Here is a 57671-nt window from a genome sequence, read left to right on the forward strand (position 1 = left end):
CATCTTCTAATTTATCAATTGTTTCAGCCGTTTGACTTAGTGAAAAGCCTGGTTGAAATTGTTTGATTTGTTCCATTAAATTGTTTACCAAATCACCAGCTAAAACTTCTGGATATCCAGGAATATCAAATATGGGTTTTTTGGGATACAATTCAGCTAATTGACCTCCAGGTTGAGGCAAAGCATCAATAATATGGCATTTTAATTGTAATAATCCTGCTTCAAAAACAGCAAAAAGTCCTGTTGGACCTGCTCCGATTATTAATATATCTGTTTCAATCATTATTTTTAAGTTGCAAAGTTTGATGTTGCAAAGTTGCTAAGTTGTTTCGAATTATTTTATGACTTTTATCATTTTACGGTTCCGTTAGGGATTATAGTGGAAATCCTTATGTTTTTTTCTTTAAAAAACATAAGATTGCAACGGAAAGCCCGACCCGAAGGGAAACGCCCACAATAAACTATCCTATATTTTCAACCGTTTCTATTTGTGGAACGTTTTTTTTGATGGTAGATTCGACACCAGCTTTCATTGTACTTTGGTTGATACTACAACTGTTACAAGCCCCTTCTAAACGAACTTTTACGTGCTTATCGTCAACAATATCAATCAAGGTAATGTTGCCACCATCAGAAATTAAAAAAGGTCTAATTTCATCTAAAGCTTTTTCAACACTTACTTTTAAATCTTCTGTGCTCATATTTTTAGTATTTAGTGATTAGTGATTGTTAATTAGTGATTAGCTGTTTTATTAGCCAAATACTAAAAACGGAACACTGCCTACTTTTTATTAACAGCAGAACAACCTGCCATTGTAGTAATTTTTATTGCTTCTGTAGGTGCTAAATTTTCGTTTCTGTTAATTGTTTCTTGCACTACATTTCTTGTAATTTCTTCGAAAATTCCTTCTAATACAGAACCTGTTTGTAATGCTGCAGGACGACCGTAATCGCCAGCTTCACGAATACTTTGTACCAATGGAACTTCTCCTAATAGTGGAACATTTAAATCTTCCGCTAAATTTTTTGCTCCTTCTTTTCCGAAAATGTAATATTTATTGTTTGGTAATTCTTCAGGTGTAAAGTAAGCCATGTTTTCAATAATTCCTAAAACAGGAACTTTAATAGCTTCTGACAAAAACATAGAAACTCCTTTTTTAGCATCAGCTAAAGCTACAGCTTGTGGTGTACTCACAACTACTGCTCCAGTAATTGGCAACGATTGCATTATAGATAAATGTATGTCACCAGTTCCAGGTGGTAAATCGATTAGCATAAAGTCTAATTCGCCCCAATGTGCATCAAAAATCATTTGGTTTAATGCTTTTGCTGCCATTGGTCCTCTCCAAATTACGGCTTGATCTGGTTTTGTAAAAAACCCGATAGAAAGCATTTCTACACCATAACTTTTTATTGGTTCCATTTTAGATTTTCCATCTACATCAATTGAAGATGGTTTAGCACTTTCTACATCAAACATGATTGGCATTGATGGTCCGTAAATATCCGCGTCTAAAACACCCACTTTGAATCCCATTTTAGCTAAAGTTACGGCTAAATTGGCTGTGATAGTTGATTTTCCAACTCCACCTTTTCCAGAAGCGACAGCAATAATATTACTTATTCCTGGAATTTGTTTACCTTTAATTAAGTTTGGATTTTCTGGTTTTTCTGGTGCTTCAACCTTAATATTAACTTTTATTTTTGCTTTTTCATAGACTTTCTCGTGAATTACTTTCATGATATCTACTTCAGCTCTTTTTTTTATGTGTAAAGCTGGTGTTGTTAATAATAAATCAACTACAACTTCATCTCCAAAAGTGATTACGTTTTGAACTGCGCCACTTTCAACCATATTTTTACCTTCACCAGCAACTGTTATGGTTTCTAAAGCTTTAAGAATTTCTTTTCTATCTAGTTTCATTCTACCTTTTTTATATCAAAATAATTAAGTCTTTATTAAGACTGAATTTGAATTGCAAATATAGTTAGAAGTTTACTAGTTTGAAAGCAACAATGTTTAAAGTTTTCTTATAATTAGATAGTTGGAATTTATAATTGATTAAACTTTATCAAATTTAATTTTACACCTAAAAATTGACGTTGCAAATTGGTTTTTAAAACTTCATATTCTGATTGTAATAATTGGTTTTTTACACTTGAAAATACTATTGCGTCTATTTTTCCTGCTTCAAATTTAGATTGTGAAGTTTGAAATGTTTTTTGTGTCAATTTTTTTATTGCTATTAATTTGGTATCTAATAATTCTATCTGTTTTATTTTTTCTTCTTCCAATTGAATTTGCTGTTTTAGTTTTAAATCTTCTTGTTTTATGGCTATTTCTTCTTTTTCATTTTGAAACTTTAATGCTATTACATTTCTAGTATTTTTGAATCCATTGAAAATAGGAATATTTAATTGTAAACCAACCTGTTGATTTTTGTTATCAGACAACTGATTATTGAAACTATTTACCATTATTTCTGGCTGATTTAAAGGTCTATAATAAAAAGTAGAATAATTATAAAAAGCACTTAAGGTTGGTAAATTATTACCTCTTTGTTGTTTGATTCTTTTTTGACCTAATTCGTAAACCAGTTTAGCTAATCTTACTTTTGGATTGCTAAATAAGGTTGAATTTTGATTAGAATTTGAACTGAAATAGGGTATTAAAATTAAACCCTCTATTTCAATCTTATCAGCATTTAATAATTGAAACAATTGTCTTTTTTGAATTTGAAGCAATTGTTTGGTTTCCAAGATAGTCTTTTCTTCTAGAGCTAGACTTAGTTGCATGTCATACAAATCGCTTTTAGGTTTACTACCAATGTTTTCTTCTTTCTGAATTCTTTCTAAATTGGATTTAGCATTTTCAATTTGACTTTCTTGAATTTTCAATAACTCTTGCGTATATAAAGCAGTAAAAAAGCTCTCTGCTATTTGAAGTTTGTATTCGTTTTCCAAAATTTCTTGCTCCACTTTTGCTCTTTCAATATCTAATTTTGTGAATTGGGAAGTTGCCAATGTATTGAAATCAATCAAATTCATGCGAGCACTTAGAAAAAAATTGTCGTATTGAATGTTTGAACTAACCCTTCCGTTTGTTGATGGATCAATCGTTGAACCAAAATTATAACTTTGGTTAGCATCAAAACTAATTGTTGGTAGTAAATTATTAGCTACTGAATTATGACTTTTTTGTGTTCTTTTTATTTCAATTTGCTTAATTTTCACTTCAAAACTATTCTCCAAACCTAAAGCAATGCATTGTTCTAATGTCCAAGTATTTTCTTGTGCATTTGAATTTACTACTGTCAAAAATAGAAGAACAAAAAAGGTTACTTTATTCATACTTCAAATATTTTAAAACATTTACTCTCGTTGCTGCATAAGCTCTTGACAAAACCACTAATAAAGTCAACAACAATAAAACTATAAATCCAACTGCGAAAGGAATCCACGAAATTGAAATTCGGAACGCAAAATTTTCCAACCAAAGTGTTAATAAATAATACACTGGAAACAATGCAATCACAAAACCAATAATACAAAATAGTAAATATTGTTTTGAAAGTTCTTTAAGCAAAACTGATGTTTCAGCTCCTAATGTTTTTCTTATGGCAATTTCTTTCATTCTTCTTTGAATTGAGTATGTTGCTAAAGCAAACAATCCGAAAAGTGCAATTAAGATTACAATGAAATTTAATAACGTAAATAGATTTCTTTGTTTTACATACGAAGCATATGTTCTAGCATATTGTTTATCTACAAAATCATAGGTAAATGGATAGTCTGAATCCACATTTTTTAACCAAAATTTTTGAATATCAGCAATAGTTTGTTCTAAATTATCGCTTTTTACTTTTACATGAATTTTATTAGCATTTTGTAACATCCAATCCACTGTTTTGAAGTGAAAGAAAACCATAGGTGGAATCTCAGCTTGTGGCCCATAGATGTGAAAATCTTTTACAACACCTACAATTTTTAGTTTATGTTCATTCCAATCTACTTCTTTTCCAATTGGATTTTTCTCGCCCATCATTCTTAAAGTAGTTTCATTAATCAACATGGAGTTAATTGTATCTGAAGCCATTTTATCTGATAGAAATCTTCCTTCTTTTAGCTTGATTTGCAACATTTCTAACATTCCGAAATCTACACCCATATTTTTGGCTTGAATGTTACCACTTTCCTTGTATGAAAACCCTGAAGAAGAACCATTTGTTGAACCAAAAGCAAAAGCTCCAGTTGTAACTTGTTCTACTCCTTTAATTTTTGAAACTTCATTTTTAATCATATTGTATCGACTAAAAATCTTTTCTTTATAACCTTCTTCTCTCCAATTATATTTATTGCGATAATCTATTGAAAGTACTTGTTCTCCTTTAAAACCTAAATCTTTAGTACTGATAAAATTGATTTGTTGGTAAACGATATAAGAACCAATGATAAAAAATGTGGCGATTGCAAATTGTAAAATAAGCATTCCGTTTCGCAACCAAACTCCACTTTTATTTCTACCAAAATTTCCTTTTAAAACTTTTAAAGTTTCAAAATTTGACACATAAATGGCAGGAAAAATTCCAGCAAAAATCACAGTTGTAATGAAAATTAAAATCAATTGTATGTAGAATTGACCTCCAAAAATGATTAAATCTTTACCTAAAAACTGATTATAATAAGGCAATGAAAGTTCAACAATAACCAAAGAAAGTAAGATGGAGAACAAAACCATAATGATGGTTTCAAACAAAAACTGCTTTACAATATTCCCTTTTGAAGCACCTACTATTTTACGAACTCCTACTTCTTTAGCTCTACTAATTGCATTTGCAGTAGCTAAATTGACATAGTTTACAATGGACAAAACTAAAATCAAAATGGATAAACCAAACATGGTTAATAAGAATTGATAATTTCCTCTTCCTTCTGCATAACCTTCAGAAATGGAATGTAATCTTGCTGTTTTTAAAGGTTCTAAGACAAATTGAAACTCTTCTCCACCATTTTTCTTAATCCATTCATCGATTGAAATACCTTCTTCAGCTGCCCATTTTTCAGCACGATTTTTTCGCATTAACTTTTCCATTTTGGCTTTAACTTTACCAATGTCATCAGGGTTTTTAAGTTTTAATAACAAACCGTAGCTAAAATTTCCCCAGTTATCTTTATCATCTTTTAACCTCGCATTAATAACAATATTTGTAACAACTTCCGGTTGCATCGAAGATTTTCCGATAATTTCATAAACGCCTCTAACTACTAATTTTCTTCCTGAATAAGTAACTTCTTTGCCAAGAATATCAATAGTTCCAAATAATCTTTCAGCCGCTTTTTTTGAAAAAACAATACTTGTGTTGTCCTTTAAAGCCGTTTTTGGATTTCCTTTTAAAAAAGGAAAAGGGAACATTTCAAAGAAGTTTTTTTGAGAATCAACAATTTTAAAAATTTCTTTTTTGTCTTTGTATTGCACAATTTCTTCATAATACCAATTATCTAAATAACAGTAAGCTTCTAATTCAGGAAAATCGTTCTTAAAATAGGGTTCAAATGGTGCTACGTTACTTGCCCAGTATTCATCTGGACCAACTTTACTTATAGATTGAAATACTTTTTCTTTTCCAGGATTCCATTCGTTATAACTGTGTTCATCATTCCAATATAAAGTTGCGAATACTAAACCTGCAATTCCAATGCTTAATCCCAATACATTAAGAATTGTAAATAACTTGTTGTTTTTTATATGATAGATGAAAAGATTTGTCCAATTTTTTAACATGACTATTCGTTTTTTTTTACTGAAATGAGTTCAGTATTACTGATTGATTTTGATGATTATTTGTTTTTAACTGAACCCGAAGAACTTTCCTCTTTTTTAACTGCTGTTGGATTTCCATAATATACTATTGAAGCACTTGATGATGCTTTTGCGTCAATTGATTTTGTAACTTTTATAGAAACATCAGCCGAAGAAATTGCTCTGATAATGGCTTCTTCAACCATAAGATCTTTTAAATTGCAATCTGATGAACTACTGGCTTTTACTGAAATTTTTGTAGCTTTTCCTGATAGATTTACATCACTTGAACTACTTGATTCGATTCCAACTGAAGTTGCATCAATTTTTCCTGAAAAATCTCCACTTGATGAAGCATCAATATCTAAATTTGTACAATTAAACCTTCCAGAAATACTTGCCGAAGAACTTACTTCAACATCTAAATTTGGACTAGTATTGGTATTTTCAAATTTTACATCAGCTGACGAACTTGCTTTGATTGCTTCCAAATTTGGTCCAGAAATTGTGATTTTTAAAACTTGAAAATCAATACCATTTATAAAACTAATGTTACTTCTTTTTTTAATTTTTTTAGTTTCTTTTTGTTTATAATCTTTGGTGTCTATAAATAATTTTAATATTCCGTTTTCTACTTCTGTTTTAATGAGCTTTAATTTTTCATTATCATCAGTTTCTACTTTCACACTAATTTTATCTGAAATCGTATAAAATACATCGATTGAATTAGAAACTCTTAATTTAGAAAAATCAGTAACTTCTCGTGTTTCTGAAACTTGAGCTAAAGAAATTAAACTAATTAAAAAAGCGGTTATTGTTACAATTATTTTTACCATGATTTTGTTTTTAAGAGATTAAAATATCAACGTTTTTACTGTTTAGTTTTTCAGAAAGAATCATTCCGTCTTTCATGACAATTGTTTTTTGCGAAAATGAAGCATCATAATTGGAATGCGTTACCATTAAAATTGTAGCTCCTTGTGCATGCAAATCAGTTAATAATTCCATTACTTCATTTCCGTTTTTGGAATCTAAGTTTCCTGTTGGTTCATCTGCCAAAATTATTTTTGGATTGTTAATCAATGCTCTTGCAACAGCCACTCTTTGTTGTTGTCCACCTGAAAGTTGTTGTGGAAAATGCTTTAATCGATGAGAAATCCCTAAACGTTCAGCAATTTCATTTACTTTTTGTTTTCTTTCTGAAGCTGGAACATTGTTATAGATTAACGGTAATTCAATGTTATCATAAACCGATAATTCGTCAATTAGATTAAAATTTTGGAATACAAAACCAATATTTTGTTTTCTAACTTTTGCTTTTTCTTGCTCTTTCAAACCTATCATTTCTTGATTTAGCAATTGATAACTTCCGCTTGTAGCATTATCTAAAAGCCCAACAATATTTAAAAGTGTTGATTTTCCACTTCCTGATGGACCCATGATGGTTACAAATTCGCCTTGATTGATTGTGATTGAAACTTCGTTGAGTGCTTTGGTTTCTATTTCTTCGGTTTGAAATACTTTAGAAATGTTGTTGATTTGTATCATATTTTAGTAATTAGTCGTGAGTAATTAGTGATTAGCTTTTATTCTTCAATATTTAAAATTTCTACATCTTTATAATCTTGGTACGATGATGTAATAACTCTATCATTTGGTTTTAATCCTTCTAAAACTTCGTAGTATAGTGGATTTTCTCTTCCCAATTTTATGGTTCTCTTTTCTGCTTTGTTACCATTTAATACAAAAATCCATTTACCTGAAGTGTCTTGGTAAAAACCTCCTTTTGTTAAAACTATTGTTTTTACTTTTTCAGACAAATTTATTCGTACACCAAAAGAAATACCTTGTTTCAAATCTAAATTATTTTGATTGATAAAATTTAATTCAACCATAAATCTACCATTTTTTACTTCAGGAATGACTTTGGTAATTTGTACTTCTACTATCTTATTGTTAAAATCAACACTTCCTTTTTGGCCTTCAGCAATTCTGTTTAGGTAAAATTCATCAACATCAGCAACCAATTTATATCCTTGCATCACATCAATAGTTCCAATGCTGTTGCCTTGTGTAAATGTCTTTCCTAATATAGGTTCAAAGGAAGAAAGTCTTCCCGAAAGTGGTGCTGTGATTAAGAAGTTATTTTTATTTTTTCTAAGAATTGACAAGCTTTGATTCATAATCCCAATTGATTGATTTAATTGACCAATTTGTATTTGATTGGCTTGTTTTTCTTTAGTCACACTTTGTTTAATGATTTGCATTCTTTCTTTTTGAAAACGATAATTTTCTTGGGTTACTTTCCATTCGTTTTTGGCCAAAATTTCTTGTTCGAATAACTTTTTGTTCAAATTGTATAAGTTTTCTGCATCTAAATAATCGTGTTCGATTGCAATTAAGTCTTTGGCTAGATTCAGTTCCTGGTTTCTTAAATCTAGTTTAGCTTTATTTAAATTATTAATCTGTTCGATGATGGAAGTTTCTTGTTGCATGTAGGTCAATTCTGTATTTGGATTATACAAACGAACTAAAGGTTGCCCTTTTGTAACCATAGCACCATTTTCAACATAAATCTCTTGAACCGAACCACCTTCAATCACATTGACTAACATTGAATTTAGAGGTGTAACCTTAGCTTCAAACAAAATAAAATCCTCAAAATAATCCGATTCTACCGAATTTATAGTTATTTCTGCTCTTTTAACATTAAAGGTTTTCTTTTTGGTAAAAGCAGCAAAAATCAAATAACCCAAAATCAAAATTATTGGAATTATAAGTAATAGCTTCTTTTTTTTGTTATTTTTACGACTGATGACAGTATCCATATTTATTATTTTAATAAGATACTTAACAAATTTATGCCAGAAATTTAAAATTTATAATTTATTAATTATCAGATATTTATAAATTAATTAAAGAATCAAGTGTTCGTTTTTGAACACTTTTTGTACGAAACTGAACACCATGAAAAAAACACAAGCTTCTATTTTAGTAATTGATGACCAAGAAGATATTCTTTTTAGTGCCAAAATGCTATTAAAAAAGCACTTTGAAACCATTTATACCTTAAGTAATCCTAAAAATGTGATTCAACTTTTGGCAGAAAATGAGATTGATTTGGTTGTATTAGACATGAATTATCGCATTGGTTTTGAAGATGGAAAAGAAGGTATGTATTTGCTAAAGGAAATTAAAAAATTAGTACCAAACACTGTAGTGATCTTAATGACTGCTTTTGGAAAGGTTGAAACTGCAGTTGAAAGTTTAAAATTAGGAGCTTTTGACTATATTTTAAAACCTTGGGATAATGATAAAATGCTTGAAACCATCAAAAAAGGAATTCAAGAAAGAAGAAAAGTGGTTTCAAAAGAAGTAAAAAACGACAATGTGACTTCCTATTTTATTGGACAATCAAAATCTATTGAAAAAGCTTATGCATTAGCTCAAAAAGTAGCCAAAACAGATGCAAATGTTTTGATTTTAGGTGAAAACGGCACTGGAAAGTATGTGATGGCAAACTATATTCATCAAAACTCAGTACGAAAAAATGAAGTTTTTATTCCAGTTGATTTAGGTTCGTTGAATGAAAATATTTTTGAAAGTGAATTATTTGGTTACGCAAAAGGAGCTTTTACTGATGCTAAAAACGATACTGTTGGAAAATTTGAAGCCGCTCAAAATGGTACTATATTCTTAGATGAAATTGGCAATGTTCCTTTGCATTTACAATCTAAATTATTGCAGGTAATTCAAACCAAAACAGTAACTCGTTTAGGAGAAACTAAACAAAGACACTTAAACGTAAGAATTATTACAGCAACCAATATGAACCTTAAAGAAGAAGTGCAGCAAAAAAACTTTAGAGAAGATTTGTATTATCGCATCAATACCATGGAAATTGTTTTGCCAGCGTTGCGAGAACGAAAAGAAGATAAAATTCCATTGGCTCAATTTTTATTAGAGAAGATGATTGCTAAATATGAACGAAATGAGATAGTTTTTGATGAAAAAGCTTTGGAGCAAATTGAAAAACATGCTTGGAATGGCAACATAAGAGAAATGGAAAATCGCATTGAACGGGCTGTAATTCTATGTGAAAATAACATGATTAATGTTGCTGATTTGGATTTAGAAATCATCACAACTTATGATGAAAATACAGATGATTTTCAACTTTCTGACATTGAAAAAGTAGCTATTGAAAAAGTCTTGGTGAAAAATGAATTCAACATCAGTAAATCGGCTGAAGAACTAGGGTTGTCGAGAGCTTCTTTATACAGAAGAATGGAAAAATATGGTATTGAAAACAACTAAAAAAAGATGAAGTCATTTAAAATTTATAACCAACTTTTTATTAGAATTCTGCTGCTTTTAACCGGATTTGGTATAGTGTTTTTCATCTATCAAAAAGAATTAGTTTACACCGCTCTTTTTTGTAGTTTGATTTTGATTTTATTGCTAATTGAAATGTATCATTACATCAAAAATGCCTTTTTAATATACGATAAAACCATTGCTTCTATTTTAGAAAAAGATTTTTCATCTGATTTTTCCAAACACAAATCACAAGATAATTATGCCAAATTATTCAAACTTTATAGTGTTCTAAAGACCAATCAAAATGAAGAAATTTCTAAGGATATTATTTACCAATCTATCTTAAACAATATTGATACAGGCATTTTAATTCTTCAAAAACAAGAAGAAAATTGGATAATATTTTTAATGAATGATTATTTTTCAAGTCATTTTAATGTGCCAAAAGTTTCCAAATGGAAATACCTTAAAAATCAATTTCCAACTTTATGTGATTTAATTGAATCGAATGGTTTTGATGAGCTAAAAACTACTTTACAAATTAGAGTCAACAGTGAAGATTCACAAACTTTTGTCATGCAAACTTCAAGAACCAAAACCTATAATCAAGAATATTATGTGGTTTTGTTGGATTCGATTCAAAAAGTAATTGAGAAAAAAGAAAAAGAAGCTTGGATTAATTTGATGAAAGTGATTTCGCATGAACTTTTAAATTCGTTGACACCTATTCGTTCGTTATCGCAGAATTTACATGAATTAGTCCAACAAGAATCGCTTTCGACAGAAGATTTGGATGACATGAAGCAAAGTGTTGTTACTATGCTCAACAGAAGCGATCATTTGCAACAATTTGTGGAGAGTTATAGAAAACTAGCTATGTTACCAACACCACAAAAAACAAAAGTTGAAATTAGTGCTTTAATTCAAGATTGCATTGAAATCATGAAGCCTCTTTTTAAACAACATAAAATTGAAATTCAGCTTGAAATCAATCAAAAACGTTGGCTTTATGTAGATGCTTATCAAATGGAACAAGTTTTTATAAATTTGTTTACCAATAGCATTTTTGCCTTAGAAAATCATGAAAAGAAACTAATAATAATTTCGGCTGAAGCCAAAGAAAAACGCTTTTTTATCAAAATTACTGATTCTGGAAATGGAATTGATACCGAAATTGAAGATAAAATATTTCTACCTTTTTTCACCACCAGAAAAGAAGGTGCAGGAATTGGTTTAACCTTATCTAAAAATATCTTAGAAGCTCATGGTGGCTATTTAGCTTATCAAAATAATGAAGCACAAACGACTTTTATGATTTGCTTGATGGAATGATTGGTATGATTTTTCGAGAAATTTGGAAATTATTAATTTTCTAAATACATAGCTTTTTTATAGTAATCATATTCAGATTTATCAATATTTGACCCATAACTTTCTAAAAATGAATTACAAAAATCTTTATTAAATTGCGAACGGTTAATTTTTCCATCTATTTCATTAGAATAATAAATATGATTATTATTTTTCATTTTAATTCTAATTTTAGTTTTAAAATCACCAAAATATTTAATCATTGAAAATGCAGCATACTTTTTAGGGTCAAGAATGCTTTGAAATTGTTTTCCTGTTCCACACATTTCATATTCAAATGTGAATTCAATTGGTTTCCATTTACCGTCTATGTCTCTTGCTTCTTGAATAAATTCCACCTTTAAACATGTGTCTTCGTTGGAATTATTTAAAACTAATACTGGTAAACATTTAACTTTATCTTCTCTAAGTTCACTTACCTTATTAAGGTATTCAAACAAAATGTTATTAGCTTTAATAGTTTCAAATTCATTTGGAATTTTATTATTTAACATTCCATTTATAACAATATGATTTGGATCTGGTCTAGAAACAAATTTATGTTCATAGTACGAATTTGAAATAATATAAGTAGTATCAATAAAAACTTTAAGATCAAATTTGGGTACAACAGAATCAAATGGAATTTTTACAACTCTAACAGAATCATATCTTTTGCTTATATCTTTAATTATTGTGTTTTTTGTAAAATTAAAAGCTAAAGGATTAAATACATAAACGTTTAGCATTTCCTTACTGTTTACTTCTATATCATCATCTGATGTAGTACCAATTAAGCGTGGCAAATCACTTTCTCGCTTTTTAGAACAAGAGAAAAATAATATCATAGATAACAAGATTATTATTCGCATAAAGTAATAACGAAGAATTAGTTTGTTAAAGTATTTTGGGTTCCCAAAAATATTTTTCAAATTCTACAATTTGATTATCCACAACTTTTATTCCTTCTGATTCTAAAAGTTGCTGCATTAAATTTGTTCCTCCAAAATGATGTTTCCCCGAAAGCAACCCAACTCTGTTAACAACTCTATGAGCAGGAATATCTTCCATATTATGAGAAGCGTTCATTGCCCAGCCTACCATTCTTGCAGAACGAGCTGCACCTAAAGCTTTTGCAATAGCTCCATAAGAAGTGACCTTTCCGTAAGGAATTTGTCGAGCTACTTCATAAACTCGTTCAAAAAAATTATCGTTATTGGAACTTTGTTTTGTCAAAATAGGTTACACTGACATCATTTTATACAAAGAAGAAACAGCAACAATACCTGTTACAACAGCAATTAAAAAATTGATGTTATTGGTAATAAATCCTACCTTGTGTTCTACTTTTTTGAACAAAATTGCGTACAAATAAAAAATAAAATAAGTCCCTAAAGCCGCTGCAATTGAAAAAATAATAATGGATAAAATAGTAAAATCAAACACGTTTTTGGAAGCTAAAGTTAAACTTACAAAAGCATAATAAGGTATAGCAAACATGTTTAATGAAGATAATGAAATTCCATAAAGTAACCTGTTTTTCTTGTCTTTTATTTCGACCTCAACTTTTGGTTTTTTTGATTTTAAACCCGCATATATGAAACCAATGGTTAATAAAATAAAAATAATAACTCCAAATTTTTTGAGATTATCACTCACAACAGGATGGCTATCTAAAAATTTTGCAAAATAAAGACCAATAAAACATTGAATAAAAACTACCAAAACCGCACCATAAGAAAACAATAAAGCTTGTTTCTTATTTTCTGTAATACTTAATTTTGCAATGGTCATATTTAGCATACCAGGAGCTACAATACCAACTGCTGCAATTAAAAATCCTGTAATAAATGGTAGCATTATATTCATAAAAAAGGGTTTATTTTATTCTGAACTTAATATAAGTAATTGCTTTGTTTTTTTCTAAATACTGATTTTCATAAAACGTTTGAATACCTGTAACTTCAGTAGGAGAACCTTCATTTTTATACACATCATGATTGGCATAAATAACTTCATGACCTTCACCATGTAACAATCCTAAAGTATATCCGTGCATGAACTCGCTATCCGTTTTTAAATTCATAATTCCATTTTCTTTCAACACTCTTTTATAACGTTGTAAAAATTCGGTATTTGTCATTCTGTGTTTGGTACGCTTGTATTTTATTTGTGGATCAGGAAAAGTAATCCAAATCTCATCTACTTCATTTTCGGCAAAACAATCTTCGATTAGTTCAATTTGAGTTCTCAAAAAAGCCACATTTTTCATGCCTTCATCAACTGCTGTTTTTGCTCCTCTCCAAAATCTTGCTCCTTTAATATCTATTCCAATAAAGTTTTTGTTTGGACTGTGTTTGGCTAAACCAACTGAATATTCGCCTTTTCCACAACCTAATTCCAACACCAAAGGATTGTCATTTTTAAAAAAATCGCTATTCCATTTTCCTTTTAAAGAGAAATTACCCGAAGTTACTTCTTCTCTAGTTGGTTGAAAAACGTTTTCAAATGTTTCGTTTTCTTTAAAACGTTTTAATTTATTCTTACTTCCCACTACAATTTATTTTTTGGTAAAATTAATAAAAATAAAGTTTTGATAATCTTTATATAACTTTATTACACCTAAAAAGGTCTTTTTTTGTAAAAATATTTTATTTTGAAGAAAAGAAAAGTCGAACTGGTTGTTATTTCTGATGTTCATCTTGGAACTTATGGTTGTCATGCCAAAGAGCTTTTAGAATATTTATCTTCTATAAAGCCCAAAACACTAATTTTAAATGGTGATATTATTGATATTTGGCAATTTAGAAAATCCTATTTTCCAAAAAGTCATTTAAATGTTATCAAAAAAATAATTTCTTTAAGTTCAAAAGGCACAAAAGTGTATTATTTGACCGGAAATCATGACGAATTTTTAAGAAAGTTTTCCGATTTAAATTTAGGAAATTTAAGCTTACTTGATAAGTTAGTTTTAGAAATTGACCAAAAAAAGGCTTGGATTTTTCACGGGGATGTTTTTGACGCTTCAATTACTCATGCCAAATGGTTGGCCAAATTGGGCGGTTGGGGTTATGACATGTTAATTTTAATTAATAGATTCATCAATTGGATTCTATTAAAAATGAATAGAGAACCTTATTCGTTATCAAAAAAAATAAAAAATAATGTCAAATCTGCTGTAAAGTTCATTACCAACTTTGAAACTATTTGTACTGAGTTAGCTATTGAGAACAAGTATGATTATGTGATTTGTGGACACATTCATGAACCAAAAATGGAACTGATTGAAAATGAAAAAGGCAAAACCATGTATTTGAATTCCGGTGATTGGATTGAAAATTTGACGGCTTTAGAATATCATTGCAAAAAGTGGAAATTATATAAACATGAAGTTCACAAAGTAGCAGTTGAAGAAGAACATTTTGAATATGAAAATAAATTGGCTGAACAATTTATTGCAGTTTTAAAAAATTAAATTTGTAAAGAATTCTTTCTAAATGAAAAAAATTATAGTTGCTCCTTTAAATTGGGGATTAGGTCATGCTACGAGATGTATTCCAATAATTCAAGGGTTATTGGATAATGGTTACGAGCCTATTATTGCGTCTGATGGAGTAGCTTTAGAATTGTTGAAAAAAGAATTTCCTAAAGTGGTTTCGTTTGAATTGCCTTCCTATGACATTCAATATGCGCAAAAAGGAAAAAACTTTAAATGGAAAATGTTAGCACAATTGCCTAAAATTATTTCGACGGTTAAAAAAGAACGAAGAAAAATCAATAAAATTCTTGATGCGTATAACTTTGACGGAATAATTTCGGATAATCGATTAGGCGTATATTCTAAAGAAGTGCCTTGCGTTTTTATAACACATCAATTGAATGTTTTAACAGGAAATACCTCTTGGATTACTACAAAGCTACATGCAAAATACATAAAAAAATTCAATGAATGTTGGGTTCCTGACGTTGAAAACGGTCAAAACTTATCAGGAAAATTGGGTCATCCTACAGAGATGATTAAAAATGTGAAATACATTGGTCCTTTAAGTCGATTATGCAAAAAACCAATGCCTATTAAATATGACTTAATGGTTTTACTTTCAGGTCCAGAACCTCAACGAACCATTTTAGAAAAGAAAATTATTGATGAATTGAAAGACTATCCAAAAAAAGTAGTTTTTATTAAGGGTATAGTTGAAAAAATTCAAACCAAAGAAACGATTGGGGCAATTACCTATTATAACTTTATGAATAGTTCCGAATTGGAAACAACTTTTAATGAAAGCAATCACATTCTTTGTCGTTCTGGTTATACAACGGTTATGGATTTGGCTAAATTGAATAAAAAAGCGTTTTTTATTCCAACTCCTGGTCAATATGAACAAGAATATTTGGCTAAAAAATTTGACAAAGAAGGCATTATTCCTACTTCCAAACAAGAAAAATTTAAAATTGAAAAACTTAACAAAATTGATTTTTACAAAGGATTTACCAACTACAGTAAAAAAATAACTTGGAAAGAATTATTTGATCTTTTCTAAAGTGAAAGAAAATTCAGATCCAACTCCAAATTCGCTTTCAATGTAGATTTTTTCGTCGTGACCTTCAACAATGTGTTTTACAATGGCTAATCCTAAACCTGAACCGCCTTCGCTACGAGCACCACTTTTATCTACTCTGTAAAAACGTTCAAATAGTCTGGGTATGTGTTTCTTTTCTATGCCTTCACCATTATCTGTAATTCTAACAATTACTTTATTGTTGACTAAATCTTCAATACTTACTTCAGTGGTTCCGTTTTCTTTTCCGTATTTGATAGAATTCATTACCAAATTAGTAACTACCTGTTGTGTTTTTTCTTTATCAGCAAAAACCAATATTTTTTGTTTGTATTTTTTATCAAAAGTCAAAGTTATGTTTTTCTTAGAAGCACGCATTTCTAACAAATCAAAAACATTTTGAACTACTTCAACTATATCAAATTCAGACAAATCTAGATTAATATCACCCGTTTCTAATTTAGTAATCATGTCTAAATCTTTAACGATATAAATTAAACGTTCCACTCCTTTTTCAGCTCTTTTTAAATATTTTTCACGAATATTTTTATCGTCCATTGCTCCATCAAGCAAAGTCAATAAATAGCCTTGAACCGTAAAAAGTGGTGTTTTTAATTCGTGTGAAACATTCCCTAAGAATTCTCGTCTGTATTCTTCACGAATTTTAAGGGTTTCAATTTCTAATTTTTTGTCTTTAGCAAACTTTTGAACTTCTTGAGTCAAAGTTGCCATATCGGTAGTAATTGGCTGATTTCTAAATGTACTACTTTCCAATAATGAAACATCATCATAGATTTTTTTTACTCTACGATAAATGAATTTTTCAACACGATATTGAAGTACAAAAAAGGAAAATATAAAAATAGAACTTACGGCTAATAAAGCAAAAATTAAGTTTATATTTTGATAAAAAAAATGAAACAACAATAAAAGAAAGCATATAAACAGACTTATATAAACAGAAGATTTTATTGCAAATTTATATGATTTCTTAAAATTGATTGACATTAAAATTCTATTTTATAACCAACTCCTTTAATCGTCTTAAAAAAGTCATCTCCTATTTTTTCTCTTAATTTTCTAATATGAACATCAATGGTTCTTCCGCCAACAATGACTTCATTTCCCCAAACTTTATCTAAAATTTCTTCTCTAGTAAAAACTTTACCTGGTTTAGAAGCTAACAAATAAAATAATTCAAATTCTTTTCTTGGTAAAATAATCTCGTTACCATCTTTAACAATTTTATATTCTTCTCTGTTAATTTCAATTCCGTTAACGTTTAAAACATCTCCTTTTTCTTCTTTTTCCTTTAAACGTCTTAACAATGCCTTAACTTTGCTTACCAGTACTTTTGGTTTAATTGGCTTTGCAATATAGTCATCAGCACCAGCATCAAATCCAGCTAATTGCGAATAATCTTCGGAACGAGCCGTTAAAAAGGTAATGATTGTGTGTTCTAAATCTGGCATTTTTCTGATGGTTTCACAGGCTTCAATACCATCCATTTCAGGCATCATTACATCTAAAATTATTAGATTTGGAATCTCTTTCTTAGCAATTGATATGGCTTCTTTTCCATTTTCAGCCGTAAAGATTTTATATCCTTCTTGTGATAAATTGTATCCAACAATTTCTAGAATATCTGGTTCATCGTCAACCAATAAAATCTTGATATCTTTATTTTTCATTTGTGCTATTATTAAATTCTTAGGTAAATGTAAGAAGAATAAAAAGGAATAAAAAAAATTTACAATTTTTTAATATTGACCCATATCTCTTAATGTTAACAAAACGTATTAGTAATGTGGTACTAACTTCTAATTTATTTGATGATTGTTTCTTTGCAAAAATAAAAAACGACTAAAATGAAATTTAAATTATTAATTGTAACTATCTTATTTTCTATGTTTTGTATGGCTCAAAAGGCTACTGTTACAGGCTTGGTTTTAGACAAAGAATATCAAGATGAACCAATGGCATTTGCTAATGTAACTGTTAAAGGAACTACAAGAGGAACTTCAACTAATGAAAACGGTAAATTTACATTATCATTGGATCCAGGAAATTATACAATTGTTATTGGATTTTTAGGTTATAAAACATTAGAATTTCCAGTTACTTTAAAAGCAAATGAGAAAAAAGTCATCAATTGTACTTTAGAAGTAGAAGGTGTTGAGATGGAAATGATTGTTTTAGAAACTACGGTTACTCAAGAAAGTGTAAAAGCGTTATTACAAGAACAACAAAAAGCAGTTGAAATAAAACAAAGCATTGGTGCTGAAGAAATTTCTAATAAAGGAATTAGCGATGTTGCTTCTGCGGTAACCAAAACAACTGGAATAACAAAACAAGAAGGTTCAGGCAGTATTTATGTTAGAGGTCTGGGAGATCGTTACAATTCAACTACTTTAAACGGACTTCCATTACCATCAAACAATCCCTCTAATAAAAACATTAATCTTGAAATTTTTTCAACAGATATTGTAGAATATATTGGTATTGATAAAACTTACAACTACAAAAATTATGGTGATTTTGCTGGAGCAAATATTGATATTGTTTCAAAAAATTACAAAGGTGATGGCTCTTTAGAAATAGGTACTGGCATTGGTTCAAATACAAATGCAGTTGAACAAGATAATTTTTACTTGCAAGATGGTCCAAATTTTAGTGGATTTAGCAATGAGCCTATTCCAAACAATCCTTTATCAGCTTATAATTTTTCTACAAGTTGGGACAAACAAACTGCTACACCCATAAACAATTCATTTTATATTAGAGGTGGAGATTCTTTTAGCTTTGGTGAAACTAGCAAACTTAGCTTTTTCCTTAATGCTTCTTTTGATAACGGATACAATTACAAAGAAGGTGTTAGAAGAGGAAGTGTTAATGTTCAAGGTTTAGCCATTAAAGATTTAAACAGAAAAGCATTTGAGTATCAAACCAATTCAAACGCAATGGCCAACATTAATTACAGAATTAATAAGAACAACAACCTTCGTATCAATACCATGTTAATCAACTCTTCTTCTCAAAAGCATGAAGAATTTAATGGAATTATTGATGCTAACGGAACAGCTCAAAATGGTGGTGGTTTTATTAGACGTTCAACTTTCGATAGAACTTATTTATTGGTTAATCAGCTTTTAGGTGAACATAAGTTTGGAGAAAGAACCAATTTTGACTGGGGTGTTTCATACAATACATTGACAAATGTGATTCCTGATCGTATGCAAAATACAATTGTTCCTTTTCAATTTGATGATCCAACTTCTCGTTTAGTGGCTTCAGATATTAATCAAGCAGATAATCATAGATATTATCAAGAAATGAAAGATGACGAAATTGCAGGAAACTTAAATGTTTCGTACAAATTCGGAAAAAATGAAGAAGGGGATTACAAAGGGAAATTAATTGCTGGATACAGTGCTCGTTACAAAGAAATTAATTTTGATGCAACACAAATTAACTTAGCTGTAACAAGAAGTAATTTTGCCTCTCAACCAACAGTAGATTTAAATAATTTAGACGGATATTTTAATCAAGCCAATCTTGACGCAAACTTTTTTAGTTTAAGAACTTTTAGGGGAGATTTAACAAATGCCAATGCATTACTTCCTCAAAACTTCAATGGACAACAAATGATTTCTGCAGGTTTTGGTGCAGTTGAATATCAATTTAATCCAAAACTATACGTAATTGGTGCATTTCGTGCAGAATATATAATTCAAGATATCTTTTACGACACTTCTTTAAAACAAGGAAAAACGTTGTTTGATACTATGGAATATTTACCATCTATTTCCGCAAAATATGAAGTAAACGAAAAACAAAATTTAAAATTTGCAGCAAGTAAAACTTACACATTACCTCAATTTAAAGAACGAGCTCCTTTCTTGTATGAAGAAGTTGGTCAATCGTATTTTGGTAACGAATTACTTTACAATTCTACAGATTATAATTTTGATTTAAAATGGGAATTTTTTCCAAAAGGTGGTGAAGTAATCTCATTAACAGGTTTTGGAAAATACATTCAAAACCCAATTAATGAAGTTACTGTTGCTTCTGCGACAAATGATATTTCTTGGGTAAATTCAGGAGAAAAAGCAGTAGGTATTGGAGCAGAATTAGAAATTAGAAAAGATATATTTAGTACAGAGGTTTCTTCTGACAATAAAAAAACTAACTTAGCTGCTGGTTTAAACATTTCTTACCTACACACAAATCAAGACTTAGATTCTGAAAAAGTAAGTAGAGAAACAAATGGTTTAGGTGTTGCTTTTACTAATAAAGATTCAAGGCTATCTGGAGCTTCAGATTTGTTGGTTAATGCTGACATGACTTTTAGTAAAGAATTTTCTTCCGAACAATCATTAACTGCAACGATTTCTGGTGCTTACTTTTCAGACAGAATTTATGCCCTTGGAGTTACAGGCAAAGGAGATTTAGTAGATAGTGAAGTTATTGCCTTAGATTTTATATTAAAATTTAAGTTCAATAAAAACCTTGGATTTGGAATAAGTGCAAAAAACTTAACCGATCCAACTATTGAAAGAAAACAAGACATTCAAAATGTAGTTGTTGATTCCTATAAAAAAGGAAGAAATTTCAGTTTTTCAATGAAATATTCATTCTAAACATTTAATTAACATTAAAAAAATATTAAGGAGGTTTTTATTAAATCTCCTTTCTTTTTTTTAATAAATACATAACATTGAGATAAGTTTAAGTTAGCACTCCAAGGCTACATTTGTCTTATCAAATTAAACAACAAAAAACACAATGAAAAAAATTATTTTATCTACGTTAGCTATTGCTACTTTATTATTTACATCTTGTTCAAGAGACAACGATTCATCTACTTCAGATGGAGCTGTAAGTATTAACGCTGATGATTTTAAAGGTGAATTAACATCTGGACAATCTGCCACTTTAGACCCGTCTAAAACTTATAAATTAACTGGTGCATTTATTATCAAAGCTGGTGCTACTTTAACAATTCCTGCAGGAACAAGAATTGAAGCTGTTGGTGGAACTTCTTCTTACATTGCAGTTGCTCAAGACGGTTTAATTTATGTTAACGGAACTTCTTCTAATCCAGTTGTAATGACTAGTGGAAAACCAGTTAAAGCAACTGGAGATTGGGGTGGATTAGTTATCTGCGGAAGAGCTAATACAAACAAAGGTGGTTCAACAGGACAAACTGCTACTGCAGAAGTTTCAGATTTAACTTACGGTGGAACAGAAAATGATGATAGCTCAGGAGTTATCAAATATTTAAGAGTTGAATATACTGGTGCAGCTTTTAATGCTGATAAAGAATTTAACGGTATCTCTCTATTTGGTGTTGGTTCAGGAACTACATTTGAATACATCCAAGCATATAAAAGTGGTGATGACGGTATCGAATTTTTTGGAGGTTCAGTAAATGCAAAATACTTAGTTGCTTTACACAGTGAAGATGATGCATTAGACTTTGCTGACGGATTTTCAGGTTCAATCGACTACGCTTATGTTAAAGATGTAGCTAAAGCAGGAATTGAAGGTTCAAATAACGGAGATAATGGTAATGCTATGCCATTGACAAACGTAACTTTAAAAAATATTTCTTTAGTGAAAGGAGCTTTAGCTGGTCAAGAACATGGAATGTTTGTAAAAGAAGGTGCAGGAAAATGGTCAGCACAAAATATTTATGTACAAGATTTTGCAAAAGGTATTAAAATCAATGCTACTGATATTCCAGCAAACACAAGTGTTGACAACGGATTTGTAACATTCAACCCAATACAATTTGTGAATATTTCAGGTGTGCTTTCAGAGTACACAGGGACAAATACAACTTACATGACACAAGGTACTGCCTCAGGTGCTGGAAATGGTGGATCAACACCATCATGGACTATTGGATGGACAACTGGTTTGTAATTAATCTATAAAAATTCTGTTAAAAATCCCTCAAAACTGAGGGATTTTTTTATTGGCATACATTTTGTTTATAAATAATTTGTATATTTGAAACTAAATTCATCCCCAATGAAAAAAAACTACATATTAATTCTAATCTTGTCACTTTTCTTTTTGACTTTTGAAGCAAATGCTCAAGAGGTAAAAAACAGTGCTACAACTTCTCAAGAACCTACAATTGAGGGATTGTCTATTTATCCAAATCCAGTCAGTAATGGTAAGCTCTACATTACTTCAAAATTAGGATTAGAAAAAGAAATTCAAATTTTTGATGTTCTTGGTAAAAAAATGTTTGACATAAAAACAAGTGCTAAAGAAATTAACATTTCTACATTGAATTCTGGAGTTTATATCATAAAAATTAAAGAAAAAGAAGCTGTAGCAACAAGAAAGCTAATAATCAAATAGTTAACGCCTTTTGTTGTTAATAAAAAGATGTTATTATTACGTTAAGTAGATTCTTTTCTTGTATATTTTTTTTATTTTTGTACCAAATAAAAATTTATACACATGAAAAAAATTTACTTTTTAGTATTAACAATGCTTTTTTCTTTTGGTTTATCCAATGCACAAGAAGTAGTAATTACTGGATACCTGGATTCAGGTTGTCCTAGTCAACTTGGTAGAACCGTTGAAATTTATGTAAATGGAACCGTTGATTTGACTGGTTGGAATTTAGTTAGACAATCAAATGGTGGTGGTTTTACTACAAACATAGATCTAACAACACTTGGTAGTTTAACAAATTCGTTTGCTTACATAACAAATGATGTTGCAACTGTAACGGCTGAATTTGGTATAACAACAAATATTCTACTTTCTGCAGCTATTAATGATAATGGTGATGATGCTTTTCAATTAATTAATGCATCTTCAGCTGTTATTGACCGTTTTGGTGAAGGTGGTGTTGACGGAACAGGTACTGCTTGGGAGCATGTAGATTCTTATTATTACAGAGTTAATGGTGTACCAGCAAATGCAGGTGTGTTTAATGTACTAGATTTTACTTTTGGCGCTCAAAATGTTCTTGATAACCAAGGGTTATGTAATTCTGCCACTGCTTTAAGCACAATAGTCCCTTTCGGTTCTTACTCAACAACAGCAACTACAACTCCAACTATAAATCTTTCTGGATCTATTCCTAGTTTAGACTATTTTGAAGGAAATGGACCTTCATCAGAAGGCACTTTTAATATTTCAGGTATCAATTTAACACAAGATATTACTGTAACTGCTCCAACTAATTTTGAAGTATCTTTATCTACTGGCTCCGGTTTTGGCCCTTCTGTTACTTTAACACAAACAGGTGGTACAGTAAATACTACAACAGTATATGTAAGACTAGCAGCTGGTTTAACAGCCAATACTTATAATGGAGATGTTACTGCTTCTTCAACTGGTGCAACTAATGTTACTCTATCTTTAAATGGAATTGTAACTGCTGCAACTCCACAACTTACAATTACTGGTGGCACTCCTGGAGCACTTAACTATTCCTTTGGCTCTGGTCCATCAAACGAAGAGTCTATTTTCGTTGAAGGTTTATTTTTAACTTCTAACTTAACAATTACTGCACCTACAAATTTTGAAGTTTCACTAACTTCTGGTTCAGGCTTTGCAAATTCAGTTTCTTTAACTCCAAGTTCTGGTACTGTTGCTTCAACAGAAATTTTTGTGAGATTAGCTTCAGGTTTAGCTATAAATTCATATTCAGGTAATGTAACTGTATCATCAACATCTGCAACAGATCAAATAGTAGCTGTTATGGGTAATGTATTTGGCAGCGCTACAAATTCGCTTGTTATCATAGGTGTTTACGACGGGCCTAACCCAGGTGGAAATCCAAAAGGTGTAGAATTATATTCTTTAGCAGCTATTCCTGATTTATCTTTATTTGGTATTAGCTCAGTTACAAATGGAGCTGGTACAAATGGCTCAAATATTGAATTTACATTCCCTGCAGTTGCTGTTACAGCTGGAGAAAGTATATTTGTAGCTACTGAAGCAGTAGAATTTAATAACTTTTTTGGATTTGCTCCAGATTACACAACAGGAGTGGTAAGTATAAATGGCGATGATGCAATTGAATTATACGAAAACGGTACTATTATTGATACTTTTGGAGATGTTAATGCTGACGGTACTGGAACAGCTTGGGAATATTTAGATGGATGGGCTTACAGGGTATCCAATACTGGACCTGATGGAACATTTGTAATTGGGAACTGGACTTTTAGTGGAATTAACCAATTAGAAGGAGGGACAACTAATGCTGCAACCACTGTACCATATCCATTAAATCAATATTCAAATACATTATCTGTTAATGATATTAATGCAATCAATGGTTTAGCAATGTATCCAAACCCAGTTTCTGGAACTGTTTTAAATATTACTTCTGACTTAAATTCTGACATGAATGTAGCTATCTTTGATATGTTAGGAAAAGAAGTTGTAAATGCTAATGTAGTTAACAATACGGTTACTATTGGTGATTTAAACGCTGGAATTTACATCGTTAAAATAACTGAAGACGGAAAAACTGCTACAAGAAAATTAGTGGTAAAATAAATTTTTAAGATCCTGAATCAAGTTCAGGATGACAAAAATTCACTTATAAAAAGCATCAACATCACGTTGGTGCTTTTTTATTTTATACTTTTGCAAACAACTTGAACTTCATTAAAATCTGGAGATAAAGAACCTCATCAACATGATTAATTCAAACGATATATTCACCATTGCATCCAAAAAGGAATTTGAGAAAATCGCTTTAAAGGTTTTCCGATTTCAGTTTGATAATAATAAGGTATATCAAGAATTTTGTTTGCTCATAAAAAAAAATAAAGAAAATGTAAAGACTCTTACTGAAATTCCATTTTTACCCATTCAATTTTTTAAAAGTCATGAAGTCTTAAGTTCAAAAGGTGCCATTCAAGCTATTTTTACAAGCAGTGGCACAACAGGAATGCAAACTAGTAAACATCTAGTCACAGATATTTCTTTGTATGAAGAAAGTTATCGAAACGCTTTTTCTGAATTCTATGGCAATATTGAAGATTATTGTGTGTTAGCTTTGCTTCCATCCTATTTGGAACGCGAAGGTTCTTCTTTAATTCACATGGTTGATGATTTAATTAAAAGTAGCAATCATGAAGACAGTGGTTTTTATTTGAACAATTATGAGGAGCTTATCGCGAAGTTAATTGAGTTAGATAATTCAGGTCAAAATGTATTATTAATTGGCGTGACTTATGCTTTATTAGATTTAATTGAAATGAATCAATTCCAATTAAAAAACACAATCATCATGGAAACTGGTGGCATGAAAGGCAAGAGAAAAGAAATGATTCGAGAGGAATTACATGAGATTTTATGTCAAGGTTTTGGAGTTCCTGTAATTCATTCTGAATATGGAATGACCGAATTGCTTTCACAAGCTTATTCTTTAGGAAACGGAATTTTTGAATGCCCGAATTGGATGCAAATCCTAATCAGAGATACAGAAGACGCTTTATCTTATGTAAATGAAGGAAAAACAGGTGGAATTAACGTTATTGATTTGGCTAACATTAATTCGTGTTCGTTTATAGCTACGCAAGATTTAGGCAAAAAATATCCCAACCATTCTTTCGAAGTGCTGGGACGTTTTGATAATTCTGATATTCGTGGGTGTAATTTGATGGTTGTTTAACTGTTAAAATGTTTGTTTATTGAATCAATTATACAATCCTAACAACATAATAATTTTTCTTTCCTTTCTGTAAAAGTATAAACTGATTACTAATTAAATCATTATTAGTAATAATTTTATCCTCTTTAACTTTTTCTTTATTAACCGAAATTGAATTTTCCTTTAAAGCTCTTCTTGCTTCACCATTAGAGGCAAGAATTCCAGAGGTCTCATTTAAAAAAGTAACAATATCAACTTCATTCTTGATTATATCTCTTGGAATTTCGATGTCCGTAATTCCAATTATTTCTTTATCATTAAGCTTTTTCAAATCTTCCATATCTTTGCTAAAAAAAGCTCCAGATGCAAAAATAGCACTGTCTAAATCTTCTTTTGAATGCACTAACAACATCAATTCTTCTGCCAAACGTTTTTGCAATACTCTTACATGTGGTGCTTCGTTATGTTCAGCAATTATTGCATCAATTGTTTCTTTATCCAAAAATGTAAAGATTTTAATATATTTTTCAGCATCAACATCTGAAGTGTTTAACCAAAATTGGTAGAATTTGTAAGGTGACGTTTTATCAGCTGTTAACCAAACATTTCCGCCTTCTGATTTTCCAAATTTAGAACCATCTGCTTTTGTGATTAACGGACAAGTCATTGCAAACGCTTTTGAACGCTCTTCGTTATCCACGTTCATTCTACGCACTAATTCTGTTCCTGTTGTGATGTTTCCCCATTGGTCACTTCCACCCATTTGCAACAAACAGTTGTATTCTTTATTCAAATGGTAAAAATCGTATCCTTGAATTAATTGGTAAGTGAACTCGGTAAAACTCATTCCTTCTCCAGCATCACCCGATAAACGTTTCTTAACAGAATCTTTTGCCATCATGTAATTCACAGTAATTCTTTTACCTACATCACGAGCAAAGTTGATAAATGAAAAATCTTTCATCCAATCATAATTGTTTACTAAAATTGGTGCGTTTTCATCTGTAGCATCAAAATCTAAAAAATTAGAAAGAACATTTTTAATTCCACTTACATTGAAATTTAAGGTTTCTTCATCTAACAAATTTCTTTCATCTGACTTTCCAGAAGGATCACCAATCATTCCTGTTGCACCACCAACTAATGCAATTGGTCTATGTCCAAAATTGCGTAAATGTTTCAATAAAATAATTGGCACTAAACTTCCAATGTGCAGTGAATCTGAAGTTGGATCAAATCCTATATAAACTGTAGTAGCTTCTTTTAATAATTGCTCTTCTGTTCCTGGCATCATATCGTGTACCAAGCCTCTCCATTGTAATTCTTCTACTAGATTTTTCATTTTATGCTGAATTCATTTCAGCATCTTATAATTTTGCTGAAATTTTGTTACTATTATTTTTTTGCAAATATAGGGTATAGTTTTAAAATTCTTAAATCAAAAATCGTTAATCATCAATCTTAAATCAAAAGAATCTATTTATCTTTACACTATGATATTAGTTACAGGAGCAACAGGTTTAGTGGGTTCACATTTATTGATTTCTTTATTGCAAGAAAACAATAGTGTTAAAGCTTTGTATCGAAATTCAAAAAATATTGATAAAGTCAAAAACGTTTTTGCTTATAAAAATCAATTAAACTTATTTGATAAAATTAATTGGATTGAAGGTGACATTACTGATATTCCCTCTTTAAACATAGCTTTTGAAAATATAACAATTGTTTATCATTGTGCTGCATTAATATCATTTGACCCTAAAGACGAAGAAAAATTACGAAAAGTCAATATTGAAGGAACGGCTAATATTGTAAATTGTTGTATTGATTTTGGTGTAAAAAAACTTTGTCATGTGAGTTCAATTGCTGCTCTAGGTGACACAAAAGAAGGAGAAACAACTATAACAGAAGAAACCGATTGGAATCCAGAAAAACTTCATGGTGATTATGCCATTTCAAAATACGGTGCTGAAATGGAAGTTTGGAGAGGTTTTCAAGAAGGATTGGAAGTTGTAATTGTAAATCCAGGTGTTATTTTTGGTTATGGATTTCCTGAACAAGGCAGCAGTGTGATTTTTAACTCTGTAAAAAAGGGACTTTCTTTTTATACAAAAGGTAAAACCGGAATAATTGCTGTAGAAGATGTAGTGAATTGTATGATGCAATTAATGCAAAAAAACGTAAATGGTCAACAATATACTTTAGTTGCCGAAAACCCAACTTTAGAAACTATTTTATTCACAATTGCTGATGGTTTAAAAGCAAAACGTCCTTCTATTTATGCCAACAAAAGTTTAACTAGAATAGCATGGCGATTGGATTGGTTTTTGTCGAAAATTACACGTAAGAAAAGAACTTTTACACGTGCAACATCAAAGTCTTCTCACTCTGTGGATATTTACGATAATTCAAAAATTATAACCGAATTGAATTACTCTTTTTTAGATATAAAATCTTATTTAACTACTTTATCAAAGGAGTATCTTTAGTTGGTGCTGCAGGTACTTTTTCTTTCTTAACCAGTAAAGTATCAACTTCTGTTCTGACTTCATTTAACCTTTCAGTGATATGTGTGTACATTCGCTTGAAATTTTTAACATTTGAAGCATAGTATTTATGATTTTGATAGAAAGTAATACTGTCTATTTTGTATTTTTTGTAAATGTAATTATTTACTTCAATTTGATTGTCATTCAATATTTGAGGCATTCCTGTATCGGCAGCTTGAAGCACTGTTAGATCGTATAAAATATCTTCCATCTTATCTTGTGACAAAAGATTATCTGGCTTTGGCACAGCATTGTCTCCACACGAAATAAAAAGCATTACACTAAAAAAACAAACTATACTTTTCATAATATTGATTTAATTATTTCTTTGAAAATAGTAATTATTGTGAGAAAATGATTCTTGATATACTCTTAAATCAATTAAACTCGATCAAATAACAAACGTTTTCCAAAAGTTCCAGGTTTAACTTTACCGTTATTGTAAACATGTTTACCGTTTACAAAAGTATGCAGTATTCTAGATTTGAAATTTGTTCCTTCAAAAGGAGACCAACCACATTTATATAAAATATTCTCTTTTTGAACATTCCAAGGAGAGTGACTATTTACAATTGTTAAATCGGCAAAATAACCTTCTTTAATAAAACCACGATTTCTAATTTTAAAAATCTTAGCTGGATTATGGCACATTTTTTCTACGATCTTTTCTACTGAAATTTTTCCTTGCAAATGTGCTTCAAACATAGCTACTAAAGCATGTTGTACTAAAGGTCCTCCAGATGGAGCATTTAAATATTTATTATTTTTTTCTTCTAAAGTGTGAGGCGCATGATCGGTAGCTATAACATCTATAGTATCATTCAACAAGGCTTTCCATAGTGCCTCTTTATCTAATTGTGTTTTTACTGCCGGATTCCATTTTATAAAAGCTCCTTTTTTATCATAATCTTCATTAGTAAACCACAAATGATGAATACAAACTTCTGCAGTAATTTGTTTTTCTTCTAACGGAATTTTATTGGTAAATAGTTCCATTTCTTTAGCAGTTGACAAATGAAATACATGCAATCTTGCTCCAGTTTCTTTAGCTAATTTAATTGCAGTTGACGATGAAATATAACAAGCCTCTTCACTACGAATTAAATGATGACAATTCATGGGAATATCGTCTCCGTATTGCTCTTTATAAGTTTCTAAATTTGCTTTTATAGTTCCTTCATCTTCACAATGAACGGCAATTAATAGTTTTGTAGATGAAAATATGTTTTTCAAAGTTTCTTGATCGTCTACTAACATATTTCCTGTAGATGAACCTAGAAAAAGTTTTAAACCTGCAACATTTTCAGGGTTAGTTTTTAAAATTTCTTCCAAGTTATCATTTGTTCCACCCATCATGAATGAGTAGTTGGCATACGAAGTATTGGCTGCAATTTGGTATTTTTCTTCTAACAACTCTTGAGTAACCGCATTTGGCACCGTATTAGGCTGCTCAATAAATGAAGTGATTCCACCTGCAACAGCAGCTCTACTTTCAGTTTCAATAGTTCCTTTGTGCGTTAATCCTGGCTCTCTAAAATGCACTTGATCATCAATAACTCCGGGTAACAAATAATTTCCTTCTGCATCTATTATGATTGTTTCAGACGATTTTGAACTAATTTGAGTAGCAATTTCAACAATAATTTCGTTTTCAATTAACAGCTCCCCTTCAAAAATTTGACCTTCATTTACAATCTTAGCATTCTTTATAAGTATTGAACTCATTATAATTTATTAAATAATTTTCTTATTCTTAACATTATTACCCCAAAAACGGCTTCTTTTATGATACTTCCACTCATTTTTGATTGTCCTTTAGTTCTATCAGTAAAGATAATCGGGACTTCTTCTATTTTAAAATTTTGGACAAAAGTTCGGTATTTCATTTCAATTTGAAACGCATATCCGATAAACTTTACTCGATCCAAATTTATTGTTTGTAATACTTGTTTTTTATAACATACAAACCCAGCTGTGGCATCTGCAATTTTCATTCCAGTTATTAATCTGACATAAACTGATGCGAAATAGGACAGCAATACCCTGCTTAAAGGCCAATTGACCACATTAACACCATTAGAATATCTTGATCCAATAGCCAAATCAGCACCTGACTGACAAGCATTATATAATTTTTCTAAATCTTTTGGATTGTGAGAAAAATCGGCATCCATTTCAAAAACATAGTCGTAATCATGAGCTAACGCCCATTTGAAACCATGAACATAAGCCGTTCCTAAACCTGATTTTTTTGCTCTTATCTCTAAAAAAAGTTGGCCTTGAAACTTATTTTGAAGCTCATTAACTTTTATGGAAGTTCCGTCGGGCGAGTTATCATCAACAATTAAAACATCAAAAGGAACAGTTAACATAAAAATAGCTTCTATAATACTTTCTATGTTTTCAATTTCGTTGTATGTGGGAATTATGACGAGTTTGTTACTCATAATTGTTTTCTTGTTGGGTGCAAAAATAAGCTTTTTTAAAACCTTTTTTATTAATAAAATTATAATTCTTCAAATCGAGTTTATTTTGTAATTTTGACGACTTATGATAGCACTAGAAATAAACCAAAGAATAATTGAAAATAAAGATTGGGCTACCCTTTTATTTATGCTTTGTTTTATTGTTTTAGCTGTAAACAAATCAATAAATGCATCTCAATTTGGTGATTTTTTAAATTTACCTTTTACTAAAAAATACGTAACAACATATAGAGATACAAGTAACTTGTTCAGCAGATTTACAATTTCGTTGTTTTTTATTCAAGTAATTTCGTTAAGTTTTTTTGTTCAAATTATTTTAAGTTTTTACGGATACACCACTAAAACAAATTGGATAACTTTTATTCAAATATTTACTTCATTTTCCATCTTTATTTTGATTAAATTTTATTTAGAAAAAATCATAGCTACTGCATTTAATATTGAAGAATTTATTGATTCTTTTAATTTAAAAAAGGTCAATTACAGATCCTATACTGGTTTAATCCTACTTCCTGTTGTGATTGTTTTATTTTACAATAACGTAAATTCATCAGTTTTAATAGGAGCTACGGTTTTAATTCTCTTATTAATAAGTACATACTTCTACATAACTACCATTAAAAATTATCAAAATTTAATTTTACGCAATATATTTTATTTTATTTTGTATCTTTGCACGCTTGAAATAGGACCGTATTATTTCATATATTATTGGATTACAAAAAAATAGAAGTATTGCATTATGCCGCACAGCAAAGTTAAGACCATCTTGGTTTCGCAACCAGAACCAAAAGTTGAGAATTCACCTTATTTTGATCTTCAGCAAAAGTTGAAAGTTAAAATAGATTTTAGAACATTTATTCACGTTGAAGGTGTTACTGCTAAAGATGTAAGACAACAAAAAATTGATTTAAATAACTTTACTGCTATTATTCTTACTAGCAGAAATGCCATTGATCATTTTTTTAGAGTTGCAGAAGAAATGCGTTACAAAGTACCTGAAGATTTAAGATATGTTTGTCAATCTGAAGCTATTGCTGTTTACCTACAAAAATATGTAGTTTATAGAAAAAGAAAAATTTATGTAGGACAAAAAGATTTTAAAGATTTAACTCCTATTTTCAAAAAATATAAAGACGAAAAATATTTACTTGTTGCTCCAGACAATTTAAATGATGATGTGCCACAAGTTTTAGACGGATTAAAAATTGACTGGAAATTAGGTGTTTTTTACAAAACAGTAATGAGTGATTTATCTGATTTAAAAGATGTATATTACGATGTTTTAGCCTTTTTTAGTCCTATTGGAATACAATCATTATTTAAAAACTTTCCAGATTTTAAACAAAACAATACAAGAATTGCAGTTTTTGGGGCTACCACTCAAAAAGAAGCTACTGATAGAGGTTTAAGAATAGATATTTTTGCTCCTTCACCTGAAACACCTTCCATGACAGGAGCTCTAGAAAAATACATTTCAGAAGTTAATAAAGGAAAATAATTTCTTAAATTCCATAAAAAAAGCCTTTCAATTGAAAGGCTTTTTTGTTTTTATACTTTTAATTTTTAACTAAACTTTTGGTCCAGCATTGACAAGGTTTTTTCCTTCTTCGTTATCTGTATATTGCTCAAAGTTAGCAATAAAACGTTTTGCTAAATCTGTCGCTTTGTTGGCCCAAACAGTTGCATCTTCATAAGTGTCTCTTGGGTCTAAAATAGAATCATTAACAGCGTTTAATGATGTTGGAACTTCAAAATTAAAAACGGGAATTATTTTTGTATCTGCATTTTCAATTGAACCGTCTAAAATAGCATCAATAATAGCTCTTGTGTCTTTTATTGAAATTCTCTTTCCTGTTCCATTCCAACCTGTATTTACCATGTAAGCTGTTGCTTTATTTTGTTCCATTTTTTTTACCAACTCTTCCCCATATTTTGTAGGATGAAGTGATAAAAAAGCTTTCCCAAAACAAGCAGAAAATGTAGGTTGTGGTTCTGTAACACCTCTTTCCGTTCCTGCTAATTTAGCAGTAAAACCTGATAAAAAATAATATTTAGTTTGTTCTGGTGTTAATTTAGAAACAGGTGGCATTACCCCAAAAGCATCTGCAGTTAAAAAGATTACTTTAGTTGCATGACCTGCTTTAGAAACTGGTTTAACAATATTTTGAATATGATCAATTGGATAAGAAACTCTAGTGTTTTGCGTTACCGAACCGTCTTTAAAATCAATTTTGCCATTGGCATCAACCGTTACATTTTCCAATAGTGCATCTCTTTTGATTGCACCATAAATATCTGGTTCATTTTCTTTACTTAAATCAATTGTTTTTGCATAACAACCTCCTTCAAAATTAAAAACCCCTTCATTATCCCAACCGTGTTCGTCATCACCAATCAATTCACGTTTTGGATCTGTTGACAAGGTTGTTTTTCCAGTTCCTGAAAGTCCAAAGAAAACTGCAACATCTCCATCTTTACCTTTATTAGCAGAACAGTGCATTGAAGCAATTCCTTGTAACGGTAAATAATAGTTCATCATGGAAAACAATCCTTTTTTCATTTCTCCACCATACCAAGTTCCACCAATTAATTGGATTTTTTCAGTCAGATTAAAAGCTACATATACTTCCGAATTTAACCCGTGAGCCGCATAATCTTTAAATGATGTTTTAGAACCATTCATGACAACAAAATCAGGTTCGCCGTAATTTTCTAATTCTTCTTCTGTTGGTCTAATGAACATGTTTTTGACAAAATGAGCTTGCCAAGCAACTTCCATAATGAAACGCACTTTTAAACGTGTGTTTTCATTTGCACCACAAAAAGCATCAACTACATATAATTTTTTGCCAGATAATTGATTTACTGTGTTTTCTTTTAATGCATTCCAAGTATTTTGTGAAATACCTTTATTGTCATTAGCTGCTTTATCTGATGTCCACCAAATGGTATTTTCAGTAACAGTATCTTTAACAATATACTTATCTTTAGGAGATCGACCAGTAAATTCACCAGTCATTACATTTACAGCACCTAATTCGGTTAACTGTCCTTTTTCATATCCTTTTAAATTATGATCTAATTCATCATTATACAATTGCTCATAAGATGGATTATAAATGATTTCATTTACGTTTTTTATACCGTATTTTTCTAACGCAATCGTTTTCGTAAATTGGGTGTTTGTGTCCATAAAAAGTTAGTTATGTTGCTTCTAGTTGAGAATGCAAAATTATAAATATTATTTTAGAAATCGTGTTTTTAATCTATTTTTTAATAATTATGCAGTAAAATAAGTAAAACCATGAGAATATTAACAATAATCCTCCTATTGGAGTAATAGGTCCTAGGAATTTTGACTTAATATTTGTGATTGTCGAGGTGGCTAGTAAATAGATTGAACCGCTAAAAAACAATATTCCAAATAATGTCAATAAAAAAACGATCATTTTTTGTTTATCTGTTATGAAATTAGTCTGAGCAACAAACAACAAAAATAACGCATGATACATTTGATATCTTACACCAATTTCAAAAGAATTTAATTGTTCAATCGATAAAAATTTCTTCAATCCGTGAGCTCCAAATGCTCCTAAAGCTATGGCTAAAGCTCCTAAAATTAATGCTGTAAGGACTATTTTTTGTGACATAAATTCTTTTATTTCTACAAAGGTATAAAATCATTTATTAGCTAGGAGTGATATTAATCATAAAATTCTTTTAATAAATATAACAATTGTTTAGTTTTGTGTGATATTTACAACAAACTGATGAGAAAAATTCTTTTATTTGGTGCTGGAAAGTCGGCATCTTCCCTTATAAAATACCTTTTAGATAAATCTGAATCTGAAAATCTTCATTTAACCATTGCCGATTTAAATATTGATTTAGCGAAAAGTAAAACCAATAATCATAAAAATGCTAGTCCAATTGCAATAGATATTTTTAATGAAAAGGAACGTAAAAAGGCAATTGACAATGCTGATATTGTAATTTCAATGTTGCCTGCACATTTGCATATTGAAATTGCTAAAGATTGTATTTCTTTCAAAAAACACATGGTTACAGCTTCCTACATTAGTCCAGCTATGCAAGAATTGGATGAAGAGGCAAAAAAAAATAATTTGGTTTTTATGAATGAAATTGGTCTTGATCCAGGAATTGATCATATGAGTGCCATGAAAGTTTTAGACGAAATTAGAGCCAAAGGTGGAAATGTAATTTTATTTGAATCTTTTTGTGGCGGTTTAGTAGCTCCTGAAAGCGACTCCAATTTATGGAATTATAAATTTACTTGGAATCCAAGAAATGTGGTTTTAGCAGGACAAGGTGGTGTAGCTAAATTTATTCAGGAAGGAACTTACAAATATATTCCCTATAACAAATTATTTAGAAGGACTGAATTTTTAGAAATTGAGGGTTTTGGTCGATTTGAAGCTTATGCCAACCGAGATTCTTTAAAATACAGAAGTGCTTATGGCTTAGATAATGCGTTGACAGTTTATAGAGGTACTATGAGAAGAGTTGGTTATTCTCGAGCATGGGATGTTTTGGTGCAATTGGGAATGACTGATGATTCGTATGTTATAGAAGATTCTGAAAATATGAGTTATAGAGATTTTACGAATTCGTTTTTACCCTATCATCCAACAGATACTGTCGAAATTAAATTGAGGTACATTCAAAAAATTGAACAAGATGATATTATTTGGGATAAATTAGTGGAATTGGATATTTTTAATGCCAACAAAAAAGTAGGACTTAAAAAAGCAACTCCAGCTCAAATTTTAGAAAAAATACTTACCGAAAAATGGACTCTAAAACCAGATGACAAAGATATGATTGTTATGTATCATAAATTTGGGTACGAATTAAATGGTGAAAAAAAACAAATTGATGCTACAATGGTATGTTTAGGCGACGATCAAACCTATACCTCTATGGCTAAAACTGTTGGCCTACCTGTTGCTATTGCTACTTTAAAAATTCTAAACAAAGAAATCACTACTTATGGGGTTCAAATGCCAATTACAAAGGAGATTTATTTGCCTATTTTAAAAGAATTGGAAGATTATGGTGTAAATTTTAAAGAAATGAATGTTCCTTATTTAGGGTACAATCCTTTGAATATTAAAAATTAATTTTTATTTATTGTTTTTTAAAAAAAATTGAAATTGATTTTGTATTTTTATTCATTAATTGAAAGCAAATGAAGGTAAATCACTTACAAATTGAAATAGACGGTATTGACAAAGAAATTCTTCGTGATTTGATGGAAGATGCACGAAAACCCATTCTTCAAATTGCTAATAAAATCGGAATTTCCGGTGCAGCTATTCATCAACGGTTGAAAAAACTAGAACAAGCTGGTGTGATTGCAGGTTCAAAATTCATTGTGAACAATAAAGTTTTGGGATACACAACGGTTGCTTTTGTGGGTGTTTACTTAGAAAAAGCGGCAAACAACAGTGATGCTGTTCGCGAATTAAGAAAGATTCCAGAAGTTTTAGAATGCCATTACACTACTGGAAACTGGAGTATTCTTATCAAAATAATTTGCAAAGACAACGAACACTTGATGCAAATTTTAAATAAAAAAATTCAAAGTATTGAAGGCGTTTCACGAACAGAAACATTTATTTCATTAGACCAACAAATTGAAAGACAAATTCAGTTATAAACTAAAAGTTTAGAAATAAAAAAACCGTTTCAAATAAGTTGAAACGGTCTTATAAATTTGTTTTTTGGTGTATTTAATCTCTAGCTCCCATGTAACGAATAATGTAATACATTAAAGTTGCAATCGAACCTAAAGCAGCTACTAAGTATGTTCTAGAAGCCCACTTCAAAGCATCTTCAGCACCTGCGTATTCTTGTTGACCTAACATGTTTTTATTTTTCATCCATGCTAACGCTCTGTTACTTGCATCATATTCCACAGGTAAAGTAATAATTGAAAATACAGTTGTAGTAGCAAATAAAACTATACCAATTAACAATAATGACGGAAAAGTATTTATCATTAATATTCCTGCTAAAAGTACCCATTGCATAAAATTGGATGCAATTTGAACTACGGGTACTAGTTTGGAACGCATAGTTAACCAACTGTAAGCTGTAGCATGTTGAACCGCATGACCAACTTCATGAGCGGCAACAGCAGCGGCAGCTGCATTTCTTTGATTATAAACTGCTTCAGATAGATTTACTGTTTTATCAGCAGGGTTATAATGATCTGTTAATCTACCTGGAGTTGAAATAACCCTTACATCTCTAATACCATTATCGGCTAACATTTTTTCGGCAATTTCTGCACCACTCATTCCGTTTCGAAGTTGTATTTTAGAATAGTGCTCAAACTTTGATTTTAATCGATTGGAAACCAACCAACTAAACAACATAATAACTCCCCCTAGAATTAACGAACCTGTATCAAACATATATTTTTATTTTTAAAGTTAAATTTACAAAACAAATATCAAATTATATTCCAATTTTAAAAAATGACAAAATGACGTTTATTAGATATTAATTAGTGGTTTTTACTGTTTTATTGATATCCATAACTGGCAACAAACCATTTGAAGGCACATAAATAATTTGAGGCAAATCACCTTTGTCAGCTAATTTCTCTAAAGTTCTAATAAAAAGATATTGGTTATAGGTTTCACTAAGAGTTCCATTTTCTACTTTCATTGCTTCTGCCATACCTTTGGCTCTTTCAATTTCGGCTTGAGCATTTAATTTTTCAGCTTCTAATTTAGCCTTAGCTTCTTCAACCAAAATTCTTCTATTTTGTTCCGCTTTTGCCATCTCAGCTTTTCCTGCCATTTCTTGTTGCCACACGTTATATCTTGGTAAACCAAACATCATGGAAGCAATTAATACGATTACAATTGTTAAAATCCCAAAAATTAAAGCACCACTATTTCTTCTCATTTTATAAAATTTAAGTTATGTATATTATACGCAAAATTTAAAAAAAGTTACAAAAAAAGCCTAAATCTAGATGATATTAGGCTTTATATAAGAAGTATTATAAAAAATATTAACTTTTTACTAATGCTCTGTCTTTCCATTCAAAGGCTTCAATAATTTCTTCGTACACACATTTACCTTTAACTATGTTTAATCCTTTAGTTAAAGCTGGAGATTTCTCACAAGCCTCTTCCCAACCCAAATTTGCCAACATGAGTATGTAAGGAAGTGTCACATTTGTTAATGCCATGGTAGAAGTATACGGTACAGCTCCTGGCATATTGGCAACACAGTAATGAACTACATCGTTAATAATGTAGGTTGGATTTTCATGTGTTGTTGGTTTTGTAGTTTCAAAACAACCGCCTTGATCTACTGCAACGTCAACAATTACAGTTCCTGGTCGCATTTCTTTTAGCATTTCCTTTGTAATTAACTTTGGTGCTTTTGAACCCTTTATTAAAACTCCTCCAATAATTAAATCGTGATCTTTTATGTGTTTTCTGATGTTATATTCACTAGAAAACTCTGTTATAACATGAGGAGGCATTACATCATTTACATAACGTAATCGTTTCATGTTGGTGTCTAAAATTGTTACGTGTGCTCCTAAACCTGCTGCCATTTTTGCGGCTTGAACACCAACTACTCCAGCGCCTAAAATCAAAACTCTACCAGGTGGAACACCAGGAACACCGCCTAACAAAACGCCTCTTCCTTTGATTGGTTTTTCAAGATATTTGGCTCCTTGTTGGATGGCCATTCTTCCCGCAACTTCTGACATTGGTGTTAATAAGGGTAGACTTCCGTCAGAATCTTCAACTGTTTCGTAAGCAATGCAAATGGAATCACTTTTTAACATGGCAAAAGTTAAAGGTTCGCTTGAAGCAAAATGGAAATAAGCAAAAATAATTTGATTGGGTTGAATGAGTTTGTATTCTTCTTCAATTGGCTCTTTTACCTTAACAATCATTTCGCTAATCTGGTAAACCTCATCAATTGTTTTAAGAATAATTCCACCTACTTTTTCGTAATCTTCATCAAAAAAACCACTTCCTTCACCAGCGGTAGACTGAATAAATACGATGTGATTGTTTTTGGTCAGTTCATAAACTCCAGCAGGAGTCATTCCAACTCTGCTTTCATTATTTTTAATTTCTTTAGGAACTCCTATTTTCATTTTTTAAGGATTTTGTTTATCAAAAGTCGTAATTAAAAATGAATTATATAAAAAACTTAGGGGTTGATTTAAAATTTTTATTAATAAATAAAAAATACCCCTATAAAATTAAGGGTATTTGTATTATTATCAAAAACTGAACAATAAATTTATAATAAGCTAATTCCAAAAACAAATCTATTGTTACCGTTTTCTTTAACTGTATTGTTTACCGTTGCAAAATCAGACTTCCATTTTCCATTTGTAAAGGCCAATTCGTAGCCAAAATTTGCTCTAATAGAAGATTTTTTATGCTTCAACAGGTACAATGAAACCGAAGGACCCACATAAAACATTTGATTTTTTAAAGAAACATGATTGCTAGTTAAACCTGCTAAATTATTTAGATCAATGGCATTGTTTTTGGTAAAAATATCAACTTCCGAGCTAGTTGCCGAAAGATTAATACCTCCTGTAAAGGCTACTTTTTCTTTGTTAATCAAATTATAATGAACTCTCAACCTAGATGTGAATGCAATGTTTCTGTTTTCAGTATTTCCTAAATCATTTTCAGAAGCTGCAAAACCAAATTCTGCATCGCCGGAAAATTTTGAACCAAAAACATTAAATCCAATTAATAACTCTGGAGTAGTTTCATTTAATTCAGCTGTACCAGCAGCTTTTAACTTATCATTTAAAGAAAATTTGCTTTGAACAGAAGCTCCTAAACCAATGTACACTTCGGTTTTTACATTCTTTTCTGAAGTTTCATCAGTAGATTGAGCTATTAGTAAACTACTTGAAACTAAAAACAAAAACACAATTACTTTTTTCATTTGAAAATTTTTAAAGTTATCAAACAAAAATAATGTAAGAATCAGATTAGACAATTGCTATTTAATTAAACTTTAACAACTTTTAACCTACCAAATTAATAATTTTACCTGGAACAATAATTACTTTTTTAGGAGTATTCCCTGCTAATTGAGCAATTGTTCTTTCATCTGCCATTACGATTTCTTCAATTTGTTTTGGCGTTAAATCCAAAGGCAATTTCATAGTGAAACGCATTTTTCCGTTGAAAGAAACTGGATATTCTTTTTCAGATTCTACTAAATATTTAGCATCAAAAATTGGAAAATCTACCGTTGCAATTGAACCTTCGTGACCTAATTGCTTCCATAATTCCTCAGCAATATGTGGTGCATAAGGTGAAATTACGATGGCTAATGGTTCTAAAATAGCTCTATGATGGCATTTTAAAGTAGCCAACTCATTCACACAAATCATGAATTGGGAAACCGAAGTATTAAATGAAAAATTCTCGATATCTTCAGTTACTTTTTTGATGGTTTTGTGTAACGATTTGTACATTTCAGCAGTTGGTTCGTCATTGGTTACAATTGAACCATTATCATCAAAATACAATCTCCATAGTTTTTTTAAGAAACCAAAAACTCCTGTAATTCCAGCAGTGTTCCAAGGTTTTGCTTGTTCTAATGGACCAAGGAACATTTCATACAAACGCAACGTATCTGCACCATATTCATTACAAATATCATCTGGATTAACTACGTTGTATTTCGATTTTGACATTTTTTCTACTTCGCGTAAAACTTTAAATTTTCCGTCTTGTTCGAAAAAGAAATTTCCTTCTTTAAATTCAGGTCTCCAATCTTTTAATTTTTCAACATCAACTTCGTTTTCATTTTTTAAGATTGAGATGTCTATAGCTATAGCTCTAAAAGTTGTTTTATTAGCATCTTCTTTAGTTAAACCATTTTTTAAAAATAATTCATCTTTCTTTAGATACCAATCACTTTCAATATTATCTTTATGAATAAGCCCTTCTGACAAATAAATTGTAGGAGCACTTTTATTCTCATTTATAGATTGATATACAAAAGCACTCATCCCCAAAATCATTCCTTGGTTAATCAATTTTTTGAAAGGTTCTTCTGTTGGTGCAAAACCTCTGTCTTTTAAGAATTTATTCCAAAAACGAGCATATAATAAATGTCCGGTTGCGTGTTCGCTTCCACCAATGTATAAATCTACATTTTGCCAATAGTCTAAAGCTTCTTTGCTTGCAAAATCTTCTTCGTTATGTGCATCCATATAACGCATCCAATACCAAGAAGAACCAGCCCAACCTGGCATAGTATTTAATTCTAAAGGAAAAATTGTCTCATTATCAATTAATTCGCAATTCGTAATTCGTAATTCTTTTGTATCCCAAGCCCAATGCGTTGCGTTCCCCAAAGGTGGTTGCCCATCTTCTGTTGGTAAATACTTTTCAACTTCTGGTAAAGCAATTGGCAAATGTTTTTTATCAATCATTTGTGGCAATCCGTTCACATAATAAACTGGAAACGGTTCACCCCAATATCTTTGTCTCGAAAAAACAGCATCACGCAAACGGTAATTTGTTTTTCCTTTACCTTGTTTTATATTTTCTAAAGCTTCAATGGCTTTTTTTGTTCCTTCTTTATAGCCTAAACCGTTTAAGAAATCAGAATCTACCAATTTGAAACCTTCTTTAGCTCCAAAAGCTTCCTCTGAAATATCTTGGTCGAAAATATTTTTGATTTCAGGCATTCCGTTTGTTCCTTTAAAGAAATTCGCGAAAGCATAATCACGTTCATCACCACAAGGAACTGCCATAACTGCTCCTGTTCCGTAACCTGCTAAAACGTAATCACCAATCCAAACGGGAATCGGTTCATTGGTAAAAGGATGTTCGGCATAGGCACCTGTGAAAACTCCTGAAATAGTTTTTACATCAGCCATTCTCTCTCTTTCGGAACGCTTTGCTGTTGCATGAACATAAGCTTCAACGGCTTCTTTTTGCTCAGGTGTTGTGATTTTAGCTACCAAATCATGTTCTGGTGCTAATGTCATGAAGGTTACTCCGAAAATGGTGTCAGGTCTAGTTGTAAAAACGTCTATGGTTGCTGGTTGTTGGTTGTTAGTTGTTGGTTTTACGTTGAATGTTACCATCGCTCCTACACTTTTTCCAATCCAGTTTCTTTGGGATTCTTTTAGAGATTCTGTCCAATCGATTTCGTTTAAACCTTGTAATAATCTTTCTGCGTAAGCTGAAATTCGCATCGACCATTGGGTCATTTTTTTACGAATTACAGGATGACCACCACGTTCTGAAACTCCGTTTACGATTTCGTCATTGGCTAAAACCGTTCCTAATCCTGGACACCAGTTGACTTCTGTTTCTGCTAAATAGGTTAATCTATATTGTAAAAGTATTTTTTGTTGTTCTTCTGATGAAAATGCATTCCATTCGCTTGACGAAAAAGCAACAGTATTATCATCGCAAACTGCATTTACATTGGCATTTCCATTCTTTTCAAATTCTTGAATTAAGGTGCAAATACTTTCAGCTTTGTTGGAATCATTATTATACCAAGATTCAAATAATTGAATGAAAATCCATTGGGTATGTTTATAATAATCCGCATTTGAAGTACGAACTTCTCTACTCCAATCAAATGAAAATCCAATTTTATCTAATTGTTCTCTGTAACGAGCAATATTTTCCTTGGTCGTTTTATCTGGATGTTGACCCGTTTGAATCGCATATTGTTCGGCTGGTAAACCAAATGAATCGTAACCTTGTGGATGTAATACATTAAATCCTTTGTGACGTTTGTATCGAGCCACGATATCCGAAGCAATGTAACCTAATGGATGTCCAACGTGTAATCCTGCTCCAGAAGGATAAGGAAACATGTCCAATACATAATATTTTGGTTTTTCTGAGTGATTTGTTGCAGCAAATGTTTGGTTTTGAGCCCAATATTGTTGCCAATTGGCTTCGATTTCGTTTGGATTGTATTTCATTCTGTTTGTTTATTGTTTGTTGTTTTTGGTTTATTGTTAGTCTTTTCATTGAACTATTAACTACAAACCACCAACTGTGAACCAAAAATTTAAGGTGCAAAAGTACGTTATCTGTTTAAAGTAAAAAAGTTATTTTTTTTCAGCTTTTGAAAGGGTTTCAAATTCTTCTTTAGTTACTAATTTTGTTCTTCCTTTAGTTTCAAAATAATAGTCTTCTCTGGTAATGTTTTCTTCTTTGTCAAAATGAATTGCTTTGCCGTGTTGTGCATTATTTCGATAATTGTATTCTATTTTTCCTTGATTTGTATAATAAACCCATTTTATTTTGTTGCCTTTTTGATCATAATGGGTTTCATCATAAGTTTTTATATCATTGCCTACTAAAGAGCAGTTTCTGTGAATTCCTATTTTGTTTCCATCATTACTGATTTTATTGGTGTGATATATAGAACCGTCTTTAGTATAAAAAACACGTTCAAATTGATGTGCTTTTTTGGTTCCGATACTAAAAAGCGTACCGTCTTCGTAATACGATTTATCTAAATTACGTTGACCATTTTCTGTAAATACTTCCAAAATAAGAATGCCGTTTTTATAGGTTTTTGATGTTTTTTCTTGACCGTTGTTGTCAAATTCCATACGAGAAGTTAATTCGCCATTGCTATCAAAACCTTCTTGAAAAATAGGTTTGTCATTTTTATATTCGGTAACCATCCATTTTTTTTCATCAGGATAAAAAGTAGTTGATGTTCCGTTTTTGTTGCCCAAATCGTCATGATTTTTAATGGAAGTCAACACAAAATCTTTAGTATAAAATTTATGTTCGCCAACAGGTTTGTCGTTTCTGAATTCATTTTTTGCCATCAATTCACCATGTTTGCTGTAATATTCGGCAAAACCATCTTTTTTATCGTATTTATAATTGATTTTAGAAAGTGGTTTTAAATTGGAAATGTTATAAACAATTGCTTCGCCGTGCAAATAACCATTTCCAATTATTTCAAATTCAGCTATTAAAAAATTTTGGCTGTATTGTTTAACCTTTCCTGATTTTAAGTTTTTTGGTAAAATATACTTTGAATATTCCTTAGTTAAAGTTAAATCGGATTCTAAAACATCATTTTTATAAGTTCCTTCGATTGTTCCATCTCTTCGTCTTTGCATGTAAAAAATGCGTTTTCCGTTTTTTTGATTGTTTTTGTATTCCGTCTCAAATACTAAATCACCATCATTGCTAAACATTTTATATATTCCGTTGGCTTTTCCATTGAGATAGTCGATTTCGTGAAACGGATTTCCATTACCATGATAAATGGTTTTTTTTCCTGATAAAAGTCCGTTCTCGTATGTGCTTTCAGAAAATAGTTTATTATTAACTCTAACTAAAACTCGTGTCGAAACCGTTCCTGATTTATAAATATCGTATTGTATTGAGGGATTTTGATTGGCTTTTGATGCTGTTTCAACTTCTTTTAAAGTTGTTGCAATTTCGGCTGGATTAAATTCGTATTCGTTGAAATAAAACTTGGAAGCTTCTTTTAAATCAGGAACATCAACTTTATAATATTCATTTTCTGTATAATATTGAGAAAACGACAAGAAACACTGCATTATAAACAATAGAATTATACTTTTTTTCATGATTTAATTTTTAAAATATAGTGTTCCGTTTGTGTTGGCAAAACCCTTGAAAATTCCGTTTTTATCTTGTAATTCTATTAATACAATTTTTTTTGCAGATATTTTTGTATCAAATAGTTGACGGTTATTAATGTTTGGGTACGATTTAATAATGTCTTTAATTGGATAATCAAAAACAGGTTCAACAACTTCAATGTTATTGTTGTAATTATATACCAATCCAAATTTATTGTCTTTAGCAATAGATACCAACGGATTTGCACCACTATTGCTTTTTATCAAATCTATTACATCATATGTAACGTTTAACATAGTAGTCCCGTCAGAATAAATGATGCCTTTTTTGGTGTTTTCTGTAAAAACATACATATTTTCCCCTGTTGTATTTACCAGCTGAATGAATTGATAAGCATCATATTTGCAAGGAACAATTTGCTTTTTAACATTAGAAAACAAACCATATTTCAATTGATTTTTTTCGTCCAAATTTCCTACCAAAAATACAAACCCATTTGTTTTGTAATTATTATGTTTTAATCGCGAATATGTTTCGTCAACAAAATCAAAACTTATTGGATTTTCAATATCATTTGAAAACAAAAGCGTTATTTTATTGTTCAATTGATATTTAATAAAACTAGTGTGCGAAATTTCATCATTAGTATCATTTATTGTATTAAAACTATCATATTTAATTTCTATGTTTGAAGCATTTTCGGGAATATTGACTGTAATTTCTTCTTTTTCGCTATACGTTTTATAATTTCTTTTTTCTAAAACGTATGAAGAATTTTGTTTTTTAAACTGATAATTGAAATGATTTTTTATTACAGGTTCTTTAGTTTTTCCTTTAACATAATCATCATTACGTTCACTAGCAACTGGTGGAGCAGCGACAACATAATCCAAATAATCTAAATCACCAGAAGACATTTCATAACCATTTGTAGAATATTTACTTGTAGAATATTCATTTTTAGGATATTTATCTGCAAAAAAGGATAAATACTCATCTTCTTTCATATATCGAAATCCCAAATTATTTTTAACTAATGGTAATTTTGTTATGTCCCAAGTTTCTTCAACCAAATCACTATTTTTATTTTTTTGAACTAGAAAAACAAACTGGTTAACATCAAATTGTTTTTTAATTCTTGATATACTAAACATGTTTGTGTAAAGAATTTGCGTAATTTTTTGTTGTATAATGTCAAAAACATATACACTTTCTAAATTATTTGGATGCAAAACATGATAAACATAAGCATCATTACGCAAAAAACCATAATCTAATACTAAAGCGACTTCTTTATCAAAAATTGGTTCACCTTTAATGGTAAAAATTTGAGTTAGTTGCTTTTTTTGGTTCGATTTTGCTATAAAACGATCTTGCTGTTGAAAAATTTCATAATAAATAGGTTTCAAAATTTCTTTACCATTAAAAAAAACACCTTCTAAATTATCTTTTTTTGTGTAAATGAAATCATGGTAATCGCCAAAATTTCCAAAACGAAAACCATCAAATTGAGGTGAAACAGTTATTTTCCCATCTACATCACAAAATCCCCATTTATTTCCATCTCTGAAAGGAATTGTAACTTCTTGTGCAAATGAAGTTTGAAAAATCAAGAGAAAAAAAACTGTTAAAACAAAAATCCTTTGACACATAATTTTAAATTTAATCACAAAAATACATTTTATAACACTAAAGTTAAAACTTTGTTGTTATATTCCCCATAAACCGAAATTCTTTTTTATTTTTACATCGAAAATCAATATTTATGGCTTCATCATTTGAAAAATATAACAAAAAAAGACTTATTTCATCCTACTTTTCGGTGGTGTTGAGTATTTTTTTGGTTTTATTTTTATTAGGAACTTTGGGTTTATTTGTGATTAATTCTAAAAAAATCACGAACGACTTTAAAGAGAATATTCCTATGAGCATTTCCTTTAAAAATGAAGCTAATGACAGTTTGTTAAAAGCTTTTGATGTAGAACTTAAAAATGCTGCATTTGTAAAAGAACATCATTACATTAACAAAGATAGTGCGGTTATAAACAATGCTGATATTTTTGGAGAAGACTTTTTGGAATTTGTTGGTGTAAATCCAGTTTTAAATTCGTTTGATGTTAATTTAAGAGGCGATTACGTTCAGGCCGATAGCATCAAAAAAATTGAAATAGATTTCAAGAAAAACAATATGATTTCTGAAATAATTTATGACAAACTACTTGTTGATTTAGTAAATGATAACATTAAAAAAATTACATTTTGGATTTTGATAATTAGTATTGTTTTGGCAGTAATTGCAATGCTTCTTATTAATAGTTCTTTAAGATTGTCTATTTATTCGCACCGATTTACCATCAAAACTATGCAAATGGTTGGTGCTACAAAATCTTTCATTAGAAAACCGTTCATTTGGAGAAGTATTAAATTAGGATTTATTGGCTCATCACTTGCGGTTGTGGCTATTTTAGTCTTGGTCCATTATGTTGATTCATTAATGCCTGATTTAAAAATTGCTAAAGATTATGTTTCCATAGGGATTGTGGTTTTGGGTGTGTTTTTATTTGGAATTATTATAACTTGGATCAGTACTTTCTTTGCAACACAACGTTTCTTGAATTTGAAAACAGACGATTTATATTAGTGTTCAGTATTCAGTAATAAGTGTTCAGTAACTTATTACTTAAAAAAAAATTAATTATAAACTTTGCTCCTTAGTGCCTTTGTGGCGAAAATTTAAAAAAAATGAAAAACGAAGAAAATAAACCTGAATTTTTATTTGATAAAGTAAATTATAAAATCCTTTTAATTGGGCTAGCAATTATTGCGATTGGCTTTATATTAATGACTGGCGGTGGAACTGAAGACCCTAATACTTTTGATGAAGAAGCTTTATTCAGTTTCAGAAGAATTCGACTGGCTCCAACAGTAGTATTAGCTGGTTTTGGAGTAACTATTTACTCAATAATGAAAAATCCTTTTAAAAAGTAATTAGTAACAAGTGAATAGTAATTCGAAAAATACTATTCACAAATTACTATTCACTAATCACTAAAACATGAATACACTCCAAGCCATAATTCTTGCAATCATTGAAGGATTAACCGAATTTTTACCTGTTTCTTCAACAGGACACATGATCATCGCATCTTCATTTTTTGGTATTGCACAAGATGATTTCACCAAACTTTTTACCATTGTAATCCAATTAGGAACTATCCTTTCCGTTGTTGTTTTGTATTTCAAGCGCTTTTTTCAATCGGTTGATTTTTACTTTAAACTTTTTGTAGCTTTTATTCCTGCTGTGGTTTTAGGTTTATTGTTAAGTGATTTTATTGATTCGCTTTTAGAAAATCCCATTACAGTTGCAATTTCATTAATAATTGGAGGTATTTTACTTTTAAAAGTAGACGATTGGTTTGGCAATACACCAAAAGAAGAAGTTCCATCAGAAATAAGTTATCCAACAGCTTTTAAAATTGGAGTTTTTCAATGTTTGGCTATGATTCCCGGAGTTTCAAGAAGTGGTGCTAGTATAGTTGGAGGTATGAGCCAGAAATTAACAAGAACAACTGCTGCTGAATTTTCATTTTTTTTAGCAATTCCAACTATGTTGGGAGCAACTGTAAAAAAATCGTATGACTTTTATAAAGCTGGTTTTGTATTAACCGATGACCAAGTAAACCTTTTGATTATTGGGAATGTTGTTGGTTTTATTGTTGCGATGATTGCCATTAAATCTTTCATTGGATACTTAAGTAAACATGGTTTTAAAATGTTTGGCTATTACAGAATCATTGCAGGAATTGCGGTGTTACTAATTCACTTTTTTGTTCAGAAATTAACAGTGATTTAATGACAAAAGAAGACATCTTAAACGGACAAGTTGTATTGATTGACAAACCTTTAAAATGGTCGTCTTTTCAAGCAGTTAACAAGTTAAAATATGCTTTGAAAAACCATTTTGATTTACCAAAAAAATTCAAAATTGGTCATGCTGGAACTTTAGATCCATTAGCCACTGGTTTATTAATAATTTGTACAGGAAAATTCACAAAAAGCATTTCAGAAATACAAGCTCAAACAAAGGAATACACAGGTACAATTACTGTTGGTGCTACAACTCCATCTTATGATTTAGAAACTGAAGTTGATGCTACTTTTCCATCTGAACATATCACAAAAATATTAATTCAAGAAACTGTAACACAATTTTTAGGTGAAATTGATCAAAAACCACCTGTTTTTTCAGCTATAAAAAAAGATGGAAAACGATTGTACGAACACGCTAGAGCAGGTGAAGAAGTTGAAATTCAATCCAGAAAAACTACGATTTATGAATTTGAAATTACAAGATTTGCTTTGCCCGAAATTGACTTCAGAGTACAATGTAGTAAAGGAACTTACATTCGTTCTTTAGCTTATGATTTTGGATTTGCTTTGAATTCTGGCGGACATTTAACTGCTTTACGTAGAACAAAAATTGGTGCTTATTCTGTTGAAAATGCTCTTTCACCTGACGATTTTGTTGAAAATTTGAATCATGAAAATTAAATTCTTATTTTTCCTTTTCATAACATATACTATACAGCTTGCAGCTCAAAAAAAAGTAACATCTGAACCTTTTGGTGACAAAATCATCTTCTCGCAATTTGAAATTACTATTCCATTAAAAGGGAACGATACTTATGGAGAAATTGATGATTACGGAAACAGAAGCGATTATATGATTGTTCCGGATGGAATAAGTACTAAATTTGGCTATGGAATTCATCATAATAAATGGGTAGGTTTGAGTATTCATTCTGGTATAGATTGGAAAATTACACCCAAATTAGTTTCTGTACCTGTTTATGCTCAAGTAACTTTCAACCCAATAATTAGTGGTGAAACTCGTTTGTTAATTCAGAGCGGTTTTGGACAAAGTTTTGCTCTAGGAAGAGGAAGTTTGTCTGGTAATTATTACAAAGCCAGATTAGGAATTACTACAGATAATGATATTTCTGTATTTCTTGATGCCAGTTTTTATGGCTTCGAAATACATCAACAAGAAATGGGAAGCTTTAGTTTAGGTTTTTCTTTAATGACGTTTTAATGAAAAAACATCTTTTAATTGTACTCTTTTCCACATGTTGTTTTGCACAAAAAAACGTAAAACTAAAAACAGGTGACATCATTTTTAAATCCATGAATTGTGATTTATGTATTGCTATAAATGCTGTTACTGAAGGATTTGACCATAAAGATTTTAGCCATTTAGGAATAGTTTACATAAAAAACGATTCTACTTTTGTAATTGAAGCTGCTGGAAAAAATGTGAAATTAACTCCTTTAGAAACATTTAAAACTTACACTTCTGACACCATGTATGTTGGCAGATTGAAAAGAAAATACCGCAAGTATATTCCAAAAGCAATCGATTTTTCACTTTCGCAACTAGGTGTTCCATATGACGAAGCTTATTTGTATGATAATGGCAGTTATTATTGTTCGGAATTGATTTATGATGCCTTTTTATCAGCTTATGAAAAACCCTTTTTCGAATTAACTCCAATGACTTTTAAAGAACCTAATTCAGAAAACTATTTCCAAGTTTGGATTGATTATTATGAAAAATTAAAAATGGAAATCCCGGAAGGAGAATTGGGTTGTAATCCTGGTGGAATTTCAACATCTGATAAATTAAAAATTATTGGAATTGTAAAATAAAAATTCCAAATTTTTAAAAAATCTATCTTCTGAAAATCTTTCCTTAAACCAATTCTTTATTTCTCATTATTTGCATGATTTCGTTTTGAGTGGTAATTCCTTTATCTTGTAAATACCATTTTTGCAATTCAACTTTTATGGGTTCATCTACTACTCCATTGGCTTCTTTGTAATCTGCAATTAATTTCCTTGCAGGTTCTGGTCTTGGTCCAAAATCGGCAACAACATTTTCATTATCATCTAAAATAATTAGTTTCGGAATTGCTTTTCCATCATTAGTTAAAAAATCATTCATCAAAGACTCATTTTCGTCTCTTAGAACTATCTTTAAGTCAATAAATTCAGATGATTCAGCCATTTTATGTAGTATTGGTAAAATTTGAGCAGCATCTCCACACCAACCTTCACTAAGAACCAACCAAGTCACTTTTTTCTGTAATTGATTAATTTGTTTTACAACTTCTTCCGTTATTTTAATTGTTTTTTCCAAGCGATTCATTCTAGTTTCATTCAATTCAGAATAATGTAATAAATCGTTAGATTGAGTATTTCCGGTGGATTTACCTTCTTTAATTAAATTGGAAACCAAAGTTCTATATTCCTTGTAAGTGTAACTTTTATTCAAAGCAAAAACTATATTTATATTCTTCATTATTTTATTATTTATTACACAAAATTACTACTAAATTTGATACTGGAAAGTAAGCTATGTTACATTAAAAATAAATTATAATGGATTTTTCATCTAAGTCAATAGGTTTGGTTTTATCAGGTGGTGGTTCTAAAGGAATTGCACAAGCTGGAGCTCTTAAATTTCTAGAAGAACAACATATTGAACCTTCGTATATTGCTGGAACAAGTGCTGGAGCAATTATTGCAGCATTGTATGCTTTTGGAAAAAAACCTGAAGAAATTTTAGAATTTTTTAAATCCATTTACTTTTTTCATTGGAAACATTTTACGTTCAAAAAAGCAGGAATAATAGATTCTCAATCATTTAAAACAGATTTTGATAAGATATTTAATGATGCAACTCTAGGCGATTTAAATATTCCAACATTCATTACAGCAACCAATTTAGTTTCAGGAAAATTAAAAATTTTTAATGTAGAAACAAAAATTACTGATGCTGTTTTAGCCTCTTCTTCTTTTCCAGGAATGCTTTCACCTTATGAACTTAACGGTAAATTATATAGTGATGGAGGAATTTTAAACCACTTTCCAACAGATTTATTACAAGGAAGATGTGATGCCATTATTGGAATTTATGTTAGTCCAATTCAAACCATTGAAGCCAAAGATTTAAAATCCATAAAATCCGTAACTACAAGAGCTTTTGATTTATTATCAGCACATGGCAATTATCAAAAATTCAGTCTTTGTGATTGGGTTATTGAGCCTAAAGAATTAGCCAACTTTAGTACTTTTGAAACCAACAAAACTAAAATGGATGCTATTTTTGAAATTGGTTATCAAGCAGCAAAATCTTCTTTTAAAGAATTGAAATCTTAATTAAAAACTAGATTTTTTTTAAATTAGATTATAACTATATTTGCATCACAATTTTGAATCTTAAGATAAGATTTTGAACTGAATTCAGAATAAAATGACTTGAGTTGGCGAAAGCATGACTCCACTAAAATAAAAATGGAATGAAATATAAAAGAATTCTTCTAAAGCTGAGTGGCGAAGCCTTAATGGGCGAAAGAGCTTACGGTATCGATCCAAAACGCTTGTCAGAATATGCTCAAGAAATTAAAAAAATTCATGAAAAAGGCACGGAAATTGCCATTGTGATTGGAGGAGGAAATATCTTTAGAGGTGTAGCTGGTGCAAGTAACGGAATGGATAGGGTTCAAGGTGATTATATGGGAATGCTAGCAACTGTGATTAATGGTATGGCTTTACAAGGTGCTCTTGAAGAAGCTGGAATGCCAACCAGATTACAAACTGCTCTAAAAATTGAAGCCATTGCTGAACCTTATATCAAAAGAAAAGCAACTCGTCATTTAGAAAAAGGAAGAATTGTAATTTTTGGTGCAGGAACAGGAAATCCTTATTTCACAACCGATACAGCCGCTGTTTTAAGAGGAGTTGAAGTAGGTGCTGATGTAATTTTAAAAGGAACTCGTGTTGATGGAGTTTATACAGCTGATCCAGAAAAAGATACAAATGCAGTAAAATACGATACCATTTCATTTGAAGATGTTATTTCAAAAGGATTAAATGTAATGGATTCTACAGCTTTTACTTTAAGTCAAGAAAACAAATTACCTATCATTGTTTTTGATATGAATATTGATGGTAATTTATTGAAAGTTTGCGAAGGACAAACCATTGGAACAACAGTAACTATATAGTATTAAGATAAAAGAATTAAGTATTAAGACCGTTTAAAGGACATCATGTCTGAAAATCTAAAATCTAAATAAAATGACAGACGAAATTAACTTTATTATAGAAACAGCTACAGAATCTATGAATGGTTCTATTGCTCATTTAGAAAAAGAATTTTTAAATATTAGAGCTGGAAAAGCTTCACCTCAAATGCTAGGTGGTGTTTTTGTAGATTATTATGGTTCACAAACACCATTGTCGCAAGTGGCCAATATTAATGCCGCTGATGCTAGAACTTTAACTGTAACTCCATGGGAAAAAAACATGATGCAACCTATTGAAAAAGCCATCATGATTGCCAATTTAGGTTTAAATCCTATGAATAATGGTGAAGCTATAATCATAAATATTCCTGCTTTAACAGAAGAACGTAGAAAAGAATTGGTAAAACAAGCTAAATCGGAAGCTGAAGATGCAAAAATTGGTATTCGAAATGCTCGTAAAGATGCCAATACAGATATCAAAAAAGAAGAAAAAAATGGAACTGCAGAAGATATTTGTAAAAAAGCTGAAGATGATGTTCAGAAATTAACTGATGCTTATATCAAAAAAATCGACGAACATTTAGCGGTTAAAGAAGCAGAAATAATGAAAGTATAAGTTTATACTTTAATAAGCAAAAAAATAAGTCTCAATTTACGTTGAGACTTTTTATTTTAAATATCTTTGTATCAATTGTAAAATAATACATGAAAAATATTTTTCTATTTTTAGCCTTTTTGGTTACTCAATCGATTTTGAGCCAAACTACCGTAAAAGGTCAAGTATTAGATTTCGATACCACAATTCCTATAGCATTTGCCAAAATTTCCTATGAAAACAAAACGCTATTTGCGGATTGGGAAGGAAAGTTTACCATTGAAATTTCAGATAGTAAAAAGCCAATTTTAATAACTTATAAAGGATATTACGATAAACCAACTTATATTTCAAAAAATGAAAATCTTGTCATTATTAAATTAACGCAAGATTTAAATCAAAAAAACACCACCAACTATTACTCGAACAACAAAGTCAATAAAATCATAAAAAATGTTATTGATAATCGTAAAAAAACCATGCCTGAAAAAGCATTAAAAAGTTTCGAATACAAAAACTACGAATACATTCAAGTGACTGCAAATCCTGATAGTATTTCAAGTGATATTGAAAAAATATACAAAAAAAATATTTTCGGAAAACAAAAAGTAAAACTAGATTCAACCAACTATAAATTCAAAAAATTAGTCGAAAAAAGTCATGTGTATCAAACCGAAAAAGTCAATCAACTTCAATTCAACAAAAGGAAAGTCAAAGAAACTGTTTTAGCTTCACGAATGGCAGGTTTTAACGAACCTCTATACGAATTTTTAGCACTAAAATTAATATCGTATTCTGTTTATGAAAATCCTTTTGAAATTGTTGAAATTCCCGTTCAAAATCCAATTTCAAATTATGGCAGACGCTTATATACTTATCATTTATTAGATTCTACAACTATACAAAACAGAAAAGTATACCGCATTTATTTTGAGCCTAAAAAACTAAAAGCCAACAAATTAAGAGGTTTGTTGTACATTGACGCCCAAAATTTTTCCATTGCAAAAGCTTTTTACCGTATTTATGGAATTGTAAACATTAATGCCAATTACACCTTCAGTTATCTTAAAGAACATGACATTTGGTTTCCAAAAAACAGAAAATTTATTTTAAGCAAAGGAAGTAATTCTGAAGATATTTCAATTTTAGGAGGAACTATGAAATTTCGATCTAGCTTAGAAGAAAGTGCTGAAAATAATGCTTCAGATCATACCGTTTTTATATTAGAATCGACTCCTTTTGATATTAAAATCAATGAAAGTGTGAACATTAATAATCCTATGATAAAAATTGATGTTCCTGATGAAAACCTAAATAAACCAGAAAGTTATTGGAAAAATTTCTCAAAAGACACCTTAGATCTTCGACGAATGAAAACCTATTCATCGTTAGACAGTTTGTCACAATCTAGTAATATTGAACGTAAAATTTTCTTAGGTAAAAAAATAATTAACGGGTATTATCCTGTTTCAGTTTTCGATTTAGACTTAAGAAGCATCATAAAATATAATAATTACGAAGGTTTTAGATTTGGTTTAGGAGCAATAACCAACACTAAGTTGTCGGAAAATTATAAAATTGCTTTTTATGGAGCTTATGGTTTAAAAGATGAAGCTTTCAAATTTGGAATAACGCCTTCCTATTTAATTGACAAACAATCCGAATCTTGGCTAAGTGCTTCGTATACAGATGATTTAAATGAAATTGGTCAAACAAATTTTGCAACGGACACCAGAAGATTCAAAGTTTATGATCCAAGGCCTTTTAACATTTCTACTTTTTATCACAATCAAGAAGTTAATGCTTTTATTGAAAGTAAATATTTGACTAAAATTACTTCTTACATCGGAATTTCAAACAGCAGAATTGAACCGCTTTTTAATTATTTTTATCAAAATCAAGGTAAATTTTATAGTGATTATACCATAACAAATATTCAATTAGCCATTCAATGGAATCCATTTAGCGAATACATGCAAACACCTTTAGGTAAAATTGAAATTGAAAAAAGACATCCAAAATTTACATTTCAAGTCACTAAAACTTTACCTGGAATATTAAATAATGATTTCGATTTTACTAAAATTGATTTTAAAACTTTTTATGAAATTCCTTATTTATCGGGTCAAAAAAGTTCCTTTCTTTTTCAAGGTGGATTGGCTTTTGGAGAGATTCCTATTACCGATTTATATAGTATTATTCCTAACAACTTAAATAAAGATGCCATTTTAAAACGAATTACATTTTCAAGTAAAAACAGTTTTGAAACCATGTATTTTAACGAATTTTTCTCTGACAGATATTTTTCTGTTCAACTGAGACATACTTTTAATAAAATAAACTTGGGTTACAAATTGAACCCTGAATTTAGTATTGTTACAAGAGCAGCGTTTGGTTCTGTAACCAATAAAAGCAATCATATTGGTTTGCCTTTTAACACCTTAGAAAATGGTTTTTTTGAAAGTGGAATTGAGTGTAGTAAACTATTTAAAGGTTTCGGAATTGTAGCTTTTTATCGTTATGGCGATTATCAATTATCTAATTTTGATGATAATATTGCTATAAAAATTTCTTTCAGTTTAGATTTAGGAATGTAATCCTATTAAAATCAAATAATCAGCATTATTTTAACTAAGAATACTTACCTTTGCACCCTAAATTTTAGATGATGTTTAAGTGGTTGAATAGTCGGTTTTGGAATTTTACAGCTGGCCTAATTTTAAGAAATAGAGTAACATTAATTTTGTTGCTTTCTGCATTTACAATATTCATGGCTTTGCAATGGAAAAATATGCGTTTTTCATTCACCGAAGCCAACCTATTGCCTGATGATCACGAAATAAATCTGCAATACAATTCCTTTTTAGATAAATTTGGTGAAGAAGGCAATTTGATTGTAATTGGATTTAAAGATTCAGCTTTATTTACAGCCAAAAACATTAAAATTTGGGATGCTTTTGTTGAAGATATTAAAACCGATGAAGCTGTTGATTTTACCTTATCCATTGAAGATTTACAAGTTCTTAAAAAAGATACACTTTCCGAAAAATTTAAATTAATTCCTTTTATTAACAAAAAAGAAATTTCGGACACTTACATCAAACAAAAAGAAAAAGAGCTTTTTAACGACTTGCCTTTTTACGAAGGAATGTTGTTTAATAAACAAAGTGGCGCTGTTCGATTTGCAGTTTATATAAACAAAAAAATTGTAAACACTGCTGCAAGAAAACAATTTATTTTCAAACATTTTAGTCAAGATAAAATTGATACTTTTGAAAAAGAAACAGGTCTAGACATGCATGTTTCTGGAATGCCTTACATCAGAACCTTGAATGCACAAAGCATCATTGACGAAATAAGTATTTTTGTTTTAGCAGCTTTGTTAGTGACTTCACTTTTATTTTTCTTCTTTTTTAGAAGTTTTAGAGCAACCCTAATCTCCATGTTAGTTGTAATTGTTGGAGTAATGTGGTCTTTTGGAACTCTTGGCTTATTGCACTACGAAATCACTGTACTAACCGCAATTATTCCACCATTAATCATTGTTATTGGAATTCCGAACTGTATTTTCTTAATCAATAAATACCAACAAGAATTTAAACTTCATGGCAATAAAGCCAAATCATTGCAAAGAGTAATTTCTAAAATTGGAAATGCAACTTTAATGACCAATTTAACTACTGCTGCTGGTTTTGCAACCTTTATCTTTACCGATAGCAAATTGCTTAAAGAATTTGGAATTGTTGCCTCATTAAATATTGTTTTCCTGTTTATTTTATGCCTGACAATAATACCAATTATATACAGTTACATGCCTTTGCCTAAAGAAAAACATTTAGAACATTTAGGTAAAACTTATTTATCTTCATTTGTAAAATGGATTGAAAATACCATCAGAAATCATAAAATAGCCGTTTTTTCATCCGCAATTGGTTTGTTGGTTTTAGGAATTATTGGTATTTTTCAAATCAAAATTTCGGGAAGTATTATCGAAGACATGCCTAAAAAAGCTCCTTTTTTCAAAGACATTATCTTTTTTGAAAATGAATTTGATGGTGTGATGCCTTTGGAAATAATGATTGATACTAAAAACAAAAAAGGAGCCTTAAAATCGGTAACTTTAAAAAGAATTAATAAACTTCAAGAAGAAATTGAAGAGATTCCCGAACTTTCTAAACCTGTTTCGGTAGTGAATTTGGTAAAATATGCCAAACAATCATTTTACAACGGAAATTCGGAGTTTTATGATTTGCCAACTTCAAAATTGGAAGAAGGCATTGTAATGACTTACGTTAAAAATTCGGCTCAAGAAAACAGTCAAAACCTACTTAAAAGCTATGTTGACAGCACAGGACAATATGCACGAGTTACCACTTTTATGAAGGATATTGGAACCGACAAAATGCAAAAAATTGAAGAACGTTTGCAAGAAAAAATAACCAAAATTTTTCCTAAAGATCGATACAATGTTACTTTGACAGGAAAAGCATTTGTTTTTGAAAAAGGAACACACTACTTGGTTAAAAATTTAGCTATGTCTTTACTGTTTGCTATCTTATTAATTTCCATTTTGATGGCATATTTGTTTCGCTCTTTTAAAATGATTATTGTTTCGCTTTTACCCAACATA

General features: G+C 30.2%; 53 protein-coding genes (1 of these 53 running past the window's edge). 25 read left to right on the forward strand and 28 right to left on the reverse strand.

Annotation, left to right across the window (positions count from 1 at the left end):
* From ACTF56_RS08870 to ACTF56_RS08905, 8 genes are all read right to left on the reverse strand, one after another.
* Positions 1-283, reverse strand: a 283-nt coding sequence (locus ACTF56_RS08870) for an NAD(P)/FAD-dependent oxidoreductase (protein WP_438966543.1), incomplete at its 3' end; no start/stop codon positions are given.
* A 178-nt stretch (positions 284-461) separates the two neighbouring features.
* Positions 462-701 carry a NifU family protein gene (locus tag ACTF56_RS08875; RefSeq protein WP_438966544.1) on the reverse strand — a complete coding sequence of 80 codons (240 nt, stop codon included), beginning with the start codon at positions 699-701 and terminating at the stop codon, positions 462-464.
* Between the two features lie 80 nt (positions 702-781).
* A complete protein-coding gene (locus tag ACTF56_RS08880) occupies positions 782-1924 on the reverse strand; it encodes a P-loop NTPase (protein ID WP_438966545.1) in 1143 nt (380 codons plus the stop codon).
* A gap of 128 nt (positions 1925-2052) precedes the next feature.
* Positions 2053-3351 carry a TolC family protein gene (locus tag ACTF56_RS08885; protein WP_438966546.1) on the reverse strand — a complete coding sequence of 433 codons (1299 nt, stop codon included), beginning with the start codon at positions 3349-3351 and terminating at the stop codon, positions 2053-2055.
* Entirely contained in the window at positions 3344-5782 is a 2439-nt protein-coding gene (locus ACTF56_RS08890) for an ABC transporter permease (protein ID WP_438966547.1), read from the reverse strand. The genes ACTF56_RS08885 and ACTF56_RS08890 overlap by 8 nt, the downstream gene beginning before the upstream one ends.
* 56 nt (positions 5783-5838) lie before the next feature.
* On the reverse strand, positions 5839-6636 hold the full coding sequence (locus ACTF56_RS08895; protein WP_438966548.1) for a head GIN domain-containing protein: 798 nt from the start codon (positions 6634-6636) through the stop codon (positions 5839-5841).
* 10 nt (positions 6637-6646) lie between these two features.
* On the reverse strand, positions 6647-7348 hold the full coding sequence (locus tag ACTF56_RS08900; protein WP_438966549.1) for an ABC transporter ATP-binding protein: 702 nt from the start codon (positions 7346-7348) through the stop codon (positions 6647-6649).
* 38 nt (positions 7349-7386) lie between these two features.
* Positions 7387-8628, reverse strand: a complete 1242-nt coding sequence (locus ACTF56_RS08905) for an efflux RND transporter periplasmic adaptor subunit (protein WP_438966550.1) — start codon at positions 8626-8628, stop codon at positions 7387-7389.
* A 139-nt stretch (positions 8629-8767) separates the two neighbouring features.
* On the opposite strand from ACTF56_RS08905, the gene ACTF56_RS08910 reads away from it, so the two are divergent.
* Positions 8768-10117 (forward strand): sigma-54-dependent transcriptional regulator, encoded by a 1350-nt coding sequence (locus tag ACTF56_RS08910; RefSeq protein WP_438966551.1) that lies wholly within the window; start codon positions 8768-8770, stop codon positions 10115-10117.
* A gap of 6 nt (positions 10118-10123) precedes the next feature.
* Complete coding sequence (locus ACTF56_RS08915; protein ID WP_438966552.1) at positions 10124-11452, forward strand: sensor histidine kinase; 1329 nt, start codon at positions 10124-10126, stop codon at positions 11450-11452.
* Between the two features lie 32 nt (positions 11453-11484).
* Here ACTF56_RS08915 and ACTF56_RS08920 read toward each other — a convergent pair whose 3' ends face one another.
* Genes ACTF56_RS08920 through trmB form a run of 4 tightly spaced genes read right to left on the reverse strand, consistent with a single transcriptional unit; the run spans position 11485 to position 14024 of the window.
* Entirely contained in the window at positions 11485-12318 is an 834-nt protein-coding gene (locus ACTF56_RS08920; protein WP_438966553.1) for a hypothetical protein, read from the reverse strand.
* Positions 12319-12367: 49 nt separating this feature from the next.
* The gene (locus tag ACTF56_RS08925; protein WP_438966554.1) at positions 12368-12706 is read right to left on the reverse strand and encodes an MGMT family protein; all 339 of its coding nucleotides are present in this window, start codon (positions 12704-12706) and stop codon (positions 12368-12370) included.
* 6 nt (positions 12707-12712) lie between these two features.
* Complete coding sequence (locus ACTF56_RS08930) at positions 12713-13339, reverse strand: LysE family transporter (RefSeq protein ID WP_438966555.1); 627 nt, start codon at positions 13337-13339, stop codon at positions 12713-12715.
* Positions 13340-13349: 10 nt separating this feature from the next.
* Entirely contained in the window at positions 13350-14024 is a 675-nt protein-coding gene (gene trmB / locus ACTF56_RS08935) for a tRNA (guanosine(46)-N7)-methyltransferase TrmB (protein WP_438966556.1), read from the reverse strand.
* 102 nt (positions 14025-14126) lie between these two features.
* Between trmB and ACTF56_RS08940 the strand changes: the two genes are divergently transcribed.
* Positions 14127-14945, forward strand: coding sequence for a UDP-2,3-diacylglucosamine diphosphatase (locus ACTF56_RS08940; protein ID WP_438966557.1), 819 nt, complete (start codon positions 14127-14129; stop codon positions 14943-14945).
* Between the two features lie 22 nt (positions 14946-14967).
* On the forward strand, positions 14968-16011 hold the full coding sequence (locus ACTF56_RS08945; protein WP_438966558.1) for a glycosyltransferase: 1044 nt from the start codon (positions 14968-14970) through the stop codon (positions 16009-16011).
* Here the strand turns inward: ACTF56_RS08945 and ACTF56_RS08950 are convergent.
* Complete coding sequence (locus tag ACTF56_RS08950; RefSeq protein WP_438966559.1) at positions 15994-17037, reverse strand: sensor histidine kinase; 1044 nt, start codon at positions 17035-17037, stop codon at positions 15994-15996. The genes ACTF56_RS08945 and ACTF56_RS08950 overlap by 18 nt on opposite strands.
* A complete protein-coding gene (locus ACTF56_RS08955) occupies positions 17037-17720 on the reverse strand; it encodes a response regulator transcription factor (RefSeq protein ID WP_438966560.1) in 684 nt (227 codons plus the stop codon). The genes ACTF56_RS08950 and ACTF56_RS08955 overlap by 1 nt, the downstream gene beginning before the upstream one ends.
* A 177-nt stretch (positions 17721-17897) precedes the next feature.
* Here ACTF56_RS08955 and ACTF56_RS08960 point away from each other — a divergent pair, with 177 nt between their 5' ends.
* From ACTF56_RS08960 to ACTF56_RS08980, 5 genes are all read left to right on the forward strand, one after another.
* Positions 17898-20669, forward strand: a complete 2772-nt coding sequence (locus ACTF56_RS08960; RefSeq protein WP_438966561.1) for a carboxypeptidase-like regulatory domain-containing protein — start codon at positions 17898-17900, stop codon at positions 20667-20669.
* A 145-nt stretch (positions 20670-20814) separates the two neighbouring features.
* Positions 20815-21957 (forward strand): hypothetical protein, encoded by a 1143-nt coding sequence (locus ACTF56_RS08965; protein ID WP_438966562.1) that lies wholly within the window; start codon positions 20815-20817, stop codon positions 21955-21957.
* Between the two features lie 108 nt (positions 21958-22065).
* The gene (locus ACTF56_RS08970; protein WP_438966563.1) at positions 22066-22404 is read left to right on the forward strand and encodes a T9SS type A sorting domain-containing protein; all 339 of its coding nucleotides are present in this window, start codon (positions 22066-22068) and stop codon (positions 22402-22404) included.
* A 102-nt stretch (positions 22405-22506) separates the two neighbouring features.
* Positions 22507-24567 (forward strand): T9SS type A sorting domain-containing protein, encoded by a 2061-nt coding sequence (locus ACTF56_RS08975; RefSeq protein ID WP_438966564.1) that lies wholly within the window; start codon positions 22507-22509, stop codon positions 24565-24567.
* Positions 24568-24709: 142 nt separating this feature from the next.
* Entirely contained in the window at positions 24710-25690 is a 981-nt protein-coding gene (locus ACTF56_RS08980) for a LuxE/PaaK family acyltransferase (RefSeq protein WP_438966565.1), read from the forward strand.
* A gap of 28 nt (positions 25691-25718) precedes the next feature.
* Here the strand turns inward: ACTF56_RS08980 and tyrS are convergent, their stop codons facing one another.
* Positions 25719-27011, reverse strand: a complete 1293-nt coding sequence (gene tyrS, locus ACTF56_RS08985) for a tyrosine--tRNA ligase (protein WP_438966566.1) — start codon at positions 27009-27011, stop codon at positions 25719-25721.
* Positions 27012-27162: 151 nt separating this feature from the next.
* On the opposite strand from tyrS, the gene ACTF56_RS08990 reads away from it, so the two are divergent.
* On the forward strand, positions 27163-28158 hold the full coding sequence (locus tag ACTF56_RS08990) for an NAD-dependent epimerase/dehydratase family protein (protein ID WP_438966567.1): 996 nt from the start codon (positions 27163-27165) through the stop codon (positions 28156-28158).
* Here ACTF56_RS08990 and ACTF56_RS08995 read toward each other — a convergent pair.
* The 3 genes from ACTF56_RS08995 to ACTF56_RS09005 form a co-directional block, all read right to left on the reverse strand.
* Complete coding sequence (locus tag ACTF56_RS08995; protein ID WP_438966568.1) at positions 28133-28525, reverse strand: DUF4296 domain-containing protein; 393 nt, start codon at positions 28523-28525, stop codon at positions 28133-28135. The genes ACTF56_RS08990 and ACTF56_RS08995 overlap by 26 nt on opposite strands.
* A gap of 74 nt (positions 28526-28599) precedes the next feature.
* Positions 28600-29943: a dihydroorotase gene (locus ACTF56_RS09000; protein ID WP_438966569.1), complete on the reverse strand. Its 1344-nt coding sequence runs from the start codon at positions 29941-29943 to the stop codon at positions 28600-28602.
* Positions 29943-30665, reverse strand: coding sequence for a polyprenol monophosphomannose synthase (locus tag ACTF56_RS09005; protein WP_438966570.1), 723 nt, complete (start codon positions 30663-30665; stop codon positions 29943-29945). The genes ACTF56_RS09000 and ACTF56_RS09005 overlap by 1 nt, the downstream gene beginning before the upstream one ends.
* 103 nt (positions 30666-30768) lie before the next feature.
* Between ACTF56_RS09005 and ACTF56_RS09010 the strand changes: the two genes are divergently transcribed.
* Both ACTF56_RS09010 and ACTF56_RS09015 read left to right on the forward strand, forming a co-directional pair.
* Positions 30769-31434, forward strand: a complete 666-nt coding sequence (locus ACTF56_RS09010; RefSeq protein ID WP_438966571.1) for a DUF4271 domain-containing protein — start codon at positions 30769-30771, stop codon at positions 31432-31434.
* A 12-nt stretch (positions 31435-31446) separates the two neighbouring features.
* The gene (locus ACTF56_RS09015) at positions 31447-32205 is read left to right on the forward strand and encodes a uroporphyrinogen-III synthase (RefSeq protein WP_438966572.1); all 759 of its coding nucleotides are present in this window, start codon (positions 31447-31449) and stop codon (positions 32203-32205) included.
* Between the two features lie 69 nt (positions 32206-32274).
* Here ACTF56_RS09015 and pckA read toward each other — a convergent pair whose 3' ends face one another.
* Together pckA and ACTF56_RS09025 are read right to left on the reverse strand one after the other, a co-directional pair.
* Positions 32275-33900, reverse strand: coding sequence for a phosphoenolpyruvate carboxykinase (ATP) (gene pckA, locus ACTF56_RS09020; protein WP_438966573.1), 1626 nt, complete (start codon positions 33898-33900; stop codon positions 32275-32277).
* Positions 33901-33973: 73 nt separating this feature from the next.
* The gene (locus tag ACTF56_RS09025) at positions 33974-34357 is read right to left on the reverse strand and encodes a DUF423 domain-containing protein (RefSeq protein WP_438966574.1); all 384 of its coding nucleotides are present in this window, start codon (positions 34355-34357) and stop codon (positions 33974-33976) included.
* Between the two features lie 120 nt (positions 34358-34477).
* Between ACTF56_RS09025 and ACTF56_RS09030 the strand changes: the two genes are divergently transcribed.
* Positions 34478-35848, forward strand: coding sequence for a saccharopine dehydrogenase family protein (locus ACTF56_RS09030; protein WP_438966575.1), 1371 nt, complete (start codon positions 34478-34480; stop codon positions 35846-35848).
* Between the two features lie 68 nt (positions 35849-35916).
* On the forward strand, positions 35917-36387 hold the full coding sequence (locus ACTF56_RS09035) for an Lrp/AsnC family transcriptional regulator (RefSeq protein WP_438966576.1): 471 nt from the start codon (positions 35917-35919) through the stop codon (positions 36385-36387).
* Positions 36388-36460: 73 nt separating this feature from the next.
* Here the strand turns inward: ACTF56_RS09035 and ACTF56_RS09040 are convergent, their stop codons facing one another.
* The 7 genes from ACTF56_RS09040 to ACTF56_RS09070 form a co-directional block, all read right to left on the reverse strand.
* The gene (locus ACTF56_RS09040; protein ID WP_438966577.1) at positions 36461-37147 is read right to left on the reverse strand and encodes a zinc metallopeptidase; all 687 of its coding nucleotides are present in this window, start codon (positions 37145-37147) and stop codon (positions 36461-36463) included.
* Positions 37148-37235: 88 nt separating this feature from the next.
* Positions 37236-37646: a hypothetical protein gene (locus tag ACTF56_RS09045; RefSeq protein WP_438966578.1), complete on the reverse strand. Its 411-nt coding sequence runs from the start codon at positions 37644-37646 to the stop codon at positions 37236-37238.
* Positions 37647-37755: 109 nt separating this feature from the next.
* Positions 37756-38865 carry an alanine dehydrogenase gene (ald, locus tag ACTF56_RS09050; protein WP_438966579.1) on the reverse strand — a complete coding sequence of 370 codons (1110 nt, stop codon included), beginning with the start codon at positions 38863-38865 and terminating at the stop codon, positions 37756-37758.
* Between the two features lie 149 nt (positions 38866-39014).
* A complete protein-coding gene (locus tag ACTF56_RS09055) occupies positions 39015-39680 on the reverse strand; it encodes a hypothetical protein (protein WP_438966580.1) in 666 nt (221 codons plus the stop codon).
* A gap of 82 nt (positions 39681-39762) precedes the next feature.
* A complete protein-coding gene (locus tag ACTF56_RS09060; protein WP_438966581.1) occupies positions 39763-42702 on the reverse strand; it encodes a leucine--tRNA ligase in 2940 nt (979 codons plus the stop codon).
* 129 nt (positions 42703-42831) lie between these two features.
* Positions 42832-44343 carry a toxin-antitoxin system YwqK family antitoxin gene (locus ACTF56_RS09065; RefSeq protein WP_438966582.1) on the reverse strand — a complete coding sequence of 504 codons (1512 nt, stop codon included), beginning with the start codon at positions 44341-44343 and terminating at the stop codon, positions 42832-42834.
* A gap of 3 nt (positions 44344-44346) precedes the next feature.
* Positions 44347-46011, reverse strand: a complete 1665-nt coding sequence (locus ACTF56_RS09070) for a hypothetical protein (protein WP_438966583.1) — start codon at positions 46009-46011, stop codon at positions 44347-44349.
* A gap of 113 nt (positions 46012-46124) precedes the next feature.
* Here ACTF56_RS09070 and ACTF56_RS09075 point away from each other — a divergent pair, with 113 nt between their 5' ends.
* The 6 genes from ACTF56_RS09075 to ACTF56_RS09100 all read left to right on the forward strand — a co-directional run bounded on the left by ACTF56_RS09075 (position 46125) and on the right by ACTF56_RS09100 (position 50065).
* Complete coding sequence (locus ACTF56_RS09075) at positions 46125-47000, forward strand: cell division protein FtsX (RefSeq protein ID WP_438966584.1); 876 nt, start codon at positions 46125-46127, stop codon at positions 46998-47000.
* Between the two features lie 101 nt (positions 47001-47101).
* Positions 47102-47347: a DUF3098 domain-containing protein gene (locus ACTF56_RS09080; RefSeq protein WP_438966585.1), complete on the forward strand. Its 246-nt coding sequence runs from the start codon at positions 47102-47104 to the stop codon at positions 47345-47347.
* A 67-nt stretch (positions 47348-47414) separates the two neighbouring features.
* Positions 47415-48212: an undecaprenyl-diphosphate phosphatase gene (locus tag ACTF56_RS09085; protein WP_438966586.1), complete on the forward strand. Its 798-nt coding sequence runs from the start codon at positions 47415-47417 to the stop codon at positions 48210-48212.
* The gene (truB, locus tag ACTF56_RS09090; protein WP_438966587.1) at positions 48212-48910 is read left to right on the forward strand and encodes a tRNA pseudouridine(55) synthase TruB; all 699 of its coding nucleotides are present in this window, start codon (positions 48212-48214) and stop codon (positions 48908-48910) included. Before ACTF56_RS09085 ends, truB begins: the two co-directional genes overlap by 1 nt.
* Positions 48900-49451, forward strand: a complete 552-nt coding sequence (locus tag ACTF56_RS09095; protein ID WP_438966588.1) for a hypothetical protein — start codon at positions 48900-48902, stop codon at positions 49449-49451. Before truB ends, ACTF56_RS09095 begins: the two co-directional genes overlap by 11 nt.
* Positions 49451-50065, forward strand: a complete 615-nt coding sequence (locus ACTF56_RS09100) for a YiiX/YebB-like N1pC/P60 family cysteine hydrolase (protein WP_438966589.1) — start codon at positions 49451-49453, stop codon at positions 50063-50065. Before ACTF56_RS09095 ends, ACTF56_RS09100 begins: the two co-directional genes overlap by 1 nt.
* A gap of 43 nt (positions 50066-50108) precedes the next feature.
* Here the strand turns inward: ACTF56_RS09100 and ACTF56_RS09105 are convergent, their stop codons facing one another.
* Entirely contained in the window at positions 50109-50717 is a 609-nt protein-coding gene (locus tag ACTF56_RS09105; RefSeq protein ID WP_438966590.1) for a thioredoxin family protein, read from the reverse strand.
* 80 nt (positions 50718-50797) lie between these two features.
* Here ACTF56_RS09105 and ACTF56_RS09110 point away from each other — a divergent pair, with 80 nt between their 5' ends.
* From ACTF56_RS09110 to ACTF56_RS09130, 5 genes are all read left to right on the forward strand, one after another.
* Positions 50798-51577, forward strand: coding sequence for a patatin-like phospholipase family protein (locus ACTF56_RS09110; protein ID WP_438966591.1), 780 nt, complete (start codon positions 50798-50800; stop codon positions 51575-51577).
* Positions 51578-51717: 140 nt separating this feature from the next.
* Complete coding sequence (gene pyrH, locus ACTF56_RS09115; protein ID WP_438966592.1) at positions 51718-52425, forward strand: UMP kinase; 708 nt, start codon at positions 51718-51720, stop codon at positions 52423-52425.
* A 73-nt stretch (positions 52426-52498) separates the two neighbouring features.
* Positions 52499-53062 (forward strand): ribosome recycling factor, encoded by a 564-nt coding sequence (gene frr, locus ACTF56_RS09120; RefSeq protein WP_438966593.1) that lies wholly within the window; start codon positions 52499-52501, stop codon positions 53060-53062.
* A gap of 89 nt (positions 53063-53151) precedes the next feature.
* Positions 53152-55638: a DUF5686 family protein gene (locus ACTF56_RS09125; protein WP_438966594.1), complete on the forward strand. Its 2487-nt coding sequence runs from the start codon at positions 53152-53154 to the stop codon at positions 55636-55638.
* Positions 55639-55709: 71 nt separating this feature from the next.
* On the forward strand, positions 55710-57671 hold the 5' portion of the coding sequence (locus tag ACTF56_RS09130; protein WP_438966599.1) for an efflux RND transporter permease subunit. It continues 453 nt past the right edge of the window; the window shows 1962 of its 2415 coding nt (coding positions 1-1962); it begins with the start codon at positions 55710-55712; its stop codon lies off the right edge, out of view.

The sequence above is a fragment of the Flavobacterium sp. genome (genome assembly GCF_965657075.1).
In the GTDB taxonomy this organism is placed as follows: domain Bacteria; phylum Bacteroidota; class Bacteroidia; order Flavobacteriales; family Flavobacteriaceae; genus Flavobacterium.

Excerpts from the sequence above, each read along its gene's own strand:
- ACTF56_RS08880 (WP_438966545.1), bottom strand. The coding sequence starts at position 1,924 with ATGAAACTAGATAGAAAAGAAATTCTTAAAGCTTTAGAAACCATAACA.
- ACTF56_RS09035 (WP_438966576.1), top strand. The coding sequence starts at position 35,917 with ATGAAGGTAAATCACTTACAAATTGAAATAGACGGTATTGACAAAGAA.
- ald (WP_438966579.1), bottom strand. The coding sequence starts at position 38,865 with ATGAAAATAGGAGTTCCTAAAGAAATTAAAAATAATGAAAGCAGAGTT.
- ACTF56_RS08905 (WP_438966550.1), bottom strand. The coding sequence starts at position 8,628 with ATGGATACTGTCATCAGTCGTAAAAATAACAAAAAAAAGAAGCTATTA.
- tyrS (WP_438966566.1), bottom strand. The coding sequence starts at position 27,011 with ATGAAAAATCTAGTAGAAGAATTACAATGGAGAGGCTTGGTACACGAT.
- ACTF56_RS08930 (WP_438966555.1), bottom strand. The coding sequence starts at position 13,339 with ATGAATATAATGCTACCATTTATTACAGGATTTTTAATTGCAGCAGTT.
- ACTF56_RS09100 (WP_438966589.1), top strand. The coding sequence starts at position 49,451 with ATGAAAAAACATCTTTTAATTGTACTCTTTTCCACATGTTGTTTTGCA.
- ACTF56_RS09010 (WP_438966571.1), top strand. The coding sequence starts at position 30,769 with ATGATAGCACTAGAAATAAACCAAAGAATAATTGAAAATAAAGATTGG.
- ACTF56_RS08895 (WP_438966548.1), bottom strand. The coding sequence starts at position 6,636 with ATGGTAAAAATAATTGTAACAATAACCGCTTTTTTAATTAGTTTAATT.
- ACTF56_RS09015 (WP_438966572.1), top strand. The coding sequence starts at position 31,447 with ATGCCGCACAGCAAAGTTAAGACCATCTTGGTTTCGCAACCAGAACCA.
- ACTF56_RS08890 (WP_438966547.1), bottom strand. The coding sequence starts at position 5,782 with ATGTTAAAAAATTGGACAAATCTTTTCATCTATCATATAAAAAACAAC.
- ACTF56_RS08960 (WP_438966561.1), top strand. The coding sequence starts at position 17,898 with ATGAAATTTAAATTATTAATTGTAACTATCTTATTTTCTATGTTTTGT.
- pckA (WP_438966573.1), bottom strand. The coding sequence starts at position 33,900 with ATGGACACAAACACCCAATTTACGAAAACGATTGCGTTAGAAAAATAC.
- ACTF56_RS09075 (WP_438966584.1), top strand. The coding sequence starts at position 46,125 with ATGGCTTCATCATTTGAAAAATATAACAAAAAAAGACTTATTTCATCC.
- ACTF56_RS09005 (WP_438966570.1), bottom strand. The coding sequence starts at position 30,665 with ATGAGTAACAAACTCGTCATAATTCCCACATACAACGAAATTGAAAAC.
- ACTF56_RS08885 (WP_438966546.1), bottom strand. The coding sequence starts at position 3,351 with ATGAATAAAGTAACCTTTTTTGTTCTTCTATTTTTGACAGTAGTAAAT.
- ACTF56_RS08950 (WP_438966559.1), bottom strand. The coding sequence starts at position 17,037 with ATGTCAATCAATTTTAAGAAATCATATAAATTTGCAATAAAATCTTCT.
- ACTF56_RS08975 (WP_438966564.1), top strand. The coding sequence starts at position 22,507 with ATGAAAAAAATTTACTTTTTAGTATTAACAATGCTTTTTTCTTTTGGT.
- ACTF56_RS08995 (WP_438966568.1), bottom strand. The coding sequence starts at position 28,525 with ATGAAAAGTATAGTTTGTTTTTTTAGTGTAATGCTTTTTATTTCGTGT.
- ACTF56_RS08900 (WP_438966549.1), bottom strand. The coding sequence starts at position 7,348 with ATGATACAAATCAACAACATTTCTAAAGTATTTCAAACCGAAGAAATA.
- ACTF56_RS08990 (WP_438966567.1), top strand. The coding sequence starts at position 27,163 with ATGATATTAGTTACAGGAGCAACAGGTTTAGTGGGTTCACATTTATTG.
- ACTF56_RS08980 (WP_438966565.1), top strand. The coding sequence starts at position 24,710 with ATGATTAATTCAAACGATATATTCACCATTGCATCCAAAAAGGAATTT.
- ACTF56_RS08910 (WP_438966551.1), top strand. The coding sequence starts at position 8,768 with ATGAAAAAAACACAAGCTTCTATTTTAGTAATTGATGACCAAGAAGAT.
- ACTF56_RS08970 (WP_438966563.1), top strand. The coding sequence starts at position 22,066 with ATGAAAAAAAACTACATATTAATTCTAATCTTGTCACTTTTCTTTTTG.
- ACTF56_RS08945 (WP_438966558.1), top strand. The coding sequence starts at position 14,968 with ATGAAAAAAATTATAGTTGCTCCTTTAAATTGGGGATTAGGTCATGCT.
- ACTF56_RS09080 (WP_438966585.1), top strand. The coding sequence starts at position 47,102 with ATGAAAAACGAAGAAAATAAACCTGAATTTTTATTTGATAAAGTAAAT.
- ACTF56_RS09060 (WP_438966581.1), bottom strand. The coding sequence starts at position 42,702 with ATGAAATACAATCCAAACGAAATCGAAGCCAATTGGCAACAATATTGG.
- ACTF56_RS08955 (WP_438966560.1), bottom strand. The coding sequence starts at position 17,720 with ATGAAAAATAAAGATATCAAGATTTTATTGGTTGACGATGAACCAGAT.
- pyrH (WP_438966592.1), top strand. The coding sequence starts at position 51,718 with ATGAAATATAAAAGAATTCTTCTAAAGCTGAGTGGCGAAGCCTTAATG.
- ACTF56_RS09070 (WP_438966583.1), bottom strand. The coding sequence starts at position 46,011 with ATGTGTCAAAGGATTTTTGTTTTAACAGTTTTTTTTCTCTTGATTTTT.
- truB (WP_438966587.1), top strand. The coding sequence starts at position 48,212 with ATGACAAAAGAAGACATCTTAAACGGACAAGTTGTATTGATTGACAAA.
- ACTF56_RS09030 (WP_438966575.1), top strand. The coding sequence starts at position 34,478 with ATGAGAAAAATTCTTTTATTTGGTGCTGGAAAGTCGGCATCTTCCCTT.
- ACTF56_RS09085 (WP_438966586.1), top strand. The coding sequence starts at position 47,415 with ATGAATACACTCCAAGCCATAATTCTTGCAATCATTGAAGGATTAACC.
- ACTF56_RS09095 (WP_438966588.1), top strand. The coding sequence starts at position 48,900 with ATGAAAATTAAATTCTTATTTTTCCTTTTCATAACATATACTATACAG.
- ACTF56_RS09025 (WP_438966574.1), bottom strand. The coding sequence starts at position 34,357 with ATGTCACAAAAAATAGTCCTTACAGCATTAATTTTAGGAGCTTTAGCC.
- frr (WP_438966593.1), top strand. The coding sequence starts at position 52,499 with ATGACAGACGAAATTAACTTTATTATAGAAACAGCTACAGAATCTATG.
- ACTF56_RS09040 (WP_438966577.1), bottom strand. The coding sequence starts at position 37,147 with ATGTTTGATACAGGTTCGTTAATTCTAGGGGGAGTTATTATGTTGTTT.
- ACTF56_RS08920 (WP_438966553.1), bottom strand. The coding sequence starts at position 12,318 with ATGATATTATTTTTCTCTTGTTCTAAAAAGCGAGAAAGTGATTTGCCA.
- ACTF56_RS09065 (WP_438966582.1), bottom strand. The coding sequence starts at position 44,343 with ATGAAAAAAAGTATAATTCTATTGTTTATAATGCAGTGTTTCTTGTCG.
- ACTF56_RS09105 (WP_438966590.1), bottom strand. The coding sequence starts at position 50,717 with ATGAAGAATATAAATATAGTTTTTGCTTTGAATAAAAGTTACACTTAC.
- ACTF56_RS09000 (WP_438966569.1), bottom strand. The coding sequence starts at position 29,943 with ATGAGTTCAATACTTATAAAGAATGCTAAGATTGTAAATGAAGGTCAA.
- ACTF56_RS09045 (WP_438966578.1), bottom strand. The coding sequence starts at position 37,646 with ATGAGAAGAAATAGTGGTGCTTTAATTTTTGGGATTTTAACAATTGTA.
- ACTF56_RS08915 (WP_438966552.1), top strand. The coding sequence starts at position 10,124 with ATGAAGTCATTTAAAATTTATAACCAACTTTTTATTAGAATTCTGCTG.
- ACTF56_RS09125 (WP_438966594.1), top strand. The coding sequence starts at position 53,152 with ATGAAAAATATTTTTCTATTTTTAGCCTTTTTGGTTACTCAATCGATT.
- ACTF56_RS09110 (WP_438966591.1), top strand. The coding sequence starts at position 50,798 with ATGGATTTTTCATCTAAGTCAATAGGTTTGGTTTTATCAGGTGGTGGT.
- ACTF56_RS08965 (WP_438966562.1), top strand. The coding sequence starts at position 20,815 with ATGAAAAAAATTATTTTATCTACGTTAGCTATTGCTACTTTATTATTT.
- ACTF56_RS08875 (WP_438966544.1), bottom strand. The coding sequence starts at position 701 with ATGAGCACAGAAGATTTAAAAGTAAGTGTTGAAAAAGCTTTAGATGAA.
- ACTF56_RS09055 (WP_438966580.1), bottom strand. The coding sequence starts at position 39,680 with ATGAAAAAAGTAATTGTGTTTTTGTTTTTAGTTTCAAGTAGTTTACTA.